48 protein-coding genes, 1 tRNA gene and 1 pseudogene (1 of these 50 running past the window's edge) are annotated in these 56,246 nt (G+C 73.8%); 24 read left to right on the top strand and 26 right to left on the bottom strand.

Annotated elements, in window-relative coordinates:
• The 3 genes from IH44_RS0107235 to IH44_RS0107225 all read left to right on the top strand — a co-directional run.
• A protein-coding gene (locus IH44_RS0107235; protein ID WP_030458579.1) for an ankyrin repeat domain-containing protein crosses the window boundary here: on the top strand, positions 1-386 show its 3' portion. 244 nt of this gene lie to the left of the window's left edge; the window shows 386 of its 630 coding nt (coding positions 245-630); its start codon lies off the left edge, out of view; the stop codon is at positions 384-386.
• Positions 383-1,540: a hypothetical protein gene (locus IH44_RS0107230; protein WP_030458578.1), complete on the top strand. Its 1,158-nt coding sequence runs from the start codon at positions 383-385 to the stop codon at positions 1,538-1,540. The genes IH44_RS0107235 and IH44_RS0107230 overlap by 4 nt, the downstream gene beginning before the upstream one ends.
• Positions 1,541-1,628: 88 nt before the next feature.
• Entirely contained in the window at positions 1,629-2,522 is an 894-nt protein-coding gene (locus IH44_RS0107225) for a 1-aminocyclopropane-1-carboxylate deaminase/D-cysteine desulfhydrase (RefSeq protein ID WP_030458577.1), read from the top strand.
• 30 nt (positions 2,523-2,552) lie between these two features.
• Here the strand turns inward: IH44_RS0107225 and IH44_RS0107220 are convergent, their stop codons facing one another.
• Both IH44_RS0107220 and IH44_RS0107215 read right to left on the bottom strand, forming a co-directional pair.
• Complete coding sequence (locus IH44_RS0107220) at positions 2,553-4,166, bottom strand: LCP family protein (RefSeq protein WP_030458576.1); 1,614 nt, start codon at positions 4,164-4,166, stop codon at positions 2,553-2,555.
• 173 nt (positions 4,167-4,339) lie between these two features.
• Entirely contained in the window at positions 4,340-4,831 is a 492-nt protein-coding gene (locus IH44_RS0107215; RefSeq protein WP_030458575.1) for a MarR family winged helix-turn-helix transcriptional regulator, read from the bottom strand.
• Between the two features lie 91 nt (positions 4,832-4,922).
• Between IH44_RS0107215 and IH44_RS0107210 the strand changes: the two genes are divergently transcribed.
• Both IH44_RS0107210 and IH44_RS0107205 read left to right on the top strand, forming a co-directional pair.
• Positions 4,923-5,945, top strand: coding sequence for an NADP-dependent oxidoreductase (locus IH44_RS0107210; protein ID WP_030458574.1), 1,023 nt, complete (start codon positions 4,923-4,925; stop codon positions 5,943-5,945).
• A 276-nt stretch (positions 5,946-6,221) separates the two neighbouring features.
• A complete protein-coding gene (locus IH44_RS0107205) occupies positions 6,222-6,716 on the top strand; it encodes a DUF3145 domain-containing protein (protein WP_030458573.1) in 495 nt (164 codons plus the stop codon).
• 56 nt (positions 6,717-6,772) lie between these two features.
• Here IH44_RS0107205 and fabF read toward each other — a convergent pair whose 3' ends face one another.
• The 5 genes from fabF to IH44_RS0107180 form a co-directional block, all read right to left on the bottom strand.
• Positions 6,773-8,041, bottom strand: a complete 1,269-nt coding sequence (fabF, locus tag IH44_RS0107200; RefSeq protein WP_030458572.1) for a beta-ketoacyl-ACP synthase II — start codon at positions 8,039-8,041, stop codon at positions 6,773-6,775.
• A gap of 105 nt (positions 8,042-8,146) precedes the next feature.
• Complete coding sequence (locus IH44_RS0107195; RefSeq protein ID WP_014135627.1) at positions 8,147-8,389, bottom strand: acyl carrier protein; 243 nt, start codon at positions 8,387-8,389, stop codon at positions 8,147-8,149.
• 82 nt (positions 8,390-8,471) lie between these two features.
• Positions 8,472-9,500, bottom strand: coding sequence for a beta-ketoacyl-ACP synthase III (locus IH44_RS0107190; protein ID WP_030458571.1), 1,029 nt, complete (start codon positions 9,498-9,500; stop codon positions 8,472-8,474).
• Positions 9,497-10,435 (bottom strand): ACP S-malonyltransferase, encoded by a 939-nt coding sequence (locus IH44_RS0107185; protein WP_030458570.1) that lies wholly within the window; start codon positions 10,433-10,435, stop codon positions 9,497-9,499. Before IH44_RS0107185 ends, IH44_RS0107190 begins: the two co-directional genes overlap by 4 nt.
• Positions 10,436-10,525: 90 nt before the next feature.
• Complete coding sequence (locus IH44_RS0107180; RefSeq protein WP_051816642.1) at positions 10,526-11,722, bottom strand: CdaR family transcriptional regulator; 1,197 nt, start codon at positions 11,720-11,722, stop codon at positions 10,526-10,528.
• Positions 11,723-11,969: 247 nt separating this feature from the next.
• Here IH44_RS0107180 and IH44_RS0107175 point away from each other — a divergent pair, with 247 nt between their 5' ends.
• Positions 11,970-12,800 (top strand): pirin family protein, encoded by an 831-nt coding sequence (locus tag IH44_RS0107175; RefSeq protein ID WP_232794851.1) that lies wholly within the window; start codon positions 11,970-11,972, stop codon positions 12,798-12,800.
• Positions 12,801-13,006: 206 nt separating this feature from the next.
• On the opposite strand, the gene IH44_RS0107170 is transcribed toward IH44_RS0107175, so the two are convergent.
• Positions 13,007-13,837, bottom strand: coding sequence for a serine hydrolase (locus tag IH44_RS0107170; protein ID WP_030458567.1), 831 nt, complete (start codon positions 13,835-13,837; stop codon positions 13,007-13,009).
• 114 nt (positions 13,838-13,951) lie between these two features.
• Between IH44_RS0107170 and IH44_RS0107165 the strand changes: the two genes are divergently transcribed.
• Both IH44_RS0107165 and IH44_RS0107160 read left to right on the top strand, forming a co-directional pair.
• The gene (locus IH44_RS0107165; RefSeq protein ID WP_081966773.1) at positions 13,952-14,452 is read left to right on the top strand and encodes a MerR family transcriptional regulator; all 501 of its coding nucleotides are present in this window, start codon (positions 13,952-13,954) and stop codon (positions 14,450-14,452) included.
• Complete coding sequence (locus IH44_RS0107160; RefSeq protein ID WP_030458565.1) at positions 14,449-15,462, top strand: aldo/keto reductase; 1,014 nt, start codon at positions 14,449-14,451, stop codon at positions 15,460-15,462. Before IH44_RS0107165 ends, IH44_RS0107160 begins: the two co-directional genes overlap by 4 nt.
• A 22-nt stretch (positions 15,463-15,484) precedes the next feature.
• Here IH44_RS0107160 and IH44_RS0107155 read toward each other — a convergent pair whose 3' ends face one another.
• The 7 genes from IH44_RS0107155 to IH44_RS0107125 form a co-directional block, all read right to left on the bottom strand.
• Positions 15,485-16,675 (bottom strand): alpha/beta hydrolase, encoded by a 1,191-nt coding sequence (locus IH44_RS0107155; RefSeq protein WP_030458564.1) that lies wholly within the window; start codon positions 16,673-16,675, stop codon positions 15,485-15,487.
• A 143-nt stretch (positions 16,676-16,818) separates the two neighbouring features.
• Positions 16,819-17,154, bottom strand: a complete 336-nt coding sequence (locus tag IH44_RS0107150) for an MmcQ/YjbR family DNA-binding protein (protein ID WP_030458563.1) — start codon at positions 17,152-17,154, stop codon at positions 16,819-16,821.
• A 40-nt stretch (positions 17,155-17,194) separates the two neighbouring features.
• On the bottom strand, positions 17,195-18,418 hold the full coding sequence (locus IH44_RS0107145) for an acyltransferase (protein ID WP_030458562.1): 1,224 nt from the start codon (positions 18,416-18,418) through the stop codon (positions 17,195-17,197).
• A 37-nt stretch (positions 18,419-18,455) separates the two neighbouring features.
• Positions 18,456-19,577 carry an alpha/beta hydrolase gene (locus IH44_RS0107140; RefSeq protein ID WP_030458561.1) on the bottom strand — a complete coding sequence of 374 codons (1,122 nt, stop codon included), beginning with the start codon at positions 19,575-19,577 and terminating at the stop codon, positions 18,456-18,458.
• A 108-nt stretch (positions 19,578-19,685) separates the two neighbouring features.
• Positions 19,686-20,363, bottom strand: coding sequence for a response regulator transcription factor (locus IH44_RS0107135; RefSeq protein ID WP_030458560.1), 678 nt, complete (start codon positions 20,361-20,363; stop codon positions 19,686-19,688).
• Positions 20,360-21,628 carry a sensor histidine kinase gene (locus IH44_RS0107130; RefSeq protein ID WP_051816640.1) on the bottom strand — a complete coding sequence of 423 codons (1,269 nt, stop codon included), beginning with the start codon at positions 21,626-21,628 and terminating at the stop codon, positions 20,360-20,362. Before IH44_RS0107130 ends, IH44_RS0107135 begins: the two co-directional genes overlap by 4 nt.
• An 88-nt stretch (positions 21,629-21,716) precedes the next feature.
• Positions 21,717-22,370, bottom strand: coding sequence for a TetR/AcrR family transcriptional regulator (locus tag IH44_RS0107125; protein ID WP_030458558.1), 654 nt, complete (start codon positions 22,368-22,370; stop codon positions 21,717-21,719).
• A gap of 204 nt (positions 22,371-22,574) precedes the next feature.
• Here IH44_RS0107125 and IH44_RS0107120 point away from each other — a divergent pair, with 204 nt between their 5' ends.
• Positions 22,575-24,161: an MFS transporter gene (locus IH44_RS0107120; protein WP_030458557.1), complete on the top strand. Its 1,587-nt coding sequence runs from the start codon at positions 22,575-22,577 to the stop codon at positions 24,159-24,161.
• A gap of 236 nt (positions 24,162-24,397) precedes the next feature.
• Here IH44_RS0107120 and aceE read toward each other — a convergent pair whose 3' ends face one another.
• Positions 24,398-27,148: a pyruvate dehydrogenase (acetyl-transferring), homodimeric type gene (aceE, locus tag IH44_RS0107115; RefSeq protein ID WP_030458556.1), complete on the bottom strand. Its 2,751-nt coding sequence runs from the start codon at positions 27,146-27,148 to the stop codon at positions 24,398-24,400.
• Positions 27,149-27,616: 468 nt separating this feature from the next.
• Between aceE and IH44_RS0107110 the strand changes: the two genes are divergently transcribed.
• The 3 genes from IH44_RS0107110 to IH44_RS0107100 all read left to right on the top strand — a co-directional run bounded on the left by IH44_RS0107110 (position 27,617) and on the right by IH44_RS0107100 (position 29,448).
• Positions 27,617-28,054 (top strand): DUF3052 domain-containing protein, encoded by a 438-nt coding sequence (locus IH44_RS0107110; RefSeq protein WP_030458555.1) that lies wholly within the window; start codon positions 27,617-27,619, stop codon positions 28,052-28,054.
• Positions 28,055-28,265: 211 nt separating this feature from the next.
• Positions 28,266-28,724 (top strand): peroxiredoxin, encoded by a 459-nt coding sequence (locus IH44_RS0107105; protein WP_030458554.1) that lies wholly within the window; start codon positions 28,266-28,268, stop codon positions 28,722-28,724.
• Positions 28,725-28,872: 148 nt separating this feature from the next.
• On the top strand, positions 28,873-29,448 hold the full coding sequence (locus IH44_RS0107100; protein WP_030458553.1) for a TerD family protein: 576 nt from the start codon (positions 28,873-28,875) through the stop codon (positions 29,446-29,448).
• Between the two features lie 57 nt (positions 29,449-29,505).
• Here the strand turns inward: IH44_RS0107100 and IH44_RS46315 are convergent, their stop codons facing one another.
• Entirely contained in the window at positions 29,506-31,875 is a 2,370-nt protein-coding gene (locus IH44_RS46315) for a PQQ-binding-like beta-propeller repeat protein (RefSeq protein WP_035954248.1), read from the bottom strand.
• A gap of 413 nt (positions 31,876-32,288) precedes the next feature.
• Here IH44_RS46315 and IH44_RS0107090 point away from each other — a divergent pair, with 413 nt between their 5' ends.
• Positions 32,289-32,864 (top strand): TerD family protein, encoded by a 576-nt coding sequence (locus IH44_RS0107090; RefSeq protein ID WP_030458551.1) that lies wholly within the window; start codon positions 32,289-32,291, stop codon positions 32,862-32,864.
• Between the two features lie 60 nt (positions 32,865-32,924).
• Positions 32,925-34,031 (top strand): DUF475 domain-containing protein, encoded by a 1,107-nt coding sequence (locus IH44_RS0107085; RefSeq protein WP_030458550.1) that lies wholly within the window; start codon positions 32,925-32,927, stop codon positions 34,029-34,031.
• Between the two features lie 82 nt (positions 34,032-34,113).
• On the opposite strand, the gene IH44_RS0107080 is transcribed toward IH44_RS0107085, so the two are convergent.
• Positions 34,114-35,112: a DUF2637 domain-containing protein gene (locus IH44_RS0107080; protein WP_030458549.1), complete on the bottom strand. Its 999-nt coding sequence runs from the start codon at positions 35,110-35,112 to the stop codon at positions 34,114-34,116.
• 216 nt (positions 35,113-35,328) lie between these two features.
• Here IH44_RS0107080 and IH44_RS0107075 point away from each other — a divergent pair, with 216 nt between their 5' ends.
• Positions 35,329-36,072 (top strand): Tellurium resistance, encoded by a 744-nt coding sequence (locus IH44_RS0107075; RefSeq protein ID WP_030458548.1) that lies wholly within the window; start codon positions 35,329-35,331, stop codon positions 36,070-36,072.
• Positions 36,073-36,141: 69 nt separating this feature from the next.
• Here IH44_RS0107075 and IH44_RS49345 read toward each other — a convergent pair whose 3' ends face one another.
• Entirely contained in the window at positions 36,142-37,320 is a 1,179-nt protein-coding gene (locus tag IH44_RS49345; protein WP_030458547.1) for a TerD family protein, read from the bottom strand.
• A 385-nt stretch (positions 37,321-37,705) separates the two neighbouring features.
• Here IH44_RS49345 and IH44_RS0107065 point away from each other — a divergent pair, with 385 nt between their 5' ends.
• The 3 genes and pseudogenes from IH44_RS0107065 to IH44_RS0107055 all read left to right on the top strand — a co-directional run bounded on the left by IH44_RS0107065 (position 37,706) and on the right by IH44_RS0107055 (position 42,525).
• Positions 37,706-38,878 carry an HpcH/HpaI aldolase/citrate lyase family protein gene (locus tag IH44_RS0107065; protein WP_030458546.1) on the top strand — a complete coding sequence of 391 codons (1,173 nt, stop codon included), beginning with the start codon at positions 37,706-37,708 and terminating at the stop codon, positions 38,876-38,878.
• Positions 38,879-39,154: 276 nt separating this feature from the next.
• A pseudogene (locus tag IH44_RS47730) lies at positions 39,155-41,676 on the top strand (phosphoribosyltransferase).
• Positions 41,677-41,706: 30 nt separating this feature from the next.
• Positions 41,707-42,525 (top strand): hypothetical protein, encoded by an 819-nt coding sequence (locus IH44_RS0107055; RefSeq protein ID WP_030458545.1) that lies wholly within the window; start codon positions 41,707-41,709, stop codon positions 42,523-42,525.
• 54 nt (positions 42,526-42,579) lie between these two features.
• Here the strand turns inward: IH44_RS0107055 and IH44_RS0107050 are convergent, their stop codons facing one another.
• Positions 42,580-42,792 carry a zinc ribbon domain-containing protein gene (locus tag IH44_RS0107050; RefSeq protein ID WP_030458544.1) on the bottom strand — a complete coding sequence of 71 codons (213 nt, stop codon included), beginning with the start codon at positions 42,790-42,792 and terminating at the stop codon, positions 42,580-42,582.
• A gap of 37 nt (positions 42,793-42,829) precedes the next feature.
• Positions 42,830-44,083 (bottom strand): hypothetical protein, encoded by a 1,254-nt coding sequence (locus IH44_RS0107045; protein WP_030458543.1) that lies wholly within the window; start codon positions 44,081-44,083, stop codon positions 42,830-42,832.
• Between the two features lie 182 nt (positions 44,084-44,265).
• On the opposite strand from IH44_RS0107045, the gene IH44_RS0107040 reads away from it, so the two are divergent.
• Positions 44,266-44,337: transfer RNA gene (locus tag IH44_RS0107040), tRNA-Val, on the top strand.
• A 128-nt stretch (positions 44,338-44,465) separates the two neighbouring features.
• Positions 44,466-45,056, top strand: a complete 591-nt coding sequence (locus IH44_RS0107035) for a flavoprotein (RefSeq protein ID WP_030458542.1) — start codon at positions 44,466-44,468, stop codon at positions 45,054-45,056.
• Here the strand turns inward: IH44_RS0107035 and IH44_RS0107030 are convergent.
• Both IH44_RS0107030 and IH44_RS49635 read right to left on the bottom strand, forming a co-directional pair.
• Positions 45,053-45,703: a response regulator transcription factor gene (locus IH44_RS0107030; protein WP_051816651.1), complete on the bottom strand. Its 651-nt coding sequence runs from the start codon at positions 45,701-45,703 to the stop codon at positions 45,053-45,055. The genes IH44_RS0107035 and IH44_RS0107030 overlap by 4 nt on opposite strands.
• Positions 45,704-45,816: 113 nt before the next feature.
• Positions 45,817-46,779 carry a histidine kinase gene (locus tag IH44_RS49635; protein ID WP_081966768.1) on the bottom strand — a complete coding sequence of 321 codons (963 nt, stop codon included), beginning with the start codon at positions 46,777-46,779 and terminating at the stop codon, positions 45,817-45,819.
• Between the two features lie 139 nt (positions 46,780-46,918).
• Between IH44_RS49635 and IH44_RS0107020 the strand changes: the two genes are divergently transcribed.
• Entirely contained in the window at positions 46,919-47,626 is a 708-nt protein-coding gene (locus tag IH44_RS0107020) for an ABC transporter ATP-binding protein (protein ID WP_030458539.1), read from the top strand.
• Positions 47,623-49,944 (top strand): FtsX-like permease family protein, encoded by a 2,322-nt coding sequence (locus tag IH44_RS0107015; protein WP_030458538.1) that lies wholly within the window; start codon positions 47,623-47,625, stop codon positions 49,942-49,944. The genes IH44_RS0107020 and IH44_RS0107015 overlap by 4 nt, the downstream gene beginning before the upstream one ends.
• Before the next feature lie 33 nt (positions 49,945-49,977).
• On the opposite strand, the gene IH44_RS0107010 is transcribed toward IH44_RS0107015, so the two are convergent.
• Positions 49,978-51,324 (bottom strand): acyltransferase, encoded by a 1,347-nt coding sequence (locus IH44_RS0107010; protein ID WP_030458537.1) that lies wholly within the window; start codon positions 51,322-51,324, stop codon positions 49,978-49,980.
• A gap of 323 nt (positions 51,325-51,647) precedes the next feature.
• Here IH44_RS0107010 and IH44_RS0107005 point away from each other — a divergent pair, with 323 nt between their 5' ends.
• Entirely contained in the window at positions 51,648-53,207 is a 1,560-nt protein-coding gene (locus IH44_RS0107005) for an APC family permease (protein WP_030458536.1), read from the top strand.
• A 65-nt stretch (positions 53,208-53,272) separates the two neighbouring features.
• On the opposite strand, the gene IH44_RS0107000 is transcribed toward IH44_RS0107005, so the two are convergent.
• The gene (locus IH44_RS0107000) at positions 53,273-53,923 is read right to left on the bottom strand and encodes an NAD(P)-dependent oxidoreductase (RefSeq protein WP_030458535.1); all 651 of its coding nucleotides are present in this window, start codon (positions 53,921-53,923) and stop codon (positions 53,273-53,275) included.
• A 275-nt stretch (positions 53,924-54,198) separates the two neighbouring features.
• Between IH44_RS0107000 and gcl the strand changes: the two genes are divergently transcribed.
• On the top strand, positions 54,199-55,980 hold the full coding sequence (gene gcl / locus IH44_RS0106995; RefSeq protein ID WP_030458534.1) for a glyoxylate carboligase: 1,782 nt from the start codon (positions 54,199-54,201) through the stop codon (positions 55,978-55,980).
• On the opposite strand, the gene IH44_RS46310 is transcribed toward gcl, so the two are convergent.
• Complete coding sequence (locus tag IH44_RS46310) at positions 55,970-56,110, bottom strand: hypothetical protein (RefSeq protein WP_157852176.1); 141 nt, start codon at positions 56,108-56,110, stop codon at positions 55,970-55,972. The genes gcl and IH44_RS46310 overlap by 11 nt on opposite strands.
• Positions 56,111-56,246 lie beyond the last annotated feature (136 nt).

The raw sequence follows: 56,246 nt of genomic DNA, 5'->3' as shown, positions 1-56,246 counted from the left end.
GCGTGCCGATGATGCGCGCCCTGCTCCCCGCCGGGCCGGACTTCGGGCTGACCAACCGGTTCGGCGGAGTGAGCCTGATCCCCGCCGCCGAACGCGGCCACGTCGGCTACGTGCGGGCCGTGCTCGCGGAGACCGACATCGACGTCGACCACGTCAACCGGCTGGGCTGGACGGCCCTGCTGGAGGCCGTGATCCTCGGCGACGGCGGCCGCGCGCACGCCGAGGTCGTCCGGTTGCTGCTCGCCGCGGGCGCCTCCCCGCGGCTGGCCGACGCCGAGGGCGTGACCCCGCTGCAGCACGCCGAGCGGCGCGGCTTCGAAGCCCTCGCCGCCCTGCTCCGCGAAGCCGAGGACCGGACCGGACACGAGGGCGGAGGCCCCCGGTGACCGCCCGCCGCAGGCGCACCGGCCCGCTGCTGCTGGTGGCCGCACCGGTGCTGGCCGTGCTGCTGGCCGGCTGCGCCGACCCGGACGGCGACGGTGCGGCCGGAGCCCCGGCCGCGCCCCGTCCGACGGCAGCCGCCCCGGCAGCCCCGGCCGCGCCGGCCCCGGAAGCCGCCGCGGAACCCACCCCGGCCGGGACGCTGCTGGTGGCCGACTTCGGGGCCGACACCGCGACGTTCGTCGACCCGGCGCGCGGCGCGATCGGCTCGGTGCGGGTCGGCACGGCGCCGTACGCGGTGGCGGTCGGGCCGGACGGGCACGCCTGGGTGAGCACCGCGGAGGGCGTCGCCGAGATCGACACCCGGGCCCGCACCCTGGTCCGGAGCATCCCGTACCGGACGCGGACCGGGCCGGCGGGCACCGGCGAGTACCGGGGCGGCGGCATGGGCCTGGCCCTGTCGCCCGACGGCACCCGGCTGTACGTCGGCGTGAACGTACCGGGGGGCAACGGCGTGCTGGAGGTCGTCGACACCGCGAAGGGCGAGGTCACCGGGGTGGCCCCGGTCGGCCGGCGGCCCTTCGACGTCGACGTCTCGCGGGACGGACGGGAGGTCTACGCGACCGGCCACGACTCCTTCGACGTGACGGTGGTCGCGGCGGACGGCCTGGCCACCCGGCGGATCCAGGTCGCCCCCTACGGCACGGAGGGCGGCCTCGGCTCCTGGCTGAAGCCGCACTACACGGCGGTCCGGCCGAGCGACGGCAAGCTGCTGCTGCCCTTCGAGGGCGAGCGCCTCGCCGTGGTCGACCCGGCCACCGGCCGGGTGGAGATCGAACCGATGACCGCCGACACCCACCAGCACGGCGCCACCGTCGCCCCGGACGGACGGCTGCTGGTGGTCGGCTCCGGCCCGATCACCGGCGACGACCGGGGCCCCAGCCTGACGGTCCGCAACCCCGACGGCACCGAACGGGTCTACCCGCTCGGCATCCCGCACGAGAACGTGGCCCTCTCCGCGGACGGGCGGACGGCCTACGTCACCGGCGGCTTCACCCGGGACGGCTACTGGGACGGCATCACCCTGGTCGACCTCGACACCGGCACCACCCACCGCCTGGAGGCCGGCCACCGACCACTGGGGGTGGCGGTGCTCTGACGACCAGGCCAGACCGGGCCGGGCCAGGCCAGGCGAGCCCGGGCCAGGCCCGGCGGGGCGGGCGGCGGGCAGGCCCTAGGGTGGGCGGATGCTTCCTGCCGCCGCGCTGCCCACGCCGTTGACGCCGGTCGACGACCCGGAGTTCGCCGCTGCGGGTGCGGAGCTGTGGCTGAAGCGGGACGACCTGGCGCACCCGAGCGTGCCCGGCAACAAGTGGCGCAAGCTCGCGCCGAACCTGGAGCGGGCGGTGGCGGACGGCGCCCGGGGGCTGCTCACCTACGGCGGGGCGTACTCCACGCACGTGCGGGCGGTGGCGGCTGCCGCCCGGGGGCTCGGGCTGGCCAGCACCGGCGTGATCCGCGGGGCGGAGCTCGCCGGGCAGCCGCGCAACTGGTCGCTGGCCCGGGCCGAACGGGACGGAATGGTGCTGGAGTTCGTCGAGCGCTCCGCCTACCGGGCGCTGGCGGGCGGCGGGCAGGAGCGGCGGGCCGGGTACTACGTGCTGCCGGAGGGCGGCTCCAACGGCCTGGCGGTGCGCGGCGCCGCGGTGATCGCGGCGGAACTCGCCGACGCCCTCCCGGACTTCGGCCCCCGGGACGTGGTGTGCTGCCCGGTCGGCACCGGCGGCACCCTGGCCGGGATCGCGGCGGGCCTGCCGGCCGGCCCGCGAGCGCTCGGCGTGGCGGTCCTCCGCGGCGAGGGCTACCTGGAGGCCGAGGTGACGGCCCTGCACCGGGCCGGCTACGGTCGGGAGTTCCCCAACTGGCAGCTGGTGCACGGCTGGCACGGCGGCGGCTACGGCCGGGTGCCGCCGGAGCTGGAACGATTCGCCTCGTGGTTCGGGACGGCGTACGGAGTGCCGGTGGAGCGCCGGTACGTGGCGAAGGCGCTGTGGGCGGTGTACGGCCTGCTGCGGGCGGGCGAGTTGCGGGGGCTCCGGGTGACGGTGGTGGTGACGGGGCTGCCCGACCCGGTGGGCTGAGACCCCCGGTCGTGGACCGGGGGCGGGTGGTCAGCCGAAGTTGAGGTCGCTGCAGAGGTCGGCGTCGGCGGGGCGGGTGTTGCCGGTGATGCCGGACGGGATGGCGGAGGGCAGGGCGCCGGGGGAGGCGCTGCCGAGGCCCGCGGTGTCGTCCTGGGCGGTGCCGTCGGGCAGGCCGGGGGTGTCGGCGCGGTCCTGGCCGAGGGTGAGCACGATGCTGTCGGTGGCGGTGCTGCGGAGTTCGGCGCCGGGGTAGAGCTGGGCGAGGTGTTCGGCGGCGGCGCGCTGGGAGGGGGCGTACTCGATCAGGGTGGTGCGGCGGGCCGGGGTGTTGGCGCCGATGGTGATGTCGGTGTAGCCGTTGCCGCGCAGCGCGAGCGCGGTGCGGCCGGCCAGCCCGGCCGTCTTGGCGGCGTTGTGCACGGTGACGGGCACGTCCAGCGTCGCCGCGCCGCCCGGATCGGCCGTCGCACTCGCCGTTGCGGTCGCGGTGGCGGTGGCCGTCGCGGAGGGCGAGGCGCCGGGGCCCGGTTCGAGGCCCGGGCTCGCGCCCGCCCCCGGGCTCGCACTCGCACTCGCCGCCGGGTTCGCGCTCGCGCTCGCGTTGCCGGTGGGGTGGCCGTCGAGGGTGCGGTCCTGGCGCAGCAGGTTCCACAGGATGCTCGCGTCGGGTTCGACCACGGCGACCCGGGCGCCCTGGAAGCGCCAGGGGAGGGTGACGAACTGGATGTCGGAGAGCTGGATGTCCTGGAGGGACTGGGCGAACTCGGCGAGCTTGTAGGGGGAGCCGAGTTCGGGGTCGACGGTGAGCGACCTGGTGGCGGCGTCGGCCAGCGGCAGCAGGGTGGTCAGGTCGAAGCCCCTGCCCTGCACCTTCTTGATCAGCGAGGACATGAAGGCCTGTTGGCGGAGCATCCGGCCGATGTCGGAGCTGTCGCCGAGGCCGTGCCGCGCCCGGACGTAGTCCACGGCCTGCTGCCCGGAGACGGTCTGCCGGCCCTTGGTGAGGTGGATCCCGTACGAGTCCACGTCGTTGGGGACGCAGACGTCGACGCCGCCGACGGCGCTGGTGATGGCGGCGAAGCCCTTGAAGTCGACCACCAGGGTGTGGTCGACCCGCAGGCCGGTCAGCGCCTCGACGGTGTTCTGCGTGCAGGCCGGGTTGCCGGCCTTGAACTCGCCGATGGTGAAGGCGGAGTTGAACATCTGGTTGGTCCGGCTCTGGCTCCACTTGCCGCTGGGCAGCAGGCAGGGCGGGATGGTGACCAGGGTGTCGCGGGGTATCGACACACCGACGGCGTGCTTGTGATCGGCGTAGACGTGCAGCAGGATCGCGGTGTCGGAGTGGCCCACGCCCTCGTCGCCGCCGCCCAGCGAGCTGTTGCCGTCGTCGCGGGTGTCGGAGCCGAGCAGCAGGACGTTGACGGGGCGTCCGCCGGTGGGCGCGGGAGTGGCGACCGGGGGGCGGCTGGAGGCGATGCCCTCGGGCGCGAAGGTCGTGATGTTGTGGTCGAGCCGCTGGTAGTACCAGGCTCCGGTGCCGGCTGCGGCGACGACGAGTGCGGCGGCGGTGGCTCCCAGGCCCCGGGCTATTCGGCGGCCGCGGGAGCGGTTCGGGGCGGCCTTCTGCTTGGCGTCGGTCATCGGTCGGCGGTCTCTCTGCGCGCAGCGGCAACTGGTGCCCGAGGGCAGGCACTCGGCTGATCCGCCGCACTGCGGATCGGCACTCGTCACTACTTGGACGGTTCGGCGGACGGAATGGTTACACGCGAACCATCTTTTTCGAGAGTTTTTTCGAGCCGGTGGAACCGGGCAGGTCAGCGGCCCTGTTCGGGGGCCGGGGGAGTGCCGGTGGAGTCGAGCATCCGCCGCAGCAGGTCGCGCAGTTGGGCGCGCTCGTCGCCTTCGAGGGCGGCCAGCGGTTCGCGGGCGAAGTTCAGCGACTCGCGCAGTTCGGCGGAGGCGGAGCGGCCGGAGTCGGTGGCGACCACCAGCTTGACCCGGCGGTCCTGCGGGTCGGACTCCCGGGTGACGAAGCCGCGCCCCTCCAGCCGGTCGACGATGCCGGTGATGTTGGACGGCTCGCAGGAGAGGGTCTGGGCGATGTGCCGCATCGGCATCGGCCCGCGCCGGAGCAGGGCCAGCACCTTGGCCTGGGCGCCGGTGAGCGAGCGGGCGGCCGCGGCCTCCTCGTACTCGCGGTGGAAGAGGCCGACCAGGCGCGCCATCAGGTCGACGACCTCCAGCGTGATCGGGTCGGCGGTCGGTACCCGCTCCTCCGTCATGGCCTGCTCCTCCCGCTGTTCCATGCGTTCGAGTCTAGCTGAACATTTGACAACGTGAACCTTTCATCCTCACGATTGCTTTAGTCGATGAATATTTCACTCTGAGGAGTATGTGATGGCAGAGCAGCACGCCCTCCCCGCCACCGGCCGCGAGTGGCACCTGGCCGCGCGCCCGCAGGGCTGGCCCGTCCCCGCGGACTTCGCCCTGGTCGAGGCGCCGGTCCGGCAGCCCGGCCCCGGCGAGATCACGGTGCGCAACGCCTACCTCTCGGTCGACCCCTACATGCGCGGCCGGATGAACGACGTGAAGTCCTACGTCCCGCCGTACGCGCTGGGCGCGCCGATGGACGGCGGGGCGGTCGGGTACGTGGTGGCCTCCGCGGCGGAGGGCTTCGCGGTCGGCGACGCCGTGCTGCACGGGCTGGGCTGGCGCGAGTACGCGACGCTGGACGCCGCGCACGCCGTCAAGGTCGACCCGGAGCTCGCCCCGCTCTCCGCCTACCTGGGTGTGCTGGGGATGCCCGGGCTGACCGCGTACGCCGGGCTGCTGGAGGTCGCCTCGTTCAAGGAGGGCGACACCGTCTTCGTCTCCGGCGCGGCCGGCGCGGTCGGCTCGCTGGTCGGGCAGATCGCCCGGCTCAAGGGCGCGAAGCGGGTCATCGGATCGGCCGGCTCCGCCGAGAAGGTCGCCACCCTGGTCGAGGAGTACGGCTTCGACGCCGCGTTCGACTACAAGGCCGGCCCGGTCGCCGAGCAGCTCGCCGCGGCCGCCCCCGAGGGCATCGACGTGTACTTCGACAACGTCGGCGGCGAGCACCTGGAGGCCGCGATCGGCGCGCTCAACGTGCACGGCCGGGTCACCCTGTGCGGCGCCATCGCCCAGTACAACGACACCTCCGCCCCGGCCGGGCCGCGCAACCTGGCGCTCGCCATCGGCAAGCGGCTGCGCCTGCAGGGCATGATCGTCGGCGACCACGCCGCGCTGCGCGGGCAGTTCGCCGCCGAGGTCGGCGGCTGGCTGCGCAGCGGCGAGCTGCGCTCCGACGAGACCGTGGTCGAGGGCGTGGAGAACGCCGTCGACGCCTTCATCGGCATGCTGCGCGGCGCCAACACCGGGAAGATGGTGGTCGCGGTCTGACGCCGCGTCGCCTGTCGGACCGTCAGCACGCCCCCGCCGGAGCGCGATCCGCGGCGGGGGCGCACGCGTGCGGCCGTTCGGGGGAGGTGGGGGCCGTGAGGGTAGACCTCTCGGGCGAACCGACTAGCATGGGGTGAAAGCTTGTCCGTTTTGCTCGATTTGATGACCTAATGTCGAATAAGTTGAGCTCCCCGGGGTAGCCACTGATCAGGACCCACCGGCGACGGAGCGAGGCAGCTGGGGAAGGCGACCCTCGTCCACAGCCAGGAGGTCCCGGTGACGACACGTGGTGTGCTCTACATCCACTCCGCGCCCCGCGCGCTGTGCCCGCACGTCGAGTGGGCGGTCGCGGGAGTGCTCGGGGTGCGGATCAACCTCGACTGGATCAGGCAGCCCGCCGCGCCCGGGCACTGGCGGTCCGAACTCTCCTGGCAGGGGGAGCCCGGCGCCGCCTCCAAGCTCGCCTCCGCGCTGCGCGGCTGGCAGCTGCTGCGGTACGAGGTGACCAGCGAGCCCTGCGCCACGGCGGAGGGCGAGCGGTACTCCTCCACGCCCGCGCTCGGCATCTTCCACGCCGTCACCGGCATCCACGGCGACATCCTGATCCCCGAGGACCGGCTGCGCGCCGTGCTGCTGCGGGCCCGCAACGAGGGCGGCGACCTGGAGTCGGAGATCGCCAAGCTGCTCGGCAAGCCCTGGGACGACGAGCTGGAGCCGTTCCGGTACGCGGGCGAGGGCGCGCCGGTGCGCTGGCTGCACCAGGTGGTGTGAACGCGTGAGGGGGGTGCGGGGGCCGGGCCCCCGCACCCCCCTCACGGGCGCTCGCGTCAGACGGTGCGGAAGGCCAGCACCACGTTGTGGCCGCCGAAGCCGAAGGAGTTGTTGAGGGCGGCGATCCGGCCCTCGACCGGCAGCTTGCGGGCCTCGTCGCGGACGATGTCGGCGTCGATGTCGTCGTCCAGGTCGACCACGTTGACCGTGGGCGGGGCGATCCGGTTGTACAGGGCCAGCACGGTGGCGACGGTCTCGATGCCGCCGGCGCCGCCCAGCAGGTGGCCGGTCATCGACTTGGTGGCGGAGATCGCCACGTGGTCGAGGTGCTCGCCCAGGGTGCGGCGCAGCGCCTTGATCTCGGCGGTGTCGCCCTGCGGGGTCGAGGTGGCGTGCGCGTTGACGTGCACGACCTCCGACTTGTCCAGCTCGTTGCGGGCGAACAGGTCGTCGATGGCGCGGGCCACGCCGGCGCCGGTCGGCTCGGGCTGGGCGATGTGGTGGGCGTCCGAGGACAGGCCCTGGCCGATGGCCTCGCAGTAGACCCGGGCGCCGCGGGCGGCCGCGTGCTCGGCGGACTCCAGCACGATCACGCCCGCGCCCTCGCCGAGCACGAAGCCGTCGCGGGCCTTGTCGTACGGGCGGGAGGCGTGCTGCGGGTCCTCGTTGTTCTTGGACATCGCCATCATGTTGGAGAAGGCGACGATCGGCAGCGGGTGGACCGCGGCCTCGGTGCCGCCGGCCACGACCACGTCGGCGCGGCCGGTGCGGATCATCTCGATCGCGTAGCCGATCGCCTCGGCGCCGGAGGCGCAGGCGGAGACGGGGGTGTGCACGCCCGCGCGGGCGCCGACCTCCAGGCCGACGTTGGCCGCCGGGGAGTTGGGCATCAGCATCGGGACGGTGTGCGGGGAGACCTTGCGGACGCCCTGCTCCTTGAGCACGTCGTACTGGTCGAGCAGGGTGGTGACGCCGCCGATGCCGGAGGCGATGACCGCGCCCAGGCGCTCGGGGGCCAGCTCGTTGGAGTCGTCGGTGGCGGGCGCCTGGTAGCCGGCGTCCTTCCAGGCCTCGCGGGCGGCGATCAGCGCGAACTGGGCCGAGCGGTCCAGCTTGCGGGCCAGCGGGCGGGGCAGGATCTCGCCGGGCTCGACGGCCACCCGGGCGGCGATCCGGACCGGCAGGTCGGCCGCCCACTCCTCGGTGAGGGCACGCACGCCGGACTTGCCGGACAGCAGGCCCTCCCAGAAAGTGGCGGCGTCGCCGCCCAGCGGCGTGAAGGCGCCGATACCCGTGACGACCACGGTGCGGTTTTCAGCAGTCACTGGTTTCTTCTTCTCTCACATCTGCGGGGAGGACCGGGGGACCGGCGGGAAAGGGGGCCGGTCGGGGCGCGACCCGCGCGCCCCGACCGGGAGCCTGACGGCAGGTCAGACGTTGGCGACGATGAAGTCCACCGCGTCGCCGACGGTCTTGAGGTTCTTGACCTCGTCGTCCGGGATCTTCGCGCCGAAGCGCTCCTCGGCGGCGACGACGACCTCGACCATGGACAGCGAGTCGACGTCCAGGTCATCGGTGAAGGACTTGTCGAGCGCGACGTCCTCGGTGGGGATGCCGGCGATCTCGTTCACGATCTCGGCGAGACCTTCGAGAACCTCTTCGCGGGTAGCCATATCGGCTGCTCCTTCTCGGTGTTGACAGCGTGCGGTCCGGCGGACCGACGCGGGTTTCCAGGGGTGGGGCGGGGAAGAACGCCTAGGGGAGCGTAACGACCGCGGCCGCGTAGACCAGACCGGCACCGAAGCCGATGATCAGCGCCAGGTCGCCGCTCTTGGCCTCGCCGCGCTCCAGCATCCGCTCCATGGCGAGCGGAATGGAGGCGGCGGAGGTGTTGCCGGTCTCCGCGATGTCGCGGGCCACCGGGACGTTGGGGGGCAGGTCCAGCTTCTTGACCATCGCGTCGATGATCCGCATGTTGGCCTGGTGCGGGATGAACGCGCCGAGCTGGTCGGCGGTGATCCCGGCGGCCTCCAGGGCCTGCTCGGCGACCTTCGCCATGTCGTACACCGCCCAGCGGAAGACCGTCTGGCCCTCCATCCGCAGGGCCGGCCACTTGATCTCCTCGCCCGCGCCGTTGACGGCGTCCGGCTTGGCGAACGCGGTGTCCCAGGCCTGGGTCTGCGAGATCACGTCGGCCTGCGAGCCGTCCGAGCCCCAGATCACCCGGCCGATGCCGGGGGTGTCGGAGGGCCCGACGATCGCGGCGCCCGCGCCGTCGCCGAAGATGAACGCGGTCGACCGGTCGGTGACGTCGGTCAGGTCGGACAGCCGCTCCACGCCGATCACCAGCACGTACTCGGCGCTGCCGCCGCGCACCATGCCGTCGGCCAGGCTCAGGCCGTAGCCGAAGCCCGCGCAGGCGGCCGAGATGTCGAACGCCGGGGCGGTGCCGCAGCCGAGCCGCTGGGCGATCTCGGTGGCGATCGCCGGGGTCTGCTTCAGGTGCGAGACGGTGGCGACGATCACGCCGCCGATCTGCTCCGGGCGGATGCCGGCCATCGCCACGGCCTTGCCGGCGGCCTGCACCGACATCTCGGCGACGCTCTCCTCCGGCCCGGCCCAGCGGCGCTCGGCGATCCCGGACCGGGTGCGGATCCACTCGTCCGAGGAGTCGATCCAGTTCAGCACCTCGGAGTTGGGGATCACCCGGGTCGGCCGGTAGCCGCCCACGCCGTGGATGCGGGAGTACTGGGCGCCGGTGGCCGGCCTGATGGTTGCGCTCATGCGCTCTTCTCCTGGTTGCCGTGCTCGGCCACGAGTTCGCGGGCCTTGTCGAGATCGGCGGGGGTCTTCAGGGCCAGCGTGGCGACACCCTTGACGTTGCGCTTGACCAGGTTGGTGAGGGTTCCGGCGGGGGACAGCTCGATCACGGCGGTCGCGCCGAGCTGCTGCAGGGTCTCCATGCACAGGTCCCAGCGGACCGGGTTGGAGACCTGCGAGACCAGGCGGGCGAGCACCTCGGCGCCGGAACCGACCACCTCGCCGTCCTTGTTCGACAGGTACGCGACGGCCGGGTCCGCGGTGGTCAGGGTCGGGGCCAGCTTCTCCAGCCGCTCCACGCCCGGGGCCATGTGCGCGGTGTGGAACGCGCCCGCGACCTTCAGCGGGATCAGCCGCGCGCCGGCCGGCGGGTCCGCCTTCAGCGCGGCCAGCTGCTCCAGCGTGCCGGCCGCGACGATCTGGCCGCCGCCGTTGTTGTTCGCCGGGGTCACGCCGTGTTCGGCGAGCTTCGCGGCGACCGCCTCCGGGTCGCCGCCGAGCACCGCGGTCATGCCGGTCGCGGTCTGCGCCGCGGCCTGCGCCATGCCCAGGCTGCGCTCGCGGACGAAGCCCAGCGCGTCCTGCTCGGACAGCACTCCGGCCAGCGCCGCGGCGGTGATCTCGCCGACGCTGTGGCCGGCGACCGCGCCGACCTGCCCGGCGAAGCCCTGCGGGAACAGCGCCGCGGCGGTCACCAGGCCGGCCGCCACCAGCAGCGGCTGGGCGACGGCAGTGTCCTTGATCTCCTCCTCGGAGGCCTCGGTACCGGCGTGCACCAGGTCGAGGCCGGCCGTCGCCGACCACTGGCGGAGCCGGTCGGCGGCGCCGTCCAGTTCGAGCCAGGGGTTGAGGAAGCCGGGAGTCTGGGCACCCTGTCCAGGGGCGACGATAACAAGCACGGTTCAACCCTCTCTCGCCGGACGCCCGGGGGCGGGTAGGCGACGATGACGAAGAAAAGCACGTCAGCTTGTGGATTCCCTACAGTTCGCTCAGCCCTGGTCGGACCCGGAACCGAGACGCCCCAGAGCAAGGGCGATGCGCAGGGTGAATGCCGAACGTACGTCTGATGGAGCATAGCCGGTGACATCTGTCACACGACGCAGCCGGTAGCGCACGGTGTTCGGGTGGACGAAGAGCATCCGGGCCGCGCCCTCCAGGGAGGACGCCTGCTCCAGATAGACACTCAGCGTCTCCAGGAGTGCCGAGCCGGCCTCCTCCAGGGGTGTGTAGATCTCCTCCACCAGCTGACGGCGCGCCACCTCGTCGCCGGCCAGCGCCCGTTCCGGCAGCAGGTCGTCCGCCAGCACCGGGCGGGGCGCGTCCGGCCAGGCCGCGCACGCCTTCAGGCCCTGCGCGGCGGCGTGCGCCGAGCGGGTCGCCGACAGCAGGTCGCCGACCGTCGGACCGACCACCACCGGGCCCGGCGCGAACTGACCGATCAGCGCCCGGGCCGCGTGCACCGGCTCCTTGTCACCGCCGACCACCACCACCAGGCGGCGGCCCAACACACCCGTCAGGACGTGCAGTTTCGCGTACCGGGCGGCCCGTCGGATCGCCTCCACCACCAGCTCGCTGTCCCCGTCCGGGGCGCTGCCCATCACCACCCGCACCTGGCTCGGCTGCCCCCAGCCCAGCGCCGCCGCCCGGGACAGCACGCCCTCGTCGGCGTCCCCGGACAGCAGCGAGTTCACCACCAGCGCCTCCAGCCGGGCGTCCCACGCACCGCGCGCCTCGGCGGCCTGCGCGTACACCTGGGCGGTGGCGAAGGCGATCTCCCGGGCGTAGACCAGCACCGATTCGCGCATCCCCGCCTCGTCGCCGGGCGCGGCCACCTCCCCGATGGCCTCCTCCATCACCTCGATGGTGGTGCGGATCAGCTCCACGGTCTGCCGCAGCGTGATCGCCCGGGTCAACTCCCGCGGCGCGGTGCCGAACACGTCCGTGGAGATCGCCTGCGGCGCCTCCGGGTGCCGGTACCACTCGGTGAACGCCGCGATGCCCGCCTGCGCCACCAGACCGATCCACGAGCGATGCTCCGGCGGCATCCGGCGGTACCACGCCAACTGGTCGTCCATCCGGGCGATCGCCGCGGACGCCAGCTTCCCCGCCGACTTCTCCAGCCGCTTCAGCGTGGCCGCCCGCAACTCCGCCCGCTCGGCGGCCAGTCGGCGCTCCTCGGCCGTCATCCGCCCCCGCCCCGGCACCCCGGCCGGGCGCGCGGACGCGGCGGAGCGCCGGGCCGGCTTCTTCTCCGGGGCCTTCTCGGCGGACCGCTCCGGGGAGGAGCGCTCACCGGAGGACCGGTCGGCGGGCTTGTCGGGTTTCGCTGAAGCGGATGGCACGGCACTAGCCTGCCTCACCCCGACGGGTGCTCGTGCACGCCGGGCCCGATGTCGTCCGGTGGCACCCGTCACACCGGCTACCGTGGTGCCCGTGAGCGTGGATTCTTCGCCCCAGGACGGGCAGGCATTCGAACCCCTCGAACCGGCGTCCGGACCCGTCCGGAAAGAACGCGGCCGGGCCGACCTGCGGCGCGCCGCCGAGCGCTACCTGTCGGAACCCGCCGAAGGCATCACCACCCGGCACGCCTTCTCCTTCGCCGGCCACTACGACCCGAAGAACACCTCCTTCGGCGCGCTGCTCGCCTGCAACGAGGAGACGCTCGCCCCCGGCGCCGGGTACGAGGCGCACCGGCACAGCGACACCGAGATCGTCACCTGGGTGGTGTCGGGCGCCCTCGCCCACCGCGACGACGCCGGCCACGCCAGCGTGGTCCGGCGCGGCACCGTCCAGGTGCAGTCCACCGGGACGGGCATCAGCCACACCGAACGCAACCCCGGCGGCGCCACCGAACCGGTCACCTTCGTCCAGATGTGGCTCCAGCCCGATCAGTACGGCGCCGCCCCCGGCTTCGGACTCGCCCCCGTCCCCGACGGCGACGGCCTCACCCTGCTCGCCTCCGGACGGGACGCCGACGCGGACCGGGCCCTGCGACTGCGCCGCGGCGACGCCGCGCTCTGGCTGGTCCGGACCCCGGCCTGGATGCCGCTGCCCGAACTCCCCGCCGCCCCCTACCGCTACGTCCACGTGGTGGCCGGCTCGGTCGGCTACCGCACCGTCCCCGGCCCGCAGGGCGGCGGCCGCTCGGCCGGGCCCGGCGACTCCGTCCGCATCACCGGCGACGCGTTCGCCGACCCGACGGCGGGGGAGGACGGCGTCGAACTGCTGCTCTGGGAGATGCGCACGCCTGTGCAGTTCGGCTGAGAGCTGCTGCGCGAGCGGGATGGTGCACACAGGGGCGCGGGGAACTGCGCGCAGCGGAGGAGCACGTCGGCAAGGTCGCGGAGCGGGCGGCGAGTTGATGCCGCTTCGCGGTCTTGCGGTGGGTGCCCGGCCGGTCGCGCAGTTCCCCGCGCCCCTGGCTTCGCAACGTCTGGCGCAGCAGTTCTCCCCGCGCTCCTGGCTCCGCGCTATGCCGTTTCGGCGAGGACCGCGTCGCTGAGCCGGGGCCAGACCTCGGCGGCCCAGGGGCCGAAGTCGCGGTCGGTGAGGGCGAGGCAGGCGAGGCCGGCGGTGGGGTCGACCCAGAGGAAGGTGCCGGACTGGCCGAAGTGGCCGAAGGTGGCGGGGGAGTTGGCGGTGCCGGTCCAGTGCGGGGTCTTGTGGTCGCGGATCTCGAAGCCGAGGCCCCAGTCGTTGGGGCGGCGGTGGCCGAAGCCGGGCAGGACGCCGCTGGTGCCGGGGAAGGCGACCTCGCGGGTGGCCGCGTGCACGGTGGCCGGGTCGAGGAGTTCGGGGGACTGCAGTTCGGCGGCGAAGCGGGCGAGGTCGGCGGCGGTGGACAGGCCGCCGGCGCCGGCGGGGGCGCGGTGGGCGGTGTTGATCAGGGTGGCGTGCATGCCGAGCGGCTGGAAGACGGCCTCGGCCGCGTACTGGGCGAACGGGATGCCGGAGGCGCTCTCCAGGGCGGCCGCCAGCACGTCGAACCCGGCGTTGGAGTAGAGCCGCCGGTTGCCGGGCTCGGCCATCACCCGGTGCTCGTCGAAGGCCAGGCCGGAGGTGTGCGCGAGCAGGTGGCGGACGGTGGAGCCGTCGGGGCCGGCGGGGTCGTCGAGTTCGAAGACGCCCTCCTCGACGGCGACCAGGGCGGCGTACGCGCTGAGCAGCTTGGTCACCGAGGCGAGCGGGAACAGCTGTTCCTGCGGGCCGTGCGCGCCGAGCAGCGCGCCGTCGCTCCCGCGGACCACCGCCGCCGCGGCGTGGGGTACCGGCCAGTCCTCGATCATCCGCAAGCTCTGCATGGGCGGAACTCTAAACGACGGCACCCGGTGCCGGGCGGACGTGTGTCAGGCTTGCTTGGAGTGCGCTCCAACTCAGTAGCGTCGTTGTCGTCGCCGAAGACGGGGGTCGAGAACATGGCAGGGTCCGAGCAGCGGGCAGTGGGGTCGACGGGGTGCGAGGAGGCGTTCCGGCAGCCGAGCTCCGCACCGGACCTGACGCCGCGGCACGGCATCAGCGAGGTGTCCGCGATCAGCGGGCTGACCGCGCACACGCTGCGCTGGTACGAGCGGATCGGCCTGCTGGAGCCGGTGGACCGCTCGCACGCCGGGCAGCGCCGGTACACCGACGCGGACCTGGCCCGGCTGGCGTTCCTGACCAAGCTGCGGCTGACCGGCATGCCGGTGGCCGACATGGTGCGGTACGTCGAGCTGGTCCGGGCCGGGGACGGCACCCGGGACGAGCGCCGGGAGCTGCTGGTGGCGCACCGCGCGGAGGTGCGCCGGCGGATGGCCGACCTGCGGGCCACGCTCGCCGTGATCGACATGAAGATCGACCACTACGGCGCATCCGGGCTCCCGGTCGGCGGCGACGAGGAAACACCGAACCACTGTGGACAGGACAGGAAGAGCGCATGAGCAGCATCGAGACCACCCGGCTCGGCACCGACGGCCCGATCGTGGGTGTGCAGGGGCTGGGCTGCATGGGCATGAGCGAGTTCTACGGCCCGACCGACACGGACGAGGCGCTGGCCACCCTGGAACGGGCGCTTGAGCTGGGCGTGACGCTGTTCGACACCGCGGACGTCTACGGCCTGGGCGCCAACGAGGAGCTGGTCGGCCCGTTCGTCCGGGCGCACCGGGACCGGGTGGTGCTGGCCACCAAGTTCGCCATCGAGCGGCGCGCCGACGACCAGCACTACCGGGGCATCAACAACGACCCGGCGTACATCCGCACGGCGGTGGACGCCTCGCTGCGCCGCCTCGGCCTGGACGTGATCGACCTCTACTACATGCACCGCCGCGACCCGCAGGTGCCGCTGGCCGAGTCGGTGGGCGCGATGGGCGAGCTGGTCGCGGCCGGCAAGGTCCGGTACCTGGGGCTGTCCGAGGTGACCGGGCCGGAGCTGCGCGAGGCGCACGCGGTGCACCCGATCGCGGCGCTGCAGTCCGAGTGGTCGATCTTCGCCCGGGGCGTGGAGCGCAGCGCGGTGCCGGCCGCGGCCGAGCTGGGCGTGGCGCTGGTGCCGTACTCGCCGCTCGGCCGGGGCTTCCTGACCGGGGCGTTCGCCGACGCCGGGCAGCTGGCCGACGGCGACTTCCGGCGCCACCTGCCGCAGTTCACCGGCGACAACGCGGCCGGGAACGCCGAACTGGTCGCCCCGATCCGGCGGATCGCCGAGCAGCGCGGGGCGACGGCCGCCCAGGTCGCGCTGGCCTGGCTGCAGCAGCGCGCCGAGGTGCACGGCCTGACCGCGGTGGTGCCGATCCCCGGCACCCGCAAGCGCAGCCGGCTGGAGGAGAACCTGGGCGGGACCAGGCTGGTGCTGACCGCGGAGGAGCTGGCCGAGCTGGAGCCGATCGCCGGGCGGGTGGCCGGCCGGCGCTACGCCGACATGAGCTCCACCGCGGACGCCCGCGAGGTCTGACGGGGCGTCGGCTGCCGGTCCGTCAGCCCTGGGTCTCGGACGGGCCGGTGACGTCCCCGTAGTGGCCGAGCGCGATGGCGGCGAAGTTGTGCCGGCTCTCGGTGCCCTCGGCCAGGTAGCCGGTGTGGCCGTTGGCGCCCAGCGAGGAGATCGACACCGCGCCGAAGGCGTGGGTGGTCGGGTCGGCGCCGTGGCCCAGGCCGCCGACCTCCAGGTAGGGGACGTTCCCGATCCAGTCGCCGGGGTTGCGGGCCGCCCAGACCTGGACGCCGCTGCCCAGCTCGGCCGCCGAGTCGACGCCCATCCCGGGGCTGCCGAACGCCACCACGTCGGTGGGCTGGGCGGCGTGCAGCGTCGGCGCGGTGGTGCCGCACACCACCGAGCCGTACGAGTGGCACAGCAGGGCGGGCGGCGCCTCGGGGTGGGCGGTCTGCTCGAGGCCGCCGAGCAGCCGGTGCAGCCGGGGCGCGGCGGCGTCCGCCAGCCGGGAGGTGACCGCGTCCGGGCCGAGGCCCTGCGGGGTGACGTAGCCGGTCCAGGCGACCACCGCGGTGCGGGTGCCGGGCGACTGGGCGTGCTCCTCGGCGTACAGCGCGCGGGCCATGCCGGCGGGGGAGCGCAGCGGGTCGCCGCTCTGGTCGAAGTGGCCGAGGTCGGCGTCCGAGCCGGGCACCAGGACGGCGATCCGCTGGGCGGTGGCCAGGTCGCCCCAGACCTCGGTGACCAGCCCGCGGCCGCGCGGGTCGAAGGCGAGGATCTGCCGGCCCTCGCCGAGCAGCCGCTCCGAGTCGTTGGCGCGGGAGAGGGACAGCGCGCGGGTGGTGGCGTCCAGGGTGGTGTCCGCGGCGCGCTGCCGGGCCCGGTCCCGTTCGGCGGTGAGCGCCACCCGGTTGGCGCGGTAGCGGACCTCGGGCGGGGCCCCGTCCAGGTTGCCGACCACCAGCGGGTACTCGGCGACCAGCCGGTCCAGTTCGGCGGGCTTGAGCCCGGCGAAGAACGCGGCGACGGCGGCCGGGGTGGCGGTGGCCGGGTCCGGCAGGTCGTGGCCGAAGGAGCGGTCGGCGACCCAGGCGGAGCTGCCCGCGGGCGGGGTGGTGATGGCCAGCTGCTCGTTGGAGGCGGCGGCCTGCGCGGCGGCGGCTCCGGCGTCCACCAGGGCCGCGCAGCCGGCGAACACGCCGATCAGGATCCGCTTCACCCGCCTGCGCTGCATGGCGTCCACTCCCTCGGGCCGTACCTCGCGGCGGGACGGGCCCGACGGTGCAGTGACTTCCGACTACTAGTCAGCCAGAGTAGAGGTCGACCGACGCTGGAGGCAGGGAGCAAACAGTGTTCCCCGTCACATTCGCCCGTACGCTACCCCTCGTACTCCTTCACCACCCGTTTCGGTGCGACCGATCGCCAGGCGTCGGTGAGCAGTTCGCGCAGTTCCTCCGGGTCGACCCCGGCCAGCCGCACCCGCACCCAGCCGAACCGGCCGGTGTACGGGGCCACCGAGTACACCCCGGGGGCGGCGGCGATCAGTTCGGCCTGTTCCGCCGGGGCGGCCTTCACCGAGACCTCCCCCGACCCGGGGCGGCCCATGGCGAAGATCTTCCGCCCGACCCGCAGCGTCACCTGCTCCCAGGTCTCCTCCTGGTGGGTCTGCGGCAGCGCCAGGGCCAGCGCGGTCAGTTCGTCGAAGGTCGCCATGGCCGCAGGGTACGTCCCGGCACCGACAGTTGACGCGGTGTCAGACCGCGCCCAGCGCGTACACCGCGAACAGCGCCGCGCCCGCGCCCGCCACCGCCCGCCAGGCCCGGGACGGCCACGGGGCGTCGAAGCGCCGGGCCCAGCGGCCGATCAGCGCCAGCACCGCGCCGAACACCGGCAGCCAGGCCAGCCGGGCCAGCGCCCAGGCCGCCGAGTCCGGGGCGGTGGTCAGGCCGGGCAGCGCGCCCAGCCGGGAGCCCGCCAGCGCGGTCAGGAACATCGCGGTCTGGTGCCAGCAGAAGATCGTCATCGCGCCCAGGTTGACCACCACCACCGGCAGCCACAGCAGCGGCCGGCGCAGCGCCCGGCCCAGCCGGTCCTTCAGCAGCACCGCCGCACCGCCCTGCACCGAGGCCAGCGCCAGCACCAGCAGGGACGGCGGGTGCGAGTTGGTGCGGGCCGCGCCCGGCACGCCCACCATGCTCGCCGGGTAGTGGAACACCACCAGCAGCACCGCGAACAGCGCCGCCCCGCCGACCGCCAGCAGCTTCGCCCCGGCCCGGGTCAGCCGCCCGTGCGCCCAGTCCACGCCCAGCTGGTAGGCGAACAGCCAGCCCGGCAGCAGGTTCAGCAGGCCCAGCCAGCCCGGCACCGCGGCGCCCCACGGCCCGTACCGCAGCAGGTCCACCAGCGCGACCGCCGCCATCAGCACCGCCGCGCCCCAGCCCCGGAAGCGGGCGCCGAACCGGACGCACAGCGGGGTCAGCGCCGTCAGCACCAGGTACACGGCGATGTACCAGAGCGGCTGCACCATCAGCACCGCCCCGGTCCGCACCGTCCCGGCCGGCACGCCCAGCGCGCGCAGCACCGGGATCAGCGCCGCCCACACCGCCGCCACCCCCAGCACCGGGCGCGCCAGCCGCAGCACCCGGCCGCGCAGCCACGCCCCGGTGCGCACCCCGCGCCCGGCCGCCCGGCGCAGCGACAGGGCCGAGGCGCGGCCGCCCACCAGGAAGAACACGCCCAGCAGTTGCAGCACCCAGCTCAGCGGCGCCATCGAGGGCAGCGCGCCCAGCGGGCTGGCGTTGTGCAGCACCCCGTCGGGGGAGTCGAACCCGCCGAGCATCCAGTGCCCGAGCGGGACGGACAGCAGGGCCAGCGCGCGCAGCCCGTCCAGGGCGCGGTCGCGGGTGGCGGGGGTCTTCGCGTCGATCTTCGCGGCGGTCCGCACGGCGGAGCGGCGCAGGGTGGTCACGGGCGGCATCGAAAGTCTCCTCGAACGGCCGACGGGCGGCGTCACGTCAGGCGGCGGCGGTGGTGGTGGCGGTGAGGGCGAGGGCGGCGAAGGCCGCGAGGGAGGCCGAGCCGGGCGCGAAGTAGTCGCTGTGCCCGTGCGAGCCGGTGGACGGCAGCACCCGGGCGCCGAAGCCGCCCGAGGTCGGGTCGGCGCCGTGGCCGAAGCCGAGCAGCGAGACGTTCGGCACGTCGCCGATCCAGTCCTCGGCGTTGCGGCGCACCGCCCACACCGGCACCCGCAGCTCGTCCGCGCGCTCCAACCCCATCCCCGGCGAGGCCACCGCCACCAGCCCGGCCACCCGGGCCGGGTCCGGCGCGGACCGCCCGCACACCACCGACCCGTACGAGTGGCAGAACAGCTCCACCGGCCCGGTCACCGGCGCCAGCCCCGCCACCAGCCGGTCCAGCCGGGCGGCGCCGGCCCGGGCCAGCTCCTCCCGGGCCGCGTCCAGCCCGAGGCCGACCGGCGTGGTGTAGCCCACCCAGGCCACCACCGCGACCCGGTCGCCGCTCGCGGCGCGCAGCGCCCGGGCCATCCCGGCGAGCGACCGGTGGCCGGTGGCGGCCTCCCGGTCGTAGTCGGACAGGTCGACGTCCGAGCCCGGCACCAGGACGGCCGTCCGCTCGTCGTGCTCCACGTCCCCGAACACCTCGGCGACCTGGCCCCGGCCGCGCGGGTCGAAGGCGAGCAGCCGGTGCCCGGCCAGCTCGGCGTAGTGGTCGGCCCGCGCGGCGGCCGCCGCGCGCTCGGCGCGGGGCAGCGCGGCGTCCCCGGCCCGGGCCCGCTGGCGGTCCCGCTCCGCCTCGACGGCCAGCGCGTTGGCCCGCAGCCGCAGCGCGACCGGCGCGCCGTCCAGGTTCCCGACCAGCTGCGGGTGGCGCACCGCGAGGGCCTCGCGCCGCTCCGGCGGCAGGCCGGCGAAGAACGCGGCGACCTCGGCCGGCGAGGAGGCCACCGGATCGGGCAGCCGCACCCCCAGCGAGGTGTCCGCCGCCCAGGCCGCCGCGCCCGGCGGCGGCCCCGTCAACGGGGTCTGCGCGTCGGCCGACGCCCACGACCCCACTCCCAGCACCGCCGCGAGCACCAACCCGGCCACGGCCGTCCCCCGACGCAGACGCGACAGCATCCGCTCCTCCTCCTGTTCGGCAACGAGGAGGAAGGTAGGGACGGGGCGGCTGAGCGGGCGTCACCCCGCGGAGCCAACCGGCGGGTCATACCCGGGCGGTAGGGAGGGTCACTGCGCGCCGGGCTGGACCAGGCCGCTCTCGTAGGCGAGCACCACGGCCTGGGCGCGGTCGCGGAGGTCGAGCTTGGCGAGGATCCGGCCGATGTGGGTCTTGACGGTCTGTTCGGCGAGCACGAGGTGGGCGGCGATCTCCTGGTTGGAGAGGCCGCGGGCGATCAGTTCGAGGACCTCGGTCTCGCGCGGGGTGAGCCCGTTCAGCCGCAGCCGCGGGTCGCGGCGCGGGGCGGGGCGGTTCCTGGCGAAGTCGGCGATCAACCGGCGGGTGACGGAGGGCGCGAGCAGCGCGTCGCCGGCCGCGACGACCCGGACGGCGGCGATCAGGTCGGCGGGCGGGGCGTCCTTGAGCAGGAAGCCGCTGGCACCGGCCCGCAGCGCCTCGTACACGTAGTCGTCGACGTCGAAGGTGGTGAGCATCAGGACCCGCGGGCGGTGCACCACGCCGGGCGGCGGGTCGAGCAGCCGGCGGGCGGCCTCCAGGCCGTCCATCTCGGGCATCCGGACGTCCATCAGCACCACGTCGGGGTGGGTGCGGCCGCTGACCTCGATCGCCTGCCGGCCGTCGGGCGCGTCGCCGACCACGTCGATGTCGCTCTGCGCGTTGAGCAGGGCGGCGAACCCGGCGCGGACCATCGCCTGGTCGTCGACGATGAGGACGCGGATGGTCATGCGGTCTTCTCCCCGGGGCTGGTGCCGTCCAACGGCAGGACGGCGGTCACCCGGTAGCCTCCGTCGGCGGTCGGGCCGGTGTCCAGGGTGCCAGCCAGCAGCCGGACGCGCTCGCGCATTCCGACCAGTCCCTGGCCGGTGCCGCCGGAGGTCTCCACGGCGCGGGCCCGGCCGGGCGGCGGGTCGTTGCGGACGGTCAGGGCGAGCGCGCCGTCCGCGGCGGTGATCCCGACCTCGGCGGTGGCGCCGGGGGCGTGCCGGACGACGTTGGCCAGCGCCTCCTGGACGATCCGGTACGCGGACAGGCCGACCGCCTCGGGCACCGGGCCGAGCGCGGACACGCCGTCCCCGACGGCCAGTTCGGCCCGCACCCCGGCCTGGCCGACGGTGGCCAGCAGCTTCGGCAGGTCGTCCAGGCCCGGCTGCGGGGCCTTGTCGGCGGCGCTCTCGGCGGCCCGCAGCACCCCCAGCAGGCGGCGCATCTCGGCGAGCGAGCCGCGCGCGGCGGCCGCGATCTGCCCGAACTCCTCGACCGCGGCCGGGGGCAGGCCCTCCAGCCGGTACGGGGCGCTGTCGGCCTGGACGGTGATCACCGACATGTGGTGGGCCACCACGTCGTGCAACTCCCGGGCGATCCGGGCGCGTTCCTCCAGCAGGGTGCGCCGGGCCCGCTCGGTCTCGGAGATCTGCTCCTGCGCGGCGAGCAGCCGCTTGGCCTCGCCGCGCCCGCGCAGGCTCCAGCCGAGCAGCAGCACCACGCCGGACAGCGCGGTGGCCAGCACCGAGGAGCCGTCGAACTCCTCGTTGAAGACCGTCCAGCTCAGGCTGCAGCCGAGGAAGGTGACCACCCAGACCGCGAGCAGGGTCCGCCCGCGCTCCCGGACGGCCAGCAGGACCATCAGGAACAGGTAGCCGAGCAGCGTGGTGGTCGGCCACGGCCAGGGCTGGTCGGCGGCCGCGCCGTGGGTGGCCACCGCGCCGACCAGCACCGAGGGCGCCGCCAGCTGCCAGGCCAACAGCGGCCGGGTCAGCGCCAGCGGCAGCGCCCCGGCCTGCACCACGGCGAGCGCGGTGGCCAGCGAGGGGTCCACCCCGTAGAACTGGATCAGCGTCACGATGCCGGTGGGCAGCAGCGAGCCGACCATGAGCAGCACCAGCGCGTACGGGACCGCCCGGACCCACGGCCGGCGGGCCGTCGACAGCGGGGGGCGGTGGTCGCCGAGGGGCTCGGTGAGGGCGCGGAGGAAGTCTTTCCAGAGGGTCACCGGGCCGAGGGTAGAGCGGGGTCCGGCCGCTGTCCTCATACCCCGGTAGCGGGTCCGGGGTGCTACCCCGGTACGGGGGCGTCCCCCGTCAGCGCCAGGAGCCCGCCAGGGCGGGCCCCAGCTGGTCGAAGTGACGCTCGATCAGCTCCAGCATGCCGTCCATCGAGTGGTCGGCGGCGTCCGGGGCGGCGGCGTAGGAGAGGTGCGAGATCCGCACCACGGTGCCGAACACGGCGGCCAGCAGGCGGGGGCGCAGGTCGGCGGCCGGGTCGAGGCCCTCGCGCTCGGCGAGGATCCGGGCCACCTCGACCTCCTGCTGGATGGCGTGCCGCAGGTGGGCGGCGAGCAGCGTCGGGGTGGACTCGATCAGTTCGAACAGCTCCAGCGCGGCCGGCCCGCTCTCCTGCCCCCGGTCGACGGCCTGCCAGACCTCGCGGACCGCGCCGCGCATCGCCTCCAGCGGGTTCTCCCGGGCCGGGCGGGCCCGCAGGAACGCCAGGAACGCCTGCTCGGCCTCGGCCAGGACGGCGAGCGCGACCTCCTCCTTGTTGGCGAAGTACCGGAAGAAGGTGCGCTGGGAGACCTCCACCTCGGAGGCGATCTCGTCCACCGTGGTGCGCCCGTAGCCGTGGCAGAGGAAGAGCCGGTGGGCGGCGTCGACCAGGGCGTCCCGGGTGCGCCGCTTCTTGCGTTCGCGCAGGCCGACGGGCTGCGGGTCGGCGGCGGTGGTGGGCGTGGCCATGGTGCCAACGATAGCGCCGCGGTGGAGATCTGGCATCAAGTGACAGGAGTCACCGTTTGTCGAATGTCAGCGGCTGACATAATGTTCCCGACGGCGGTGTCCGTCCGTCTTGGAGCTCGTGGGGACGGGCGTGAGGGCCGGACACCGCCCTTCCTGTGCCCAGCGCGGTTCCTGCACACCACACGAACGGGGAAGCCCCGAACCATGAGCCAGTCCGTAGTACTCGACAAGGAAGCGGCTCCGTCCGCCGGCGGCCGGCTGCGGGGGCACCCCTGGCTGACGCTGCTCACCGTCGCCGTCGGCGTCATGATGGTCGCCCTGGACGGCACCGTCGTCGCCATCGCCAACCCGGCGATCGCCAAGGACCTGAACGCCAGCCCCTCCGACATCCAGTGGGTCACCTCCGGCTACCTGCTGGCCCTCGCGGTCTTCCTGATCACCGCCGGCAAGATCGGTGACCGGTTCGGCCACAAGACCACCTTCCTGGTCGGCGCGGTCGGCTTCGCCGCCACCTCCGCCGCGATCGGCTTCGCCGGCTCGATCCAGCAGGTGATCTTCTACCGGGTGCTGCAGGGCCTGTTCGGCGCGCTGCTCCAGCCCGCCGCGCTCGGCCTGCTGCGCGGGGCCTTCCCCGCCGACAGGCTCAACATGGCGATCGGCATCTGGGGCGGCGTCATCGGCGCCTCCACCGCGGCCGGCCCGATCGTCGGCGGCCTGCTGGTCGAGCACGTCAACTGGGAGTCGGTGTTCTACATCAACATCCCGGTCGGCATCGTCGCCCTGGTCCTGGGCCTGCTGATCCTCAAGGACGTCCGGTCCGAGAACGCCGCCAAGTCCTTCGACGTCCCCGGCATCGTGCTGCTCTCCGGCGCGATGTTCATGCTGGTCTGGGGCATCATCAAGGCCCCGTCCTGGGGCTGGGCCGACCCGGCCACCCTGCTCTTCCTCGGCGGCGCGGTGCTCGCCCTGGTGGTCTTCGCGATCTGGCAGAAGTACGCCAAGGAACCGCTGATCCCGCTCTCGCTGTTCCGCTCGGTGCCGCTCTCGGCCGGCACCCTGCTGATGGTGCTGATGGCCTTCGCCTTCTTCGGCGGCATCTTCTTCGTCACCTTCTACCTGCAGAACGTGCACGGGATGGCCCCGGTCGACGCCGGCGTCCACCTGCTCCCGATGACCGGCATGATGATCGTCGGCGCGCCGGTGGCCGGCTTCCTGATCGGCAAGATCGGGCCGCGCGTCCCGATCGTCGGCGGCATGGTGCTCACCACCGCCGCGATGCTCGGCATGTCCACCCTGGACGTCGACTCCGGCACCGGCGTCATGTCGCTCTGGTTCCTGCTGATGGGCCTCGGCCTCAGTCCGGTCATGGTCGGCGCCACCGAGGTCATCGTCGGCAACGCCCCGATGGAGCTGTCCGGCGTGGCCGGCGGCCTCCAGCAGGCCGCGATGCAGGTCGGCGGCAGCCTCGGCACCGCCGTCCTCGGCGCGGTGATGGCCTCCAAGGTCACCGGCGCGCTGCCCGGCAAGTGGGCCGCCACCGGCGTCCCGTTCCCGACCGGGGAGCAGGGCGAGCAGCTCAAGCAGGCCGCCCAGCTCGGCATCGCCCCGCCGGCCCAGCCCGGCACCCCGGAGCAGGTCTCCCAGGGGATCGCGGACGCGGTGCACTCCTCCTTCGTCAGCGGCATGGGCGTGGCCTTCGTGGTCGCCGCGGTCGTCGCCCTGGCGGCGGCGGGCCTGGGGCTGCTCACCAAGCGCGGCGCCAACGAGGCGGGGCCCGCGGTTCACATCTGACGCGCACCGCCCACGGATCCGCCCGGGGAGGGGAGTTCCCTCCTCCGGGCGGATCTTTGCGTCGAGTGCCTTCCGCCGCGCGCAGTTCCCCGCGCCCCTAGCGGGGCTGATCTCCTGCGCCCCGCTAGGGGCGCGGGGAACTGCGCGAGCAAGCGGGCAGCAACGGAAAGGTCCGCCCGGAGGAGGGAACTCCCTTCCTCGGGCGGACCTTTCAGCTGGCGGCCAGCGGCTAGCGCTTAGGCGTCGCCGCCCGCGGCGCCCGGGTCGGCCGCGGCCACGTCGAGCAGCTGGTAGCGGTCGATGGCCGCCTTCAGCAGCGAGCGGTCGATCTTGCCCTGCTTGGCCAGCTCGGTGAGCGTGCCGAGGACGATCGACTGCGCGTCGATGTGGAAGAAGCGCCGGGCCGCGCCGCGGGTGTCGGCGAAGCCGAAGCCGTCGGCGCCCAGGGACTGGTACTGGCCGGGGACCCAGCGGGCGATCTGGTCCGGGACGGCGCGCATCCAGTCGGAGACGGCCACGAACGGACCCTCGGCCCCGGAGAGCTTGGTGGTCACGTACGGGACGCGCTGCGGCTCCTCGGGGTGCAGGAGGTTGAACTCCTCGGCCTCGACGGCGTCGCGGCGCAGCTCGTTCCAGGAGGTCGCCGACCAGACGTCCGCCTTGACGTTCCAGTCCTCGGCGAGGATGCGCTGGGCCTCCAGGGCCCACGGCACGGCCACGCCGGAGGCGAGGACCTGCGCGGGGATCTGGCCGGCCTCGCCCGCCTTGAGCCGGTAGAGGCCCTTGAGGATGCCCTCGACGTCCACGCCCTCCGGCTCGGCCGGCATCTTGATCGGCTCGTTGTAGACCGTCATGTAGTAGAAGACGTCCTCGCCGTGCGGGTGCTCGGCGGAGGAGCCGTACATGCGGCGCAGGCCGTCCTGGACGATGTGGGCGATCTCGTACCCGTAGGCCGGGTCGTAGGCGACCACGCCGGGGTTGGTGGAGGCCAGCAGGTGCGAGTGGCCGTCGGCGTGCTGCAGGCCCTCACCGGTCAGGGTGGTGCGGCCGGCGGTGGCGCCGATGACGAAGCCGCGGGCCAGCTGGTCGGCCATCTGCCAGAACTGGTCGCCGGTGCGCTGGAACCCGAACATCGAGTAGAAGACGTACACCGGGATCAGCGGCTCGCCGTGCGTCGCGTACGAGGAGCCGGCCGCGATCAGCGAGGCGGTGCAGCCGGCCTCGGAGATGCCGTCGTGCAGCATCTGGCCGGACGGGGACTCCTTGTACGCCAGCAGCAGCTCGCGGTCGACCGACTCGTAGGTCTGGCCGAGCGGGTTGTAGATCTTGGCGGACGGGAACAGCGAGTCCATGCCGAAGGTGCGGTACTCGTCGGGCGCGATCGGCACGAAGCGGTTGCCGATGCCCTTGTCGCGCATCAGGTCCTTGAGCACCCGGACGAACGCCATGGTGGTGGCGATGGTCTGGTTGCCGGAGCCCTTCTTGACCGCCTTGTACGCGTCGTCGCCCGGCAGTTCGAGCTTGCGCGGGCGCACCTTGCGGGTGGGCACGTAGCCGCCGAGCTCCTGCCGGCGGTCGTGCATGTACTGGATCTCCTCCGAGTTGCGACCCGGGTGGTAGTAGGGCGGGTAGCCCTCGTCCAGCTGCTTGTCGGTGATCGGCAGGTGCAGCCGGTCGCGGAAGCGCTTCAGGTCCTCGACCGTCAGCTTCTTCATCTGGTGGGTGGCGTTGCGGCCCTCGAAGTTGGGGCCCAGCGTCCAGCCCTTGACGGTCTGCGCCAGGATGACGGTCGGCTGGCCCTTGTGCTCGCGGGCGGCCTTGAACGCGGCGTAGACCTTGCGGTGGTCGTGGCCGCCGCGGCCCAGGTGCTGGATCTGGTGGTCGGTCATGTTCTCGACCATGGCGCGCAGGCGCAGGTCGCCGCCGAAGAAGTGCTCGCGGATGTACGAGCCGGTCTCGGTGGCGTAGGTCTGGAACTGGCCGTCCGGGGTGGTGTTCAGCTTGTTGACCAGGACGCCGTCGCGGTCCTGGGCCAGCAGCGGGTCCCAGGAGCGGTCCCAGACCAGCTTGATGACGTTCCAGCCGGCGCCGCGGAACTGCGACTCCAGCTCCTGGATGATCTTGCCGTTGCCGCGGACCGGGCCGTCCAGGCGCTGCAGGTTGCAGTTGACCACGAAGGTCAGGTTGTCCAGTCCCTCTCGAGCGGCGAGCGAGAGCTGGCCGAGCGATTCCGGCTCGTCCATCTCGCCGTCCCCGAGGAAGGCGTACACCTGCGAGTCGGAGGTGTCCTTGATGCCGCGGTGCTCCAGGTAGCGGTTCATCCGGGCCTGGTAGATCGCGCCGAGCGGGCCGAGGCCCATCGAGACGGTCGGGAACTCCCAGAAGTCCGGCATCAGCCGCGGGTGCGGGTAGCTGGAGAGGCCGTACGGCGCCTTGGACTTCTCCTGCCGGAAGGCGTCGAGCTGCTGCTCGGTCAGCCGGTCCAGCAGGAAGGCGCGGGCGTAGATGCCCGGCGAGGCGTGGCCCTGGAAGAAGACCTGGTCGCCGGACTCGCCGTCGGCGTCCTTGCCGCGGAAGAAGTAGTTGAAGCCCACGTCGTACAGGGACGCGGAGGAGGCGAAGGTGGCGATGTGGCCGCCGACGCCGATGCCGGGACGCTGGGCGCGGGAGACCATGACGGCCGCGTTCCAGCGCGTCGCGTTCAGGATCTTGCGCTCGATCTCCTCGTTGCCGGGGAAGAACGGCTCGTCCTTGGTGGCGATGGTGTTGACGTAGTCCGTGCTGCGCATCTCGGGCACGGCGACACGCTTTTCACGGGCGCGCTCGATCAGCCGCAGCATGAGGTAGCGGGCGCGCTCGCGCCCGCGCTCGTCGATGGCGGCGTCAAGGGACTCCAGCCACTCCGCGGTCTCCTCGGGATCGAAGTCCGGGACCTGGCTCGGGAGGCCGCCAATGATGATCGGGTTGCGATCGGATCCGGAAGCCACGCTGTTCCTTCACTGTCGGTCGAAGCTGAGTTGTCGCGCCGCCTCCATCGTGCTACCGCGTTCGGAGATCCGTCATCTCTACCGATCGGTAACCGTTCCGCCCGTCGGGCGGTACGGTCAGGAGGTGGTCCGACCTGGGACCCCGGCCGGACGATGGCGGCCGGTCGGGATGAGGGCCAACAGGAGACTTTACGCCCGCACCCTGCTCCGACCCGAATGCCGTTCGCATCTCGGGCACGCGTGCGGGGGGTGAACGGGCTGCGGACGGGTACGAGACGAAGCATCCTTGTCGGTACGGACGGGGACATACGGGTGTGTTCACCACCACAGTGGGCGGCGTGTCGCCCGGCGACACGTCAACCTTTGGGTGGGATCGGGGGTCGGGTACTTGCGCGAACCGCCGCTCCCGTGTGGACTACGGCCACAGCCCCGGCATGGACGCCGGGCCGAATACTGGAGGTTATTCCCGTGAGCGCGACCGCGGACCCCGCGGACAAGTCCAACCCGGCTCTCCGTCTCGGCTTCGAACAGGGCCAGATCATCCAGGAGCTCGGGTACGACGAAGACAGTGACCAGGACCTCCGCGAGGGCATCGAGGAGATCACTGGCTCCGAACTCGTCGACGAGGACTACGACGACGTCGCCGACGGCGTCCTGCTGTGGCACCGCGACGAGGACGGGGATCTCACCGACGCCCTGGTCGACGCCCTGGAGTACCTGGCGGAGGGCGGCCTGATCTGGCTGCTCACCCCGAAGACCGGCCGCGACGGCCACGTCGAGGCGCACGAGATCGCCGACGCCGCGAAGACCGCCGGCCTCTCGCAGACCAGCTCGGTGGCGATCGCCAAGGACTGGGCGGGCACCCGCCTGGCCACCCCGAAGGCCTCGAAGACCGGCAAGCGCTGACTTCGGACCGCGACCCGCGACGGGCCCCGCCGACCACCCGGTCGGCGGGGCCCGTCGGCGTCCGGCCGCCGGGCGCCCCGCCCGGGCCTGTTCACCAGGAGCGAACGCCTCGCCCGGACGGCCCGCCCGGCTCACCCGGACGGCCGAACCGGGCCCGGCGGGTGGGAGGATCGTCCTGCCCGCACCACCGTTCAGGCAGGAAGGCCCTCCCATGACCATCGAGATCGGCGCCCAGGCCCCGGACTTCGAGCTGAAGAACCAGCACGGCGAGTCGGTGAAGCTGTCCGACTTCCGCGGCGAGAAGAACGTCGTCCTGGTCTTCTACCCGTTCGCCTTCACCGGCGTCTGCACCGGCGAGGTCTGCGAGATCCAGAAGGAGCTGCCGCGCCTGCAGAACGACGAGGTGCAGGTGCTCGCGGTCTCCAACGACTCGCCGTTCTCGCTGCGGGTGTTCGGCGACCAGCAGGGCCTGGAGTACCCGCTGCTGTCGGACTTCTGGCCGCACGGCGAGGTCTCCCGGGCCTACGGCGTCTTCAACGAGGAGAAGGGCTGCGCGGTGCGCGGCACCTTCGTCATCGACAAGGAGGGCGCGGTCCGCTGGAGCATCGTCAACGGCCTGCCGGACGCCCGGGACACCCAGGAGTACCTGGCCGCCCTCGGCGCGCTCTGACGCTCCCGCGCACGGCCCGCTCGGCCCGCTCGGCCCGGTCCGGTGGAACTTCCGCCGGGCGCCGGGCCGAGTCTCCGGCGCGGCCCGGGAACCCGGCACTACGATCGGGCCGTTGACGGATCGGGAACCCGACTTCTTGGAGGACCACGTGGGTGTCAGCCTGAGCAAGGGCGGCAATGTCTCGCTGACCAAGGAGGCGCCCGGCCTGACCGCCGTGGTCGTCGGCCTCGGGTGGGACGCGCGCAGCACCACCGGCGCCGACTTCGACCTGGACGCCAGCGGGCTGCTCTGCACCGAGCAGGGCAAGGTCCGCTCGGACGCCGACTTCATCTTCTTCAACAACCTCAAGAGCGCCGACGGCTCGGTCGAGCACACCGGCGACAACCTCACCGGCGAGGGCGAGGGCGACGACGAGCAGATCAAGGTGAACCTGGCCGGCGTCCCGGCCGACGTCGCCAAGATCGTCTTCCCGGTGTCGATCTACGACGCGGAGAACCGCCAGCAGAGCTTCGGCCAGGTCCGCAACGCCTACATCCGGGTGGTCAACCAGGCCGGCGGCGCCGAGATCGCCCGCTACGACCTCTCCGAGGACGCCTCGACCGAGACCGCGATGGTCTTCGGCGAGCTCTACCGCAACGGCGCCGAGTGGAAGTTCCGCGCCATCGGCCAGGGCTACGCCTCCGGCCTGCGCGGCATCGCCCAGGACTTCGGCGTCAACGTCTGACCGGGCGTCAACGCCCTTGCGGGCCGGGGCCGTTCGTGGCCCCGGCCCGTCGCGTCCCTACACCGGCGGCAGGGCCATCACCTGGTTGCCCTGGACGGCGATCAGCAGGTCCTCGCCGCCGGCCAGGTGCCAGGGCAGCTCGGCGCCCGCGTTGGTCTGGAACACCCAGCGGACCTTGTGGCCCACCACGTCGACCGCGTAGATGCCGTGCTCGGGGCTGGGCACGAACAGGGTGTCCCCGACCAGCACCGGGTTGGTGTCCATCGACACCTCGACGGGCAGCTCCAGGTGCCACAGCTCGGTGCCGTCGGCCGCGTTGAACGCCACCACCCGGGTCGGGGCGGTCGGGGTGAAGGTGGTGCCCTGGTAGGTCAGGGTCATGCCGCCGAGCACCGAGTACACGACGTGCTTGCCCGCCGCGGGCGGCGAGTACCACATGTGGGTCGAGCGGTCCGAGGTCTTCGCCCAGACCTGCTTGCCGTCGGAGACCCGCACCGCCTGGAGGCCGTTCGGGTCGACCGAGCAGAACACCAGGCCGTCCTGGAGCACCGGCTGGTAGGTCGAGCGCGAGTTGGTGGTGGCGAACCAGGTCTGGGAGCCGTCGGCCAGCGAGCGGGCGACCAGGTTCTCCTTGCTGTCGGTGTACAGCAGGGCGTCCGCGGTCAGGTCGGAGCTGACCGTGTAGTCGGCGGTCTGCTGGCGGTGCTGGTTCCACAGCATCGAGCCGTCCTTGCGGGACAGCGCCATGATGCCCTTGCCGGTCTTGGCGCCCATGTCGGGCACGCCCTTGTCGTCCAGCTGCAGGTACGAGCACATCGCGTACACGGCGCGGTCGTCGGCGTTCAGCACCATGTCCGAGGCGATCTGGGTGCCGTTCGGCTTCCCGCGCTCGGACCGGTACTTCCACAGCACGGTGCCGGTGGCGGCGTCCACCGTGATCAGGTCGGCGACCGTGCCGTAGCTGATGGTGCCGCCCGCGCAGGCCAGGTCGTAGGCCATCGCGTCCTTGGTGATCCACTTCTCCTTGCCGTCCGCCAGGTCCACCGCGACCAGGTCGGAGCTGCCCAGGTGCAGCAGGCCGGGGGAGAAGGCCATGCCGAGGCTGCCGACGTTGCTCTCGGCGGTCCGGTACGTCCACAGCGGGGCCGGCGGCATGCCCGGGGCGCGGGACGGGGCCGCACTGGACGCGGCGGCGGGGGAGGCGCTGCCGGTCGGCGGGGCCGGGTCCGGGCCGGGGGCGGGCTTCGAACCGCCGCTCAGTGCCCAGGCGGTCAGGCCGCCCGCGCCGGCCAGCACCGCCGCGCCGCCGCCCAGCAGCAGCGCCCGGCGGGACGGGCCGGGGCGCCCGGCGGGCGGGGCGGACCCGATCGGCTCGGTGGGGTGCCCGGCCTGCCCGGCGTCCGGGGCCGGGGCTCCGGTGGCGCGCAGGCGGACGGTGCCCGGGTCGGAGACCTCGGTGGGGGTGCGGACGGCCGGCGCGGCGGCGGGGCCCGAGCGCGGGTCGCCGGGGCGGACCGGGGCCTCCAGGTCCATCACCTCGGCGGCGCGGGTGGCGATGTCCGAGGCCAGCGCGGCCGGCAGCCAGCCGGAGCGGGCCGGGGCCACCGGCTCGCCCAGCAGCGCGCCGAGCCCGGCGGGGGAGGGACGGTCCGCCGGGTCCTTGGCCAGGCAGGCGGTGACCGCCGGGAGCAGCGGCCCGGGCACCCCCGACAGGTCGGGCTCGTCGTGCACCACCCGGTACAGCAGGGAGGCCGCGGACGGCGCCCCGCCGTCCTCGGCGTGGTCGAACGGGCCGTGGCCGGTGGCGGCGAAGACCAGCACCGAGCCGAGCGAGAACACGTCGCCGGCCGGGCCCAGCCGGCGCCCGGCGGCCTGCTCGGGGCTCATGAACCCGGGCGAGCCGACCACCACGCCGGTGGACGTCATCCGGTCGCCGTCCAGCGCCCGGGCGATCCCGAAGTCGATCACCCGCGGCCCGTCGGCGGCCAGCAGCACGTTGGACGGCTTGAGGTCGCGGTGCACCAGCCCGGCGGCGTGGATCGCCGCCAGCGCCTGGCCCAGGCCCACGCCCAGGGTGCGCACCGCCTCCACCGGCAGCGGCCCGTGGCCGCGCACCGCGTCGTCCAGCGCCGGGCCGAGCACGTACGCGGTGGCCAGCCAGGGCGTCGGCCCGTCCCGGTCGGCGTCCACCACCGGGGCGGTGAAGGTGCCGCCCACGGACTGCGCGGCGGACACCTCGCGGCGGAACCGCTCGCGGAAGTCGGCGTCCCCGGCGAGGTCGGCGCGGACCACCTTGACCGCGACGGTGCGGCCGCCGGCGGAACGGGCCAGGTACACCCGGCCCATGCCGCCGACGCCGAGTCTGGCCAGCAGCAGGTAGGGGCCGACCGACTCGGGGTCGGTGCGGTCGAGCGGTTCGAACGGCATCGCTCCGGTGCTCCCTCTGTTCGTCCGTGCGTCGGGCCGCTCGATGCTTCGCCCGGCGGTCCCGGCAGCGTACCGGCCGGGCCGCGGCCGGGTTCCGGCGCTCCCCGCCGCGGGTGCGAGGCCGCCGGGCGGGGCGGGGGCGCTTGATAGATTCGGCGGCGATCCGCACACCGACCGGGTGCGTGCGCGGGCGGTCCGAGGCCGCCCGGCGGGGGCGGCCGGGTCGGTCGCGCGGCGGAGTTCAGCAAGTTCAGTCGGGTGTGCAGCACTGCGCGGCCACCGGGGGGCGTAGATCTCTTGGGGTGCGTCCGCCGGGCGCGCCCCGCCGGATCCGGCCCTCCCGGGCGGGTCGGCGGCAGTCCAACGATGCACACCCCGGGAGCCCCCGAGACGGGGAGCTGGGAGGAAGTCCGATGACCGTCACCCTCGCCAAGGGCGGGAACGTCTCGCTGACCAAGGCCGCGCCGAACCTGACGCAGGTCCAGATCGGCCTGGGCTGGGACGCCCGGTCCACCACCGGCGCGCCCTTCGACCTGGACGCCAGCGCGCTGCTGTGCTCCGGCGGCCGGGTCCTCGGCGACGAGTACTTCGTGTTCTACAACAACCTGCGCAGCCCCGAGGGCTCGGTCGAGCACCAGGGCGACAACCTCACCGGCGACGGCGACGGGGACGACGAGGTGGTGCAGGTGCACCTCGACCTGGTGCCCACCCAGATCGACAAGGTCGTCTTCGCCGTCTCCATCTACGACGCCGACGCCCGGCTGCAGAGCTTCGGCCAGGTCTCCAACGCCTACATCCGGGTGGTCAACCTGACGGACGGCGCCGAGATCGCCCGCTACGACCTCTCCGAGGACGCGTCCAACGAGACCGCGATGATCTTCGGCGAGCTGTACCGCTACCAGGGCGAGTGGAAGTTCCGGGCCGTCGGCCAGGGCTACGCCTCCGGCCTGCGCGGCATCGCGCTCGACTTCGGCGTCAACGTCCAGTAACAGAACAGCAGTCACGTCCGGAATGGGTCGATTCCGGCAGCCAGAAAGGTAACTGACCCCGTGTTCCTCCGTACGTTCGGATGGTCCTTCGCCATCACGATCGCCGGCCTGATCGCCGCCGGCCTGATCTGGGGGGCCGAAGGATTCGGCGTCGTCCTGATCCTCTCGATCCTCGAGATCTCCCTGTCCTTCGACAACGCCGTCGTCAACGCCACCGTCCTCAAGCGGATGAACGCCTTCTGGCAGAAGATCTTTCTGACCGTCGGCGTGCTGATCGCGGTCTTCGGCATGCGGCTGGTCTTCCCGCTGCTGGTCGTCGGCCTCACCGCGCAGCTCAGCCCGGGCACCGTCATCGAGCTGGCGCTCGACTCGTCCAAGACCCACGACGGCCACACCTACGCCGAGTACCTGGACATGGCCAACCCGGCCATCGCGGCCTTCGGCGGCATCTTCCTGCTGATGATCTTCCTCGATTTCGTCTTCGAGGAGAAGGACTTCAACTGGCTGCGCTGGCTGGAGAAGCCGCTGGAGAAGATCGGCAAGCTGGACGCGCTCTCCTCGGTCGTCGCGCTGGTCGTGCTCGCGGTGTCCTCCCGGCTCTTCGCCGGTGACCGCGCCGAGACGGTGCTGCTGGCCGGCGTCTGCGGCCTCGCCACCTACCTGGCCGTCAACGGCCTGTCCGGGGTGTTCGAGTCCGGGCTGGAGGCGCAGGAGGAGGCCGAGGAGGAGGCCGAGCGGACCGGCAAGTCGATCGTCCAGGTCGGCGGCAAGGCCGCGTTCTTCCTCTTCATCTACCTGGAGGTCCTCGACGCGTCGTTCTCCTTCGACGGCGTGGTCGGCGCGTTCGCCATCTCCCAGGACATCTTCCAGATCACCCTGGGCCTGGGCATCGGCGCCATGTACATCCGGTCGCTGACCGTCTTCCTGGTCCGCAAGGGCACCCTGGACGACTACGTGTACCTGGAGCACGGCGCGCACTACGCGATCGGCGCGCTGGCGCTGATCCTGCTCGCCTCGATCAAGTACCACGTCCCGGAGATCGTCACCGGCCTGATCGGCGTCGCCTTCATCGGCGCGGCGCTGGCCTCCTCGATGATCCGCAACAAGCGCCACCAGGGGCTGGAGGGCAGCGGAGCGGAACCCGAAGAAGTCGGGGCGGAGGGCTAGCGCCCGTCCGCCGCAGCACCGAAAAGCCGCGCCCACCGGGGGAGTTCCCGGCGGGCGCGGCTTTTCGGTGCTGCGGTGCGGCTCAGCCGAGCTGCTGCTCGATCGCCCGGAGCTTGCGCTCCAGCGAGTCCAGCTTCGGCATCGACAGGGTGTCCTCGTCCATCGTCAGGTCGATGGAGGAGGAGTACGAGGAGCCGTACGAGGAGGAGCCGCTCGACGCGTAGGACGACGAGGAGGAGCTGCCCGACGTGCTGCTGCCGGTCGACTCGACGGCGGCGCGGGGGCGGCGGCCGGCGTTCAGGGCGGCGGGCTCCAGGGCGGAGGCGCTCACCCGGTCGAGGGTGGTTTCCTCGGGGGCTAGGGCAGGCTCCGCTGCGGACGGGCCGTCGCTGCCGGCCGCGGCCAGCGCGGGCACCTCGCGGGCGTGCCGGGCCCGGCCCATCAGCGACCAGGCCGCGTACGTCTCGCGCGGGGCGCGCAGCCAGCGCACCACCCGGATCTGCGGCAGCGGGCGGGGCACCAGGCCCTGCTCGCGCAGCGCGGCCCGGCGGGTCTGCTTCAGCGCGCGGTCGAACAGCACGGCCGCCGAGATCGACATGCCGGCGAAGAACTGCGGGGCACCGTCGTGGGCACCGCCGCGCGGGGCGTGCACCCAGTTGAACCAGGCCGAGGCGACGGCGAACAGCCACACCAGCATCCGGGAACCGAGCGCCGCGTCACCGTGGCTGGCCTCGCGGACGGCGAGCACCGAGCAGAACATCGCCGCACCGTCCAGGCCGAACGGGACGAGGTACTCCCAGCCGCCGGACAGGTTCAGGTTCTGCTGGCCGAAACCGACCAGGCCGTGGAACGACAGCGCCGCCGCCACACCGGCACAGCAGAACAGCAGCACGTACGAGGCGCCGCCGTAGACGGCCTCCTTGCGGCGCCTGCGCTCCTCGCTGCGCTCCCAGGAGTCGCCGGACGCCGACTCGGCGGGCTTGTTGTTCTTGAAGCGCAGGAAGGCCACCAGGATGGCGGTGAACAGCAGGGCTGCACCGCCTACCACGGCCCAGACCAGCTGTATGGAGGAGAGGTTCATTGCGGGGAGGGCCTCGGCTTTCCGCAGGGCAGGGGGAAGAGAGGTGACGCACGGTACACCTGTGCGGAGAGACGATATCGCGTCCGAGGGGCAGGCATCGTACGGGAGTGACGAACCCTCTGCCAGCAGGGCGCGCCGAGGGGTTGACGTTGACTCAGCGCCCTCCGGGTGGGTATGGAGAGGTCGAGGACGGTATCAGTGCTGGGGGAGGACACGATGGTTTCGGTGTGGGAGTTCCTGAAGGGGGACCGCAGCGACAGCTTCGACACCGGAGGGCAGTTCAAGGTCACACTCACCAAGTCCCAGCCGCAGCACGCCATCACCGGCTCCGCGGCCACCACCGGCTACCTGTACATCAACCTGCACTGGTCGACCCGCACCGCCGACCGCCCCACCGTGGGCGGCGCGCTGCGCCGCTTCTTCGACCCGCGGATCCTGCGCCCGCTGGCGACGGCCGACACCGGGTCCGCGCCGGTCGGCGTCGACCTCGACCTGGCCTGCATGTACGAACTCGCCGACGGCACCCGGGGCGTGGTGCAGCCGCTCGGCCGGCTGTTCGGCGACCTCAACAAGCCGCCCTACATCAAGCTCTCCGGCGACGACGTGTCCGGCGCGCCCTCCGGCGAGACCATGCACATCAACCTGGAGAAGAAGGACCAGTTCAAGCGGCTGCTGATCTTCGTCTACATCTACGACGACACCCCGGCCTTCGACCGCACCCACGCGGTGCTCACCATCGTCCCGCAGAGCGGCCCGCGGATCGAGATCAAGCTCGACGAGCGCGCCCCGGCCGCCCGTTCGTGCGCGGTGGTGCTGATCGAGAACGATGGCGAGGGCAAGCTGACGATCCGCCGTGAGGTGCGGTACGTGCACGGGTTCCAGTCCGACCTGGACCGGCTGTACGGGTTCGGCATGCAGTGGGAGCGCGGGTACAAGACCCCGTCGGGGTCCGGTAGTTGACGGTTCGTCAGGCTGTGGCTGCGGGCGTGGCCGCGGCCGCGGGGTGGTGCGGCCGCGGGGCGCGGGCGGTCAGCGGGGCTGGAACTGCGGGCCCTGCGGCGGCAGGGCGAACGGGGCGCCCGACTGCTGGTGCTGCTGCGGGGGTTGCGGCTGCTGGGGCTGGGGCTGGGGCTGCGGGGGGTAGCCGTAGGGCTGGGGCTGTTGCGGCGGGTAACCGTACCCCTGGGCGGCGGCCGGCTGGGGGTAACCGTAGCCACCGGGTTGCGGCTGCTGGGGCTGGGGCTGCTGCGGGGGCGGCGGGTAGCCGTAGCCCGGCTGCTGCTGGGGGTAGCCGTAACCGCCGGGCTGCGGGGCGGGTTGCGGCGGCTGCTGGGGCTGTTGCGGCGGGTAGCCGTAGCCGCCGGGCTGCGGTGCGGGCTGCTGGGCGTGGTGGACGGTCGGCGGCAGCGCGGGCGGGGGCGGCGGGGCGACCGGCGCGGCCGGGGCCCGGACCGGCCGGGGGTCGGCGGCGGGCTGCTCGGCGGCGGGCGTCGGCAGCGGGGTGGCCGGGGCGATCGTCCAGTCGTCCTCGTCGACCGGCAGCGGCGCGGCCGGGGGTCCGGCGGGCGACGGCTCGGCGGGCGACGGCTCGGCGGCCGGGTCGGGGAGGCGGACGTCCCCGCTGCGGTCGGTCAGGTCGACCGCGGAGTCGTTCGGGCCGGTGTTCCCGTCCTCGACGGCGATGCCGAAGTCGGTGGCCAGCGCGACCAGTCCGTCCACGTAGCCCTGGCCGACCGCGCGGAACTTCCAGCCGCCGTCGCGGCGGTACAGCTCGGCGGCGACCAGCGCGGTGACCTGCTCGTCCTCGTCGATGGCGAACTCGGCCAGCGCGGGCGCGGCTTCGGGCGCGGCCGCGTCGAACAGCAGCACCCGCAGGTCGGGCACCGCGGGGAAGGCGCCGCCCTCCGCCGAGCCGGCCAGCACCACCCGGTCGACCTCGGGCGGCAGTTGCGCCAGGTCGATCTCCAGCGCGTCCCGCACCGTCCCGCCCGCGGCCTGCTTCGGCAGGTGCCGGACCAGGCCCGAGGGGTGCCGCGGCTGGTTGTAGAACACGAAGTCGGCGTCGTCGCGGACCTTGCCGTGGCCGGTCAGCAGCAGCGCCGAGGCGTCCACGTCCGGAATGCCCGGGGTGTCCGTCCACCGCAGGACGGCACGGACGGCGCCGGCCGTCAGAGGGATGTTGGCGCCCTTCGCCATCACGTGCGTCATAGCGCACCATCCTGCCGCCTGCCGGGGGCCCGGGACAACGCGGGGCGCGGCATCGGCGCGCCCCACCGGCGGGAACCCTCGGCGGGCCTCCCGGCGGGACCTCTCGGCGGGGCCGGCGAGGAGGCCGGTGGTGGGGTCCGCGGCGGGGCCGGTGGCGAGGTCGATGACGGGGCCGACAATCTTGCGAGAATTCGATGTTTCGAACTCTTTCGCCGAGGTCGTCCGGCCGTACGATGAACGGCCAACGGCCCGGATCGCTCCGCACCCCCGCGACGGCACCGGCGCTCCGGCGAACTTTCCGGCCGCGCCGACCGTCCCAAGGAGGGAGGGGCGTCAGCCGTTCCCGCCGCCGGCGGGGCCCACCAGACCACAGCGGGAGAGCACCTTGCGCCACTTCGGGCATCTCGCGGACGACGTCCGCACCCGGCTCTTTCACGAGCAGCCCGCCGCCTTCGACCGCGACAGCGGGGCGTCCGTCCTCGCCACCGCGCTCGGCGCCACGCTCTACAGCCCCGCCACCCGGCCCACCCTGGCCCGCGACGTCCGCAAGCAGGCCGCCCGCGGCGTGGTCTCGATGGTGCTCTGCCTGGAGGACGCGATCGCCGACCACGAGGTCGACGGCGCCGAGCAGAACCTGGTCGCCCAGCTCACCGAACTCGCCGCGCAGGACGCCGACGCCGAACTGCCGCTGCTGTTCGTCCGGGTCCGGGCCGCCGAGCAGATCACCGACCTGACCGAGCGCCTCGGCCCCGCGCTGCGCCTGCTCAGCGGCTTCGTGGTGCCCAAGTTCACCGAGGACAGCGGCCTGCCCTTCCTGGAGGCGCTCACCGCCGCCGAGGAGCGCACCGGGCAGCGGCTGTTCGTCATGCCGGTGCTCGAATCGCCCGAACTCGCCCACCTGGAGAGCCGCCGCGAACAGCTGCACGGCATCGCCCGGCTGCTCGACAAGCACCGCGACCGGGTCCTCGCCGTCCGGCTCGGCGTCACCGACCTGTGCTCCGCGTACGGGCTGCGCCGCTCGCCCGACCTGACCGCCTACGACGTGGCCCTGGTGGCCGGCGTGATCGGCGACGTGGTCAACGTGCTCGGCCGGGCCGACGGCACCGGGCACACCGTCACCGGGCCGGTCTGGGAGTACTTCCCGCTGCACGAGCGGATGTTCAAGCCGCAGCTGCGCCGCACCCCGTTCGCCGAGGTCACCCCGCCCGCCGACGGGGTCCGGCAGCGGCTGATCGAGCACGACCTGGACGGGCTGATCCGGGAGATCGAACTCGACCGGGCCAACGGGCTGCTCGGCAAGACCTGCATCCACCCCAGCCACGTCGCCGCCGTGCACGCGCTCTCCGTGGTCACCCACGAGGAGCTGTGCGACGCCCGGGACATCCTGCAGCAGCACCGCGGCGGCGGCGGGGTCAGCCGCTCCGCGTACACCAACAAGATGAACGAGGCCAAGCCGCACCGGGCCTGGGCGGAGCGGGTGCTGCTGCGGGCCGAGGTGTTCGGCGTGGCCCGGGCCGAGGTCACCTTCGCCGAGCTGCTGTCGGCCTGCATCGGCTGAACGGCCTTCGTACGGACGGTTCCTGACGCCGGGTCAACCGATCGGCTGATGGGAGGGTCGGCCGGACGGCGCCGCGACCCTGGCCGGTCGGCCGATCCACGGGTCCCGGCGGGGCCCGTACGCTCGATGACGAACAGCGAACCGTGCGGGCGCGTGCCCGCGTCCGTCCCACTGGCACCACCAGCAGCATCAGTACCAGCAGCATCAGTACCAGCCGTACCAGCGCCAGCACCATCAGCACTGCCAGCACCGCCTTGCTCGTCGAGAGGAGCCCCGATGACTGCCGACACCGCCGGCACCGCCGCCCCCGGGCCCGTCGGGGCCGAACCCTGGACCGGCCAGTGGGTCACCGACCGGCTCGGCCTGCGCCTCACCGGCGGGCCAGAACTGACCGACCTGATCGGCCTCGCCCTGCGGGTCAACCCCAAGCGCGCCCACCTGCTGGTCTCCCGGGTGCTGGGCAAGCACGTCCCGCAGCGGCCCGCGGAGGTGCACGGCGCCGGGCTCGCGCTCGGCCGCCGGGTCGCCGAACTGCTCGGCCCCGAGGACGCCGCGCGCGCCGTCGTGCTCGGCTACGCCGAGACCGCCACCGCCCTCGGCCACAGCGTCGCCGACGGCCTCGACGCCCCCTACCTGCACTCCACCCGCCGCCCCGTCCCCGGCGTCGCCCCGCTCGGCGGCTTCGAGGAGGAGCACTCGCACGCCACCAGCCACCTGCTGCTCCCCGAGGACCCGCTGCTGCTGGCCGGGGACGGCCCGCTGGTGCTGGTCGACGACGAGTTCTCCACCGGCACCACCGTCCTCAACACCATCCGCGCCCTGCACGCCGCCCACCCGCGCGCGCACTACGTCGCCGTCGCCCTGGTCGACCTGCGCACCCCCGCCGACCGCGAACGGCTGCGCGCCGCCGCCGCCGAACTCGGCGCCCGCCTCGACCTGGTCGCCACCGCCGCCGGCGGCGTCGACCTGCCCGACGGCGTGCTGGACCGGGCCCGCGAACTGATCGCGGCCGCCCCCGCCCCGCGGCCCCCCGCCGGCCCGCCCGGCACCCTCGCCCGGCTCGACCTGCCCTGGCCCGCCGACCTGCCCGACGGCGGCCGGCACGGCTTCACCCCCGCCCACCGCCGCCGCCTCGACGCCGCCCTGCCCGACCTCGGCAGCGCCCTCGCCACCGCCGTCGGCCCCCGCCCCGGCCGGGTGCTGGTGCTCGGCTGCGAAGAGCTGATGTACGCCCCGCTCCGGCTCGCCGAAGCCCTCCAGCACGCCCTCCCCGACGCCGAGGTGCGCTTCTCCACCACCACCCGCTCCCCGGTCTTCGCCCTCGACGACCCCGGCTACGCCATCCGCACCCGCCTCGCCTTCGCCGCCCACGACGACCCCGCCGACCGCTCCACCGAGCGCTACGCCTACAACGTCGCCCCCGGCACCGACCCCGCCCGCCGCTTCGACACCGTCGTCCTGGTCGTCGACGACCCCGCCGACACCCCCGCCCTGCACCACGGCCCCGCCGCCCTGCTGCCCGCCCTGCGCACCGCCACCGACCGGGTGCTGCTCGCCGTTCTCCCGTCGTACCGCCCCGCGCCACCCGCCCGACGCCCCGCTGCCCGAGCATGACCCCGTACCCGTCGAAGGCACCCCGCATGACCGCACACACCGCCCCGCCCACCACCCGCCCGCTGCACGGGCCGGCCTTCTCCAGCTACCCGGCCGCCGACGTCACCTGGCTGCTCAAGGACCTCTCCGGCGTCCACCTCGAAGCGCCCACCGAGGAGCGCGAGGAGGCCGTGCAGTCCGGTGGCGCCCACTACGCCGAGTCGCTGCCCGTCGAGTACCAGCCCAGCGCCGCCTACCAGCAGCTCTTCCACACCGCGCTGGAGGCCTCCGCGACCCGGCTGGCCACCGCCGTCGGCACCGTCGCCGAGACGCTGCTGCGCGAACGCGGCCCGCACCTGGTGCTCGCCTCGCTGGCCCGGGCCGGCACCCCCGTCGGCATCCTGATCCGCCGCTGGCTCGCCCACGCCCACGGCCTCGACGTGCCGCACTACACCGTCTCCATCGTCCGCGGCCGCGGCATCGACCGGGTCGCCCTGCGCCACCTCGCCGCCCACCACCGCCCCGCCGACGTCGTCTTCGTCGACGGCTGGACGGGCAAGGGCGCCATCACCCGCGAGCTCGAACAGGCCCTGGCCGGCACCGGCTTCGACCCCGAACTCGCCGTCCTCGCCGACCCCGGCGGCTGCGTGCGCACCTACGGCACCCGCGACGACTTCCTGATCCCCTCCGCCTGCCTCAACTCCACCGTCTCCGGCCTGGTCTCCCGCACCGTGCTGCGCGCCGACCTGACCGGCCCGGACGAGTTCCACGGCGCCAAGTTCTACCGCGAGCTGGCCGGGGCCGACGTCTCCCGCCAGTTCGTCGACACCGTCGCCGCCGCCTTCCCGGCCGTCGCCGACGCCGTCGCCGCCGAGACCGCCCGGCTCGCCACCACCGACCGCACCCCCACCTGGGCCGGCTGGGCCGCCGTCGAACGGATCAGTGCCGAGTACGGCATCGACAGCGTCAACCTGGTCAAGCCCGGCGTCGGCGAGACCACCCGGGTCCTGCTGCGCCGCGTCCCCTGGCGGATCCTGGCCCGCCGCGGCGCCGGCGCCGACCTCGACCACGTCCGGCTGCTCGCCGACCAGCGCGGCGTCCCGGTCGAGGAGACCGACGACCTGCCCTACACCTGCGTCGGCCTGATCCACCCGCGCTACACCCGCGGCGCCACCGGCGCGGACGGCACCGCCGTCCACACCTGACCCTGCCCCCGAACGAAGGAGACCCCGCCCGTGCCGCAGTTCCTGGTCGCCAGCGACCTCGACCGCACCCTCGTCTACTCCAACCGCGCCCTCGCCCTGGACGTGCCCGACCGGCTCGCCCCACGGCTGCTCGCGGTGGAGGTGCACGACGGCAAGGCGCTCTCCTTCATGACCGAACAGGCCGCCGCCCTGCTCGCCGAGATCGCGGCCCTCGCCCCGGTCGTCCCCGTCACCACCCGCACCCGCGCCCAGTACGAGCGGATCCACCTCCCCGGCCCCACCGCCGACTGGATCCCCCCGTACGCGGTCTGCGCCAACGGCGGCCACCTCCTCGTCGACGGCGTCCCCGACCAGGACTGGCAGCGCGAGATCCGCACCCGCCTCGACGAGCGCAGCGCCCCGCTGCCCGAGGTCGTCGAACACCTCGCCCTGGCCGCCGACCCGGAGTGGACCCACAAGCGGCGGGTCGCCGACGAGCTGTTCGCCTACCTGGTCGTCGAACGGGCCGAACTCCCGCCCGGCTGGATCGAGAACCTCACCGCCTGGTGCGCCGAGCGCGGCTGGACGGTCTCCCTCCAGGGCCGCAAGGTCTACGCCGTCCCCGCCCCGCTCTCCAAGAGCGCCGCCCTGGAGGAGGTGCGGCGGCGCGCCGGCGTCCGGACCGTCCTGGCCGCCGGCGACTCGCTGCTGGACGCCGAACTCCTCCTCGCCGCGGACCTGGCCTGGCGGCCCGGGCACGGCGAACTCGCCGAGACCGGCTGGACGGCGCCGGACGTCACCGCCCTCACCGAGACCGGGGTGGGCGCGGGGGAGGAGATCCTCCGCCAGATGCTCAAGCACCTCGGCTGAGGGAAGGGGAAGGCGGGGGCGGACCGCTCCCGTTCCCCGCTCCCGGTGCTGCGACTAACCGCAGCAGCCGCCACCGCAGCAACCGCCACCGCCACCGCTGGGCGCCGGGGCCGAGGCGGCCGCGCCGGTGACGGCGACGGTGGAGAGCAGCTTGACGGTGTCGGGGTGGCCGTCGGGGCAGGTGGCCGGGTCATTGGCCCGGGCCATCGGGCGGTTGAGCTCGAAGGTGGCGCCGCAGGAGCGGCAGCGGAAGTCGTAGCGAGGCATACCGAGCAGGGTACCCAGGGGGTGGCGAGGGAACGGTTCAGTGGCCGCGGATCATCGAGACCACTTCGGCCGCGGTCTCCCGGACGGCGGCCAGCTCGGTCAGGAAACGCCAGTAGTCCGGGTGCCGGCCGGCCTCCTCCAGGGCGGCGACGGCCCGGTCGAGGCGGCCCACCGCGGCGTCCAGCGGCCCGGCGTGCCGCGGATCGGGAGCCTGCCGGCCGGCCATGGCGAGGCGCTGCGCGTCGCGCAGGGCGAACCGGGTGCGCTCGATCTCGCGCTGCGGGTCGTGCTGGACCTCGTTCAGCTGCTGCAGCCGGTCGTTGACCGCGTCGACCGAGCCCCCGGCGGTGTCGAGCAGCGCGCGCACGGTGCCGATCGCGGCCGTCGCCTCCGCCCAGCGCTGCTCGTCGCGGGCCCGGCCGGCCTCGGCCAGCCTGGTGCGGGCGGTGCGGACGGCGTCGGCGGTCTGCGCGGGCACCTGCTGGAGGTCCTGCCAGCAGGCCGTCGAGAACCGGCGGCGCAGCTCGCTGAGCGCCGGGTCGACGGTGTGGGCCCGGTTCTCCAGGGCGTCGATGCGGGTGCGCAGCGAGGCCACCCGGCGGTCGATCTCGGCGGCCCGCTCCGGGAGTTGCGCCGCCTCGGTGCGGACGGCCTCGGCCCGCCGGGCGACGTCCTCGGCCCGCTGCAGGGTGGCCGGGACGCCGTGCTGGGAGACGCCCTGGTTGAGCCTGGTCAGCTCGGGCGCGAGCTCGGCCAGCCGGGTCGCCAGGTCGTCCGCGCGCAGGCCCGCGCCGCGGACCTGCTCCAGGGCGGTGGTCGCGGCGAGCAGCGCCTGCTTGGCCCGTTCGACCGCGGGCGTGACCCGGATCAGCTGGGCCTCGGCGTGGTCGACGATCGGCTGCAGGCGGCTGAGGAAGGTGCCCAACTCGGTGCGCTTGGCGTCCAGCTCGCGCTTGGCCTGCTCGAGCTGCTGCTTGGCCCGGGCGACCGCGCCCGGGTCGGCCTCCGCGGACTCCAGGTCGACGGCGTCCAGCGCGCCCAGGTAGGCGACGGTGACCTGGTCGATCCGGGCGGTCAGGTCGGCGAACTCCTGCTCCACCCGGCGGGCGGTGGCGGGCTCGCCCGCCGACTTCACGGTCTCCACCGCGAGCAGCGCGTCCCGCTGGGCCGAGTCCAGCTCGTAGAACGACTCCTGGGCGGCCTCCCGGGCCGCCCTGGCGTCCGCGCGCACGCCGTCCCGACGGCCGCCGCCCCACCAGCCGCCCCGACCCCCGCCACCGCCGCCGGCCACCCTCACCACGTGCTCCCTGCTCCGTATCCGTCCCGCCGCTTCCCCGCCATTCTTGCCGATCACCCGCCCCGCCCGGCACCCCCCGTCCCCGCCCCCTTCCGAAGGGGTGCGGCGAACCACTCCCGGGACCAGGTAGTCTGTCCACTCGTCGTGTGACCGGCCGCGCCGGTGCACTTCGGCGAGGGCGCATAGCTCAGCGGTAGAGCGCCGCCCTTACAAGGCGGATGTCGGCGGTTCGAAACCGTCTGCGCCCACCTCGCACAGCAGTAGGACAGCCAAAGGCCCAGGTCGGAGCAGGAACCCGACCCGGGCCGTTCGCTTTTTCCGGGCGGGGTCGCCCGGGGCGTTGCGGGGGCGGGTGCCGAGCCGGTTGCATGGCGGGATGGCAGAGGACGCGGGGGCCGGGCGGCCGGTGGTGTACCTGTTCGGGTCGGCGGCGGGGGTGGTGACCGGGATCGAGGGGGCGGTGCGGGCGGGCCTGGAGCGGGGGTGGGACGTGGCGCTCGGGCTGACCCCGACGGCGCGGGAGTGGCTGGCGGGGCGGGGGCCGGAACTGGAGGGGCTGACCGGGCACCCGGTGAAGTCCGCGTACCGCAGGCCGGGGCAGCCGGACGTGCTGCCGCACGCCGACGCGGTGCTGTTCGCGCCGGCCACCTTCCACTCGGTCAACAGCCTGGCGCTGGGCCTGACCTCCTCCTGGGTGGTCGGCTACGCGGCGGAGGCGGCGGGCAAGGGCGTCCCGGTGCTGCTGATGCCCTGCGTCAACACCGCGCTGGCCGCCCACCCGCAGTTCCCGCGCAGCGTGGCGGCGCTGCGCGAGGCGGGTGTGCAGGTGCTGCTCGGCGCGGGCGGCTTCGTCCCGAACGAGCCCGGCGCGGCCGCCCCGTACCCGTGGGACGCGGCCCTGGACGCGGTGGCCCGGGCGCTGGCGGAGCGGGCCGCCCGGGGGAACGGTGCTGCGGGCGGGGCCTAGTCGGGGCGGCTGCCCGGGGTGACGAGTCCGGTCTCGTAGGCCACGACGACTGCCTGGGCGCGGTCCCGCAGGCCGAGCTTGGCGAAGATCCGGGCCACGTGGGTCTTCACCGTGGCCTCGCTGAGGGTCAGTGCGCCGGCCAGTTCGGTGTTGGACAGGCCGCGTCCGAGCAGGGCCAGCACCTCCAGTTCGCGCGGGGTGAGCGCGTGCAGGCGGCGGGGGGCGGCCGGGGTGCCGGGTGGACGGGCCGGGTCCGGGTCGCCGGTGGAGGTGGAGGTTGCGGTGGCGGTGGCGAAGCGTTCGACCAGTCGCCGGGTGATCGAGGGCGCGAGCAGGGCGTCCCCGGTGTCGACCAGCCGGACGGCGGCGGCCAGGTGGGCGGCGGTGACGTCCTTCAGCAGGAAGCCGCTGGCACCGAGGGAGAGCGCGGCGTAGACGTAGCGGTCGAGGTCGAAGGTGGTCAGCATGAGCACCCGGCAGTGCGGGTCCTGCGCCAGGATGCGGCGGGCCGCCTCCAGGCCGTCGAGGTTCGGCATCCGGATGTCCATCAGGACGACGTCGGGCCGCAGTTCGCGGGCGGCCGTCACCGCCTCCACGCCGTCGGCGGCCTCGCCGACCACGTCGATGCCGCGCGCGGTCAGGATCATCCGGAAACCGGTGCGGATCAGCTCCTGGTCGTCGGCGATCAGCACCCGGGGCGAGGGCGAGGGCGCGGGCGAGGGCGAGGGCGCGGCCGGGCCGGGTGCCGCGGCGTCGGCGGTCACGGCCGCTCCAGGGGGAGGCGGGCGCGGACCCGGTAGCCGCCGCCGAGGCGCCGGCGGGCGTCCAGCTCGCCGCCGTAGACCGCGACCCGCTCCCGCAGCCCCAGCAGCCCGTGCCCGGCCCCGTCCTGCCGCCCGGCCCCGTCCTGCCGCCCGGCACCGTCCTGCGGCTTGCCGGCGCCCGGCGGACGCCCGGCCGGCTGACCGCCGGAGCGGACGTTCGGCTGACCGCCGGAGCGGACGTTCGGCTGACCGCCGGAGCGGACGCCCGGCCGGTCGCCGGGCCGGTCGCCGGAGAGGACGCTGGGCCCGCTGTTCAGCACCTCGACCCGCAGGGCGTGCTCGGCGTAGCGGACGGTGACCTCGACGGGGCGGCCGTCGCCGTACTTGAGGGCGTTGGTCAGGGCCTCCTGCACGATCCGGTAGGCGGTGGTGTCGATCCCGGCCGGCAGCGGTCGCGGCTCGCCGGAGATCCGCACCTCGACCGGCAGTCCGGCGAAGGAGAAGCGGTCGACCAGGGCGCCGAGCCGGTTCAGGCCGGGCTGCGGGGAGAGCCGGGCCTCCGCGCCGTCCTCCTCGCCGTCCTGGGAGGGGGCCAGCAGGCCGAGCAGGTGGCGCAGTTCGGTCATGGCGTCCCGCCCGGCGCGTTCGACGGCCGCCATGGCCGTCGCGGCCTGTTCCGGCATGGTGGCCAGCACCTCGCGGGCGGCGGTGGTCTGCACCACCATCAGGCTCACGTTGTGGCTGACGATGTCGTGCAACTCCCGTGCGATCCTCGCCCGTTCGGCGTCGATGGCGGCCTCGGCGGCGCTCTCCCGCTCGCGTTCGAGCAGCCAGCCGCGGTCGTCGAGCGCCTTGCGGTGGCGCCGCCGCTCCCGGGCCAGTGCCGCGGCGAGCCACCCCGCCGCCGCGCCGGTCGCCGCCAGCGCGGCGAGCAGTCGTTCCGTCTCGGATCCCCACACGGGGACCCACCCTGGCAGGCCGCGCCGGGCTCCGCATCATCCGCCGGGAGCAGCCCGTACATCTCCGGGATGACCCGGGCCGGCGGTTACATCCGCAGGCCGACGACCGGCGGGTGCGGCCGCCCGTAGCTTTCCTGCCATGGACACGGACGACGGCACCGGCAAGGTGGTCGTACGCCTCGACGGCGTGCGCAAGGAGTACGGGGACGCGGTCGCGCTCGACGGCGTCTCGCTGGAGATCAGGGCGGGGGAGGCGGTGGCGGTGATGGGACCGTCGGGCTGCGGGAAGTCGACGCTGCTCAGCATGGTGGCGGGCCTGGACCGGCCGACCGCGGGGTCGGTCGTGGTGCACGGGGAGGACCTCGGGGAGCTGGACGAGACCGGTCTGGCGCTGTACCGGCGCCGGCGGATCGGCATGGTCTTCCAGTTCTTCCACCTGATCGACGACCTGTCGGCGCTGGACAACGTCGCGCTGGCGGCCCAGCTGACCGGGACGCCGGCCCGGGCGGCGCGCCTGCGGGCGCTCGAACTCCTCGACGAGCTGGGGATCGCCGACCGGCGCAACGCCTACCCGGCGGTGCTCAGCGGCGGCGAGCGGCAACGGGTCGCCGTGGCGCGGGCCCTGATGAACCGTCCGGCGGTGCTGCTGGCCGACGAGCCGACCGGCGCGCTGGACAGCCGCTCCGGCGAGCAGGTGATGGACCTGCTGATCGACCTCAACCAGATCGGCCAGACGCTGCTGATGGTCACCCACGACCCGCGCCTGGCCACCCGCTGCGCCAGCCGGCTGATCGAGTTCGCCGACGGCAGGGTGGCCCGCGAGAGCACCCTGGAGCGGTCGGCATGAGCGCGGTCTGGTCGGCCTCGCGGGCCGCGGTGAAGCGCCGGCGGCTGCAGACGACGATCATCGGCGTCGTCGTCCTGCTCTCCACCGCGACGATCACCATCGCGCTGGCGCTGATGGCGGCCGCCGCCGCCCCCTTCGACGACGCGTTCGCCCGGCAGAGCGGTGCGCACGTGGTGGCGGTCTTCGACGGTTCCGGGGTGACGGACGGGCAGTTGGCGCGGACGGCGGGGAGCCCGGGCGTGCAGGCCGCGGCCGGCCCGTTCGCCGAGGCGGTCGTCAACGTCCCCGAGGGGGTGCGGGGCTTCGTGGCCGGCCCGCTGACGGTGGTGGGCCGGCCCGCGCCGGACGGCCGGGTGGACCGGGTGGACCGGGTGGACCTGTGGGCCGGCCACTGGCCCGCGGGGCCGGGCGAGATCGTCCTGAACAGCGGCCCCGCCAACGGCGCCTCGTTCGCCCCGGACCGCACGGTGCCGCTGCCCGACGGGTCGGTGCTCAGGGTGGTCGGCTTCGCCTCCAGCGTGAGCCAGTCGGCCGGCGGGTGGGTGACCCCGGAGCAGGCCGCGGCCCTGCACCCGACGGCCGTCCAGATGCTCTACCGCTTCACCGCCGCCGGGACGGACGCCGAGGTCCGGGCCGGGCTCGCCGCGGTCACCGCCGACCTGCCCGCGGGCGCGCTGACCGGCTCGCAGTCCTACCTGGACCTGCGCCGCAGCGTCGCCACCCGGACCGGCGCCTACGTCCCGTTCCTGATGACCTTCGGCGTCCTCGGGCTGGTGGTGGCGGTCCTGATCGTGGTCAACGTGGTCGGCGGCGCGGTGGTCTCCGGGTTCCGGCACATCGGGGTCCTGAAGGCGGTGGGGTTCACCCCGAACCAGGTGGCTGCGGTCTACGTGCTGATGGTCTCGGTGCCCGCGGTGCTGGGCTGCCTGCTGGGCACCCTCCTCGGCGACCTGCTGGCCGGGCCGCTGCTGGCCGGGGCGTTCCAGGGGCTCGGGATCCGCGGCACCGGCGTCGACCACCGGGTGGACGCCGTGGCGCTGCTGGGCATGCCGGTGGTGGTGGCGCTCGCCGCGCTGGGCCCGGCGCTGCGGGCGCACCGGCTCTCGGCGGCCGAGGCGATCAGCGCGGGCAGCGCCCCGCGGGCCGGGCGGGCGCTGGGCGTCCAACGCCGGCTCGGGTCGCTGCGGCTGCCGCGCGCGGTCAGCCTGGGGCTGGGCCAGCCCTTCGCCCGTCCGGCCCGCACCGCGCTGACCACGGCGGCGATCGTCCTCGGCGTCACCGCGGTGACCCTGGCGAGCGGTCTGACCGGCACCATGACCGCCTACTCGGACGCGGAGGAGCACAACGGCACCTACCAGGTCGAGGTCTCCGTCGACCGGCCCGACCGGCCGGGCGGGGCCGTTCCGGCGCTGGGCGACGGCGCCGCGGAATCGCTGCTGCGCTCGCTGGGCGCGGTGCAGGTCACCGCCGTCGGGTGGCAGAACGTCAAGCTCGCCGGCTCCGCGCAGAGCCTCAGCGGCCAGTTCCTCCGCGGGGACTCCGCGAGCCTGCACTACGCGGTGGTCAAGGGGCACTGGCTGGACGGCCCGGGGCAGGTCGTGGTCTCGGGGGGCTTCCTGCGCCAGCGCGGCCTGGCGGTCGGCGATCCGTTGCACCTGGACCTGGGGGAGCGGCGGACCACGGTGACGATCGTCGGGCAGCTGATGTCCTACGACCCCGACGGGGTGCTGTCCAACTGGGAGACCCTGCAGCGGCTCGCCCCGGAGCAGCGGGCCGGCGACTACCTGGTGCAGCTCGCCCCGGGGGCCGACGCCGGCGCCTTCGCGGCGGCCTTCCGGACGGAGGCCGGGCCCGGGTTCCGGGCCCAGGAGCACCCGGACGAGCTGAACCAGGGGACCTTGACGGTCGTCGGCTTCGCGTCGCTCTTCACCGCGATGCTGGCCGTGGTCGCCGCGCTCGGCGTCTTCAACACGGTGGTCCTCACCACCCTCGAACGCCGCCGCAGCCTGGGCATGCTCAAGTCGATCGGGATGACGCCCCGGCAGGTCACGGTGATGACGGTGACCTCGATGGCGGCGCTGGGGGCGGTCGGCGGCGCGATCGGCCTCCCGCTCGGGATCCTCGCCCACCGCCTGGTGGTGCCGGCGGCCGGGCGCGCGGCGCGGATCGACTTCCCGGCGTCGATGCTGCACGTCTGGCACGCGCCGCTGCTCGTCCTGCTGCCCTTCTCGGGCCTGCTGATCGCGGTGCTCGGCGCGTACGTCCCGGCGCGGTCCGCGGCCCGGCTGACCATCGCGCAGGTGCTCCGCGACGAGTGAACCGGCGCGGCCCCGGCCGGAGTCGACGCCGCGTCAGAGCAGCTTGCGCGGGGCGACGGCCGGGGCGGGGTCGCCGGGGCGGCGGTGGGGGTGGAGCAGGGCGGCCGCGGTGCGGAGCCTGGCGGCGGCGCGGGCGGGCAGGACCAGGGTGCAGAGGTGGCCCTCGCCGCGGGGGCCCTCGACCAGCCAGGAGGTCCAGGGGAGTTGGAGGGTGGCGGCGGGGCTGAAGGCGACCGGGCGGTGGCCGGCCAGCGGGAGGTCCTGGAGGCCGAGGCGGCACCAGCTGGAGACGGTGAGGGTGCGGCGGGCGGGGTCGAACCCGGCCGGGACGCAGTCCGCGACGCGGTCGCGGCCGATCTCTTCGAGGAAGCGCAGGTTGCTCCGGACGCCGAGGTGCTTGTCGGTGAACTCCTCGACGGCGGTGCGCAGTTCGGCGGCGTACCGGGCGGGGGCGGTGCCGGGGCGGTAGGGCAGCCGGATCTCGCCGAGCAGGTTGCCGAGGGTGCCGTCGGGCAGGCCGAGGACGCGGCGGAGGTTGACCGGCACGGTGAGGGTCTGCTCCTCGTCGCCCGCGCCGTCCACCTCGCGCAGCACGTGCAGCAGGTGGGCGCAGAGCGCGTCGTTGGCGGACAGGCGGCGGCCGGCCTCGGCGCTGTGGGCGGCGCGCAGCCGCTCGGTCTCGGCGGGGGAGAACCAGATCTGGACGGTGCGGTTGGCGAGGGCGGCCCCGGCGACGGCCCGGCGCAGTTCGGCGGCCTCGGCGGCGTCGGGCAGCCGCAGGCCGGGGGTGCCGCAGTCCTCGGCGGGCAGGTGGGCGTCGAGCTGGAGGTCGCGGTCGGGGGCGCGGTGGGCCTCGGGGAGGGCGGTGCCCTCGGTGCAGGCGGACCAGGTGCGCAGCAGCAGGGCGAAGGTCTGCATGTCGCCGACGGCGTGGTGCCAGGAGACGCCGAGCGCGCAGGTGCCGTCGGTGAGCCGGTTGAGCCGGACGGTGAGCAGCGGCAGCGGTTCCCGGCGGGCCTCGGTGGCGCGGACGTGGTCGACCAGGCCGCCGGCGGGCAGCGCCATCCGGTCGAGCGCCTCGGTGAGGGTGTGGGGGGCGTCGGCGACGGTGAAGGGGACGCCGGAGTCGTCGGTGTCGATCCAGAGGCCGCCGTCGGCGCCGGTGCGCAGGCGGCCGGCGAACTCGGGCAGGTGGCCGAGGGCGCGGGCGAGGCCGTCGGCGAGGACGTCGGGGTCGAGCGGGCGGTCGTGGAAGAGGACGACCGAGACCGGCAGGTCGGCGAGCAGCAGGTCGCCGACGGAGCACCGGACCGGCCCGGGGCCGGGGCGGCCGGCCCGGACGGTGCGGACCTCGGTGTCGGACGTCAGCGTGCCGGTCATCCCGGTTCCCTCCCCTGATCCCTGAAATGACGGGGGAACGATAGGGGCCCGCGGGCGGGGACACCAGAGGTGTCCGAACGAACGGTTCCGGTCCGCACCGGTATGTGGTGTTTCTCATACTCATGCCCGAAAAGGCGGAAACGGGGTGCGGTGCGGTTTTCGTCCCCGGCCGAGCGGCAGCCTGGGGGGAGGAAACGAAGGCTGTTGACGCCAAAAGACCATGAAATCAACGGAATATTACCCGATCATTCGGGTGAAGCGAAGGTGATCGACCGGCTTCCGCCTCGGCCTGCTGCGGAAACAGTGGGGGTTACGGTTCCGGCATGGTTCAGCTCCACAACCGCCCGGGCGTCGACGAAGCCCCCGGTGCCCAAGCCCCGGGCGGCGTCCGCTCCAAGGGCCTCGACAGCGACTCGGTGGGCCTGCTCGGCAACGCGGTGATCGGCGTGTCCACCGTCGCCCCGGTGTACTGCCTGACCACCACCCTGGGCACCACGGTGGCCGCCGTCGGCCTGCAGATGCCGGCCCTGTTCCTGGCCGGCTTCCTGCCGATGATGCTGGTGGCCTTCGCCTACCGGGAGCTGAACAAGGCGATCCCGGACAGCGGCACCTCGTTCACCTGGACGGTCAAGGCGTTCGGCCCCAAGGTCGGCTGGATGTGCGGCTGGGGCCTGGTGATCGCCACCATCATCGTGCTGTCCAACCTGGCGGGCGTCGCCACCGAGTACCTGTACCTGCTGCTCGGCGAGATCACCCGCAGCGACTCGGTCGCGGCGTTGAACGGCAACCGGCTGGTCCACGTGGCCACCTGCCTGGCGCTGATCGCGGTGGCCACCATGATCAGCTACCGCGGCATGACCGCCACCAAGGGCGTCCAGTACGCCCTGGTCGGGCTGCAGTTGGCGGTCCTCGGGCTGTTCGGCGTGATGGCGATCGCCAAGGCCGCCGGCCACGGCGCGGCCGGTTCGCTGCACTTCTCCTGGAGCTGGCTCGACCCGTTCCGGGCCAGCTCGTTCAGCTCGTTCGTGGCGGGCCTGTCGCTCTCGCTGTTCATGTACTGGGGCTGGGACGCCTGCCTGAGCGCCAACGAGGAGACCGGCGGCAGCGAGAAGACCCCCGGCCGGGCCGCGATGCTGGCGATGGCGGTGCTGGTCGGCTCCTACCTGTTCACCGCCGTCGCGGTGCAGATGTACGCGGGCATCGGCACCACCGGCACCGGCCTGGGCAACCCGGAGACCTCCTCCAACGTGCTGGCCGTGCTGGCCGGCCCGGTGATGGGCACCGGCCTGGGCGTGCTGCTGTTCGTCGCGGTGCTGGCCTCCGCCTCCGCGAGCCTGCAGACCACCTTCATTCCGGTCAGCCGCACCGTGCTGGCGATGAGCGTGTACGAGGCGCTGCCCGCCTCCTTCACCACCGTCAACGAGCGCTACCGGACCCCCGGCCGGGCGATCGTCACCGCGGGCGTCGGCACCGGCGCGTTCTACACCGTGATGACCCTGGTCAGCTCGCACGTGCTGGCCGACACCATCGCCGCGCTGACGCTGATGATCTGCTTCTACTACTCGCTGACCGCGTTCGCCTGCGCCTGGTACTTCCGCCGCGACCTGCGCAACTCCGTCCGCGACGCGCTGCTCAAGTGCGTCTTCCCGCTGATCGGCGGGCTCACCCTGGCCGCGATCTTCGCCAAGTCGCTGGTCGACATGGCCGACCCCGCCTACGGCAGCGGCAGTTCGGTGTTCGGCGTCGGCTCGGTCTTCGTGGTCGGGGCCGGGCTGCTGGCGCTGGGCCTGCTGGTGATGGCCGTGATGATGCGCCGCAGCCCGGCGTTCTTCCGCGGCGAGGTGCTCACCCGGGACACCCCCGCCCTGGTCGTCCCCGACTGAGCCGGGGAGCGCCGAGGGCCCCGAACCACCCGGTGGTTCGGGGCCCTTCGGCGTCGCGGGGCGGGTCAGTACGCGAGGGTGAAGCGCTCGCCGAGGTGCTGGGGGTCCTCGACCTCGTCCAGCAGCGCCACCGCGTAGTCCTCGGTGGAGATCCGGCTCTCGCCGTCCGCGCCGATCAGCAGGTCCTCCAGGCCCGTGCGGTAGACGCCGGTGCGCTCGCCGGGGGCGATGGTGCCGGCCGGGGAGAGGTTGGTCCAGCGCAGGTCGCTGACGGTGCGCAGGTGGTCCAGCGCGTCGCCGTGCGCGTGCATGATCTGCAGCAGGAACTCCGGCAGGCCGGGGGTGTCCCAGACCTGCTTGCCGTCGGGGGTGCGCAGCGAGCCCGCGCCGCCCACCGTGACCAGCCGCGGCGCGTCGGCGCCGAGCGTGCGCAGCCCCGTCACCAGCGACTCGAAGGACGGCTTGATCAGCGCCTGGTGGCCCGGCCCGTCGCCGCCGCCGACCGCGCTGACCACCACGTCGGCGCCCTTGGCGTGCTCGGCCACCGAGGCCGGGTCCAGCACGTCGCCGACCGCGACGGTCAGCGCGGGGTGGACGGTCGTCAGCTTGGCGGGGTCGCGGACCACGGCGGTCACGGTGTGGCCGCGGCGCAGCGCCTCGTCCAGCACGCGGGAGCCGATGGTGCCGGTGGCGCCGTACAGGGTGATGGTGCTCATCGTGTGGGTCTCCTCTGGTGGGTCCGCCGATTGGCGTTTTCCGTCGACACCACGACCGTACGGGCGGGCCGGGCAGGTGGGCGAGGTGCCGGTCCGACAGAGGCTGGTGAAAAACGGACAGCCGTCGGGCGCGGGGGAGCGGGGCGGGCGGGCGGCTCTGCAACGTTTTGTTGAAACCTACCTTGACGGCCCCGGCGCGGCCGCCTTAGCTTGCTTTCGCATTCCAAAACTATTCTTCCGTATCACGGAAGAAGCGTCGACGGCAGGAGTAGCCGATGCCCCGCATGACAGCCGCCCGCGCGGCCGTGGAGATCCTCAAGCTCGAAGGCGTCGAGGTGGCGTTCGGCGTGCCCGGCGCCGCGATCAACCCCTTCTACGCCGCGCTCAAGGCCTCCGGAGGCATCCGGCACACCCTGGCCCGGCACGTCGAGGGCGCCTCCCACATGGCCGAGGGCTACACCCGGGCGAAGGCGGGCAACATCGGTGTCTGCATCGGGACGTCGGGCCCGGCCGGCACCGACATGATCACCGGCCTGTACTCGGCCACCGCCGACTCGATCCCGATCCTGTGCATCACCGGCCAGGCCCCGGTCGCCCGGCTGCACAAGGAGGACTTCCAGGCCGTCGACATCGCCTCGATCGCCAAGCCGGTCACCAAGGCCGCCACCACCGTGCTGGAGGCCGCGCAGGTCCCCGGCGTGTTCCAGCAGGCGTTCCACCTGATGCGCTCCGGCCGGCCCGGCCCGGTGCTGATCGACCTGCCGATCGACGTCCAGCTGACCGAGATCGAGTTCGACCCCGAGGCGTACCAGCCGCTCCCGGTGCACAAGCCGGCCGCCAACCGGATCCAGGTCGAGAAGGCGATCGCCCTGCTCCAGGAGTCCGAGCGGCCGCTGATCGTGGCCGGCGGCGGCGTCATCAACGCCGACGCCGCCGAACTGCTGCTGGAGTTCGCCGAGTTGACCGGCGTCCCGGTCGTCCCGACGCTGATGGGCTGGGGCATCGTCCCGGACGACCACGAGCTGAACGCGGGCATGGTCGGCCTGCAGACCTCGCACCGCTACGGCAACGAGAACTTCCTCGCCTCCGACTTCGTGCTCGGCATCGGCAACCGCTGGGCCAACCGCCACACCGGCGGCCTGGACGTCTACACCGCGGGCCGGAAGTTCGTCCACATCGACGTCGAGCCCACCCAGATCGGCAAGATCTTCGCCCCGGACCTGGGCATCGCCTCGGACGCGAAGGCCGCGCTGGTGCTGCTGATCGAGGTGGCCCGCGAACTGGCCGCCGCCGGGCGGCTGAAGGACCGCCGGGAGTGGGCCGCCGGTACCCAGGCGCGCCGGGCCGAACTGCAGCGCAAGACCCACTTCGACGACGTGCCGCTCAAGCCGCAGCGGGTCTACGAGGAGATGAACCGCGCCTTCGGCCCGGAGACCCGGTACGTCACCACCATCGGCCTCTCGCAGATCGCCGGCGCGCAGCTGCTGCACGTCTACAAGCCGCGGCACTGGATCAACTGCGGCCAGGCCGGCCCGCTCGGCTGGACCATCCCGGCCGCGCTCGGCGTCGCCGCCGCCGACCCGGAGGGGCAGGTGGTCGCGCTCTCCGGCGACTACGACTTCCAGTTCATGATCGAGGAACTGGCGGTCGGCGCCCAGCACCGCATCCCGTACGTGCACGTGCTGGTCAACAACGCCTACCTGGGGCTGATCCGGCAGGCGCAGCGCAACTTCGACATCGACTTCCAGGTCAAGCTGGAGTTCGAGAACATCAACGCCCCCGAGCTGGGCGTCTACGGCGTGGACCACGTCCGGGTGGTCGAGGGCCTGGGCTGCAAGGCGATCCGGGTCACCCGGCCCGAGGAGCTGCTGCCCGCGTTCGAGGAGGCGAAGAAGCTGGCGGCGGAGTTCCGCGTCCCGGTGGTGGTCGAGGCGATCCTGGAGCGGGTCACCAACATCTCGATGGCCGCCGCGGACATCGACAAGGTGATGGAGTGGGAGGAGCTGGCCACCGGTCCGGGCGACGCCCCGACCGCGATCCGCGCCCTCAACGCCTAGAACGCGGGTGCAGGGCCCTGCCGGTGAGCCAGAGCGCGAGCACGAGGACGCTCACCAGCAGGGCCGGGGCGGCGAGGTGGGTGATGGCCCAGGCGGTCAGGGCGAGGGCGATCAGGGCGACGAGCAGCATGGCGACACCTTCCGGTTTCGGTGAACGAGTGTTCGCTGAGTGTCGGTCAGTACTCTAGCGAGGCTGGCCAAATTCGGCAAACGACTGTTTACTGAACGCCGTGACGACGCCCCCCGCCCCCGGCTCCACCCCCGCT

It is taken from the genome of Kitasatospora sp. NRRL B-11411, assembly GCF_000721345.1.
GTDB classification, from domain to species: Bacteria; Actinomycetota; Actinomycetes; order Streptomycetales; family Streptomycetaceae; genus Kitasatospora; species Kitasatospora cineracea.
The sequence above is the reverse complement of the archived record's forward strand: the minus strand, read 5'-3'. Positions and strand labels throughout refer to the sequence as shown.

Excerpts from the sequence above, each read along its gene's own strand:
- IH44_RS0107225 (WP_030458577.1), top strand. The coding sequence starts at position 1,629 with ATGCTTCCTGCCGCCGCGCTGCCCACGCCGTTGACGCCGGTCGACGAC.
- IH44_RS0107220 (WP_030458576.1), bottom strand. The coding sequence starts at position 4,166 with ATGACCGACGCCAAGCAGAAGGCCGCCCCGAACCGCTCCCGCGGCCGC.
- IH44_RS0107215 (WP_030458575.1), bottom strand. The coding sequence starts at position 4,831 with ATGGAACAGCGGGAGGAGCAGGCCATGACGGAGGAGCGGGTACCGACC.
- IH44_RS0107210 (WP_030458574.1), top strand. The coding sequence starts at position 4,923 with ATGGCAGAGCAGCACGCCCTCCCCGCCACCGGCCGCGAGTGGCACCTG.
- IH44_RS0107195 (WP_014135627.1), bottom strand. The coding sequence starts at position 8,389 with ATGGCTACCCGCGAAGAGGTTCTCGAAGGTCTCGCCGAGATCGTGAAC.
- IH44_RS0107190 (WP_030458571.1), bottom strand. The coding sequence starts at position 9,500 with ATGAGCGCAACCATCAGGCCGGCCACCGGCGCCCAGTACTCCCGCATC.
- IH44_RS0107180 (WP_051816642.1), bottom strand. The coding sequence starts at position 11,722 with ATGACGGCCGAGGAGCGCCGACTGGCCGCCGAGCGGGCGGAGTTGCGG.
- IH44_RS0107170 (WP_030458567.1), bottom strand. The coding sequence starts at position 13,837 with ATGCAGAGCTTGCGGATGATCGAGGACTGGCCGGTACCCCACGCCGCG.
- IH44_RS0107165 (WP_081966773.1), top strand. The coding sequence starts at position 13,952 with ATGGCAGGGTCCGAGCAGCGGGCAGTGGGGTCGACGGGGTGCGAGGAG.
- IH44_RS0107160 (WP_030458565.1), top strand. The coding sequence starts at position 14,449 with ATGAGCAGCATCGAGACCACCCGGCTCGGCACCGACGGCCCGATCGTG.
- IH44_RS0107155 (WP_030458564.1), bottom strand. The coding sequence starts at position 16,675 with ATGCAGCGCAGGCGGGTGAAGCGGATCCTGATCGGCGTGTTCGCCGGC.
- IH44_RS0107150 (WP_030458563.1), bottom strand. The coding sequence starts at position 17,154 with ATGGCGACCTTCGACGAACTGACCGCGCTGGCCCTGGCGCTGCCGCAG.
- IH44_RS0107145 (WP_030458562.1), bottom strand. The coding sequence starts at position 18,418 with ATGCCGCCCGTGACCACCCTGCGCCGCTCCGCCGTGCGGACCGCCGCG.
- IH44_RS0107140 (WP_030458561.1), bottom strand. The coding sequence starts at position 19,577 with ATGCTGTCGCGTCTGCGTCGGGGGACGGCCGTGGCCGGGTTGGTGCTC.
- IH44_RS0107135 (WP_030458560.1), bottom strand. The coding sequence starts at position 20,363 with ATGACCATCCGCGTCCTCATCGTCGACGACCAGGCGATGGTCCGCGCC.
- IH44_RS0107125 (WP_030458558.1), bottom strand. The coding sequence starts at position 22,370 with ATGGCCACGCCCACCACCGCCGCCGACCCGCAGCCCGTCGGCCTGCGC.
- IH44_RS0107120 (WP_030458557.1), top strand. The coding sequence starts at position 22,575 with ATGAGCCAGTCCGTAGTACTCGACAAGGAAGCGGCTCCGTCCGCCGGC.
- IH44_RS0107105 (WP_030458554.1), top strand. The coding sequence starts at position 28,266 with ATGACCATCGAGATCGGCGCCCAGGCCCCGGACTTCGAGCTGAAGAAC.
- IH44_RS46315 (WP_035954248.1), bottom strand. The coding sequence starts at position 31,875 with ATGCCGTTCGAACCGCTCGACCGCACCGACCCCGAGTCGGTCGGCCCC.
- IH44_RS0107090 (WP_030458551.1), top strand. The coding sequence starts at position 32,289 with ATGACCGTCACCCTCGCCAAGGGCGGGAACGTCTCGCTGACCAAGGCC.
- IH44_RS0107080 (WP_030458549.1), bottom strand. The coding sequence starts at position 35,112 with ATGAACCTCTCCTCCATACAGCTGGTCTGGGCCGTGGTAGGCGGTGCA.
- IH44_RS0107075 (WP_030458548.1), top strand. The coding sequence starts at position 35,329 with ATGGTTTCGGTGTGGGAGTTCCTGAAGGGGGACCGCAGCGACAGCTTC.
- IH44_RS49345 (WP_030458547.1), bottom strand. The coding sequence starts at position 37,320 with ATGACGCACGTGATGGCGAAGGGCGCCAACATCCCTCTGACGGCCGGC.
- IH44_RS0107050 (WP_030458544.1), bottom strand. The coding sequence starts at position 42,792 with ATGCCTCGCTACGACTTCCGCTGCCGCTCCTGCGGCGCCACCTTCGAG.
- IH44_RS0107035 (WP_030458542.1), top strand. The coding sequence starts at position 44,466 with ATGGCAGAGGACGCGGGGGCCGGGCGGCCGGTGGTGTACCTGTTCGGG.
- IH44_RS0107030 (WP_051816651.1), bottom strand. The coding sequence starts at position 45,703 with ATGATCCTGACCGCGCGCGGCATCGACGTGGTCGGCGAGGCCGCCGAC.
- IH44_RS0107020 (WP_030458539.1), top strand. The coding sequence starts at position 46,919 with ATGGACACGGACGACGGCACCGGCAAGGTGGTCGTACGCCTCGACGGC.
- IH44_RS0107015 (WP_030458538.1), top strand. The coding sequence starts at position 47,623 with ATGAGCGCGGTCTGGTCGGCCTCGCGGGCCGCGGTGAAGCGCCGGCGG.
- IH44_RS0107010 (WP_030458537.1), bottom strand. The coding sequence starts at position 51,324 with ATGACCGGCACGCTGACGTCCGACACCGAGGTCCGCACCGTCCGGGCC.
- IH44_RS0107005 (WP_030458536.1), top strand. The coding sequence starts at position 51,648 with ATGGTTCAGCTCCACAACCGCCCGGGCGTCGACGAAGCCCCCGGTGCC.
- IH44_RS0107000 (WP_030458535.1), bottom strand. The coding sequence starts at position 53,923 with ATGAGCACCATCACCCTGTACGGCGCCACCGGCACCATCGGCTCCCGC.
- gcl (WP_030458534.1), top strand. The coding sequence starts at position 54,199 with ATGCCCCGCATGACAGCCGCCCGCGCGGCCGTGGAGATCCTCAAGCTC.
- IH44_RS46310 (WP_157852176.1), bottom strand. The coding sequence starts at position 56,110 with ATGCTGCTCGTCGCCCTGATCGCCCTCGCCCTGACCGCCTGGGCCATC.